Consider the following 56,246-nt stretch of genomic DNA (forward strand, 5'->3'; position numbering starts at 1 on the left):
CGTCGAGCGCCTCCTTGCCGCCGAGCAGGCAGCTGCCCGGTACGCGGACGTCATCGAGGAACACGTCCGCGGTGTGCGAAGCGCGCAGGCCGAGCTTCTTCAGCTTCTTGGTGGCCGCGAGGCCGGGGGTGCCGGGCGGGACGATGAAGCCGGCCTGCCCGCGCGAGCCCAGCTCCGGCTCGACGCTCGCGGTGACCACGTGGACGTTGGCGATGCCGCCGTTGGTGGCGAACGCCTTCTGTCCGCTGAGGATCCATTCGTCGGTGGCCTCGTCGTACCGGGCCCGGGTGCGCATCGATCCGACGTCGGAGCCGGCGCCCGGTTCGGTCGTGCAGAACGCGGCCACCTTGGGGTCGTCGGCGTCGCCGAAGCACTGGGGTACCCACTCGACCAGCTGGTCGGGGGTGCCCGAGCCGTAGATCGCGGCGACCGCCAGGCTGGTTCCGAAGATCGACATGGCGATGCCGGCGTCGCCCCAGAACAGCTCTTCGTTGGCGAGACACATCGACAGCCCGGTCGGGTCGCCCCAGGCGTTGATGAGGAACTCGAAGCCGTAGAGCCCGATCTTGGCCGCTTCCTGAATGATCGGCCAGGGGGTCTCTTCGCGCTCGTCCCACTCCGCGCCGGCCGGGCGCACGACCTCGCTGGCGAAGCCGTGCACCCAGTCGCGGAGGTCCCGCTGTTCCTCGTTCAGGTCTAGCGAGAACTCAGGCATGCGTCAGGCCTTGGGGATCTCGAACAGGTTGGCGATGTTCGCGGCGAGGCCCAGGTCGCCCTTGGCCTTCAGCTTGCCGGTCATGAACATCATCATCGGGTTGCCGTTGCCGGAGACCACCTTGATGAAGTCGACCGGACCGACGGTGATCGCCAGCTTGGGGTCGTTCTCGGGGCTGGGTGAGAGGGCGCAGGTCCCGTTCGCGATCACCAGCTCGTACGCGTCCGCGCCACCGTCGGCGGCGCCGGTGATGTTCCAGTGGATAACCGCGCTGGTGGAGCCGGCGCGGTCCGGGCGGAACAGGCTCGGGAACTTCGCGAAGATCGCGTCGAGGATCTTCTTGCGGTGCTCGCCCTGGAGCAGCTCGGCGATCTCCGAGTCCTTCGTGTTCTTGACGATCTGGGCGAACTGCTTGGGCTCGACGGTGGCGAAGTCCAGGCCGGTGATGTCCGTCATCTGTCCCCCTGTAGTGGCGTTTACCTTACTCGTGCGTAACGTTACGGGTGAGTAGGTAAGCTTGCAAGGTGCCACCCATCACCTCCAAGCGTGTTCCCCGCGCTGTACGCGAACAACAGATGCTCGACGCCGCCGTGTCCGTCTTCGGCCGTCAGGGCTTCCATGCCGCGTCGATGGACGAGATCGCCGAGGCCGCCGGCATCTCCAAGCCGATGGTGTACGCCTACCTCGGAAGCAAAGAGGACCTGTTCATCGCCTGCCTGCACCGCGAGGCGACCCGGCTGGTCGAGACCGTCCTCGAGGCCGTCGGGTCGAGCGCCCGCCCCGACGAGCAACTGTGGAACGGGCTGCGGGGCTTCTTCGCCTTCGTCGGCGCCCACCGTGAAGGCTGGAACGTGCTCTACCGCCAGTCGCGCGGCCGCGAGCCGTTCGACAGCGAATGGACGGCGATCCGCGGGCGGATGGTCGACATCGTGGCCGGCCTGCTGGCCCGGGCGGTCGCGTCCGTCGGCGGTCCGGGCGGCCCGGCAGATCTGGAGCCCGTGTCGTACGCCCTGGTCGGCGCCGCCGAGTCGATGGCCGACTGGCTGGCCGACCACCCCGGCGAGGACCCGGCGCGGACGGCCGCCCGGCTGATGAACGTCATCTGGCTCGGGGCCGAGGATCTGCTCCGCGGCGCGGTGTGGCGCCCCTCCTCGTAAGGACGGCCTCGTAAGGACGGCTGTCAGGCGTGCAGCGCCGGCCCCAGGAGGGTCAGCGCGGCCAGCACCACCAGGACCGCGACCATCACCCCGATCTGCACCTGGGTACGCGCGTTGCGCGGCGCGTACGCCAGGCCGGCGCCGAGGATCGCGCCGGTCACCAGGCCTCCCAGGTGGCCCGCGATCGAGATGTGCGGCACCCCGAACGTGATGATCAGGTTGAGTACGAGGACGGGCAGGATCCCCGCGAGGCTCCCGCCGAGCCGCCGTACCACGATCGCGAACGCGGCGAACAGGCCGAACAGCGCGGTCGATGCGCCCGCGGTCGGCGAGTGCGGGCTGAAGAGGTATGCCGCGACGTTGCCGCCCACCCCGGCCAGCAGGTAGAGGGCGAGGAAGCGGGCCCGGCCGAGCGCCGCCTCCAACTGGCGGCCCAGCACCCACAGCGCCCACATGTTCATCGCCAGGTGCAGCACGCCGTAGTGGATGAACATGGCGGTGATCAGCCGGTACCAGCCGCCGTCGTCGACGCCGGGATAGACGTGCTGCCCGATCCGGTAGCTGTCGGCGGTCACCGCCCCGAACGCGTCAATGACGGCGCTGCCGCCGGTCAGCAATCCGCCCGCCGCGACGCGCGCGCCGCTGATCAGCGCACCGAGCAGAGCCACCGCGATATTGATCGCGAGCAGCGTCTTGGTCACGGTGCCCCGCTGCCCGGCCGCGGTACCGCCGAAAGCGGTCCGGGCCGGCCGCTGAGCGCGCCGCCCCTGGGCGACGCACTCCGGGCACTGGTGACCGACCGACGCCTCGTTCATGCAGTCGGGGCAGATCGGCCGGTCACAGCGCGTGCACCGGACATAGGTCTCCCGCGACGGGTGTCGGTAGCAGGCCGGCACACCGACGGACGGGGGTTGTGTCATGCGTGCAAGACTACTGAGTCCGCTCAATCTCGACGCGCTCGATGACGACATCCTGCAGCGGCCGGTCCCGCGGGTCGGTCTGGGTGCCCGCGATGGCGTCGACGGTCTTGCGTGAGTCGTCGTCGGCGACCTCGCCGAAGATGGTGTGCTTGCCGTTGAGCCACGTCGTCGGCGCGACGGTGACGAAGAACTGCGAGCCGTTGGTGCCCTGGCCGCCGCGCGTGCCGGCGTTCGCCATCGCCAGCAGGTACGGGCGGTTGAACTGCAGGTCCGGGTGGATCTCGTCGTTGAAGGTGTACCCCGGGCCGCCGGTGCCGGTGCCCGTCGGGTCGCCACCCTGGATCATGAAGCCGCTGATGACCCGGTGGAACACCGTGCCGTCGTAGTACGGGCCGCTGCCCTGCTGGCGCGTGCGCGGATCGGTGTACTCCCGCGTACCTTCGGCAAGCTCGACGAAGTTCCGTACGGTCTTCGGCGCGTGGTCGGGGAAGAGCTCCACACGGATCGGTCCGACGTTGGTGCGCAACGTCGCGAAGATACGCTCGGCCACAGTGCTCCCTTTCGTGGAGAAGATCTTCAGCGCTTACCGTACCCCCGCCCGTCGCGCGCCGCCGCTCGTGGGCCCGACGCGCGCGTGACCCGCGAATCCGCGCCGGGCGGGCCTCGTGGCAGGCGGCAGCGACGACCGCCACGGGTTCTTCCGACCGCCTCCTGGGTAATGCGAGGTGGTTAGGAGTGTTCGCCGACGCAGGAGGTGGGACCGTGTTTGGACGGCGTCAGGTGAGGACGCACAACGACATGATGCGCGAGGAGTTCGGCGAGAGTATGGATCACCTTCGCATGGCCGGGGCACACGCCGCCGGATCGGTCGCGGAGATGATCGCGCCGCGAATGGACGTGATGCGGGAGCGAATGATCGAGCCGGCGATCGACAAGTCGGTGGACATGGCCCGGGACGGGGCCCGGCGGGCGGGCGTGGTGGCACGTCGCGCCACCGGGAAGAAGCCGACCATGAAGGCCCGGCGGTGGCCGCGGATGGCCGGCGGACTGATGATCGCCGGCGTAGCTCTGGGCGCCGTCAGCGCGCTGCTGGCGCGGCGGAGGCAGCGCAAGTGGAACGAGTACGAATCGACCGGGGCCGCCATCACCGGGGAGGCGAGGTCGGTCGCCGACTCGGCCCGGTCAGCCGCATCGTCGATGACCGAAACGGCCAAGGAGAAGGCGGAAACGGCCAAGGAGAAGGCGTCCGACGTGATGAGCCAGATGAAGGAGGCGACCGGCACCTCGCCGTCGTCGGTCACGCCGCCGCCGTCGTCGGTCACGCCGCCGCCGTCGTCGGGCTCGCAGCCGTCCGTCACGCCGCCGTCGACCACCGGCACGGGTGAGTCGCTCGCGAGCGGTTCGACCGGTTCCGGCTCACGTAACGGCCGTCCCTAGCGCACCGGGCACCTGTTCCGAGGGGAGCGCGTCGGCGCTCCCCTCGGAGTGCGTACGGGGGTCTACAACCAGCCCGAGCGCCGGAAGGCCCGGTACATCGCGAGCGACACGGCGACCATCAGGGCCAGGAACACCGGGTAGCCGAACTTCCAGTTCAGCTCGGGCATGTACTTGAAGTTCATGCCGTAGACGCCGGCGATCATCGTCCACCACCCCGCGATGGCGGCCCAGGCAGCGATCTTCCGCATGTCGTTGTTCTGGTCCACCGACACCTGGGCCAGCCGCGCCGACAGGATCGAGTTGAGCACGTCGTCGAAGTACACGACCTGCTCGACCGTGCGGGTCAGGTGGTCGTTGACGTCGCGGAAGTAGCGGCGGACCTCGCTGGGTACGTCGGCGAGCTGCCCGCTGGCCAGGCCGGCGAGCGGGCGCTGCAGCGGCATCACGGCCCGTTTGAACTCCATCAGCTCCCGCTTGAGCTGGTAGATGCGCTGGATGCGACCGCTGCCCTGGCGGGCGAAGACGCTGTCCTCGACGGCCGCGATGTCCTCCTCGATCGCCGCCGCGACCTCGATCAGTCCGTCGACGACGAGGTCGTACACCGAGTAGGCGATCGCCCAGGGGCCGTGTTCGAGCAGTTCGTGCTTGTCGCCCAGGCCGGCGCGCACGGGCGCCAGCCGAGCCGCGTCGCCGTGTCGGACGGTGATGATGAAGTGCTCGCCGATGAACATCATCACGTCGCCGCTCTCGACGACCTCGCTCGTGTCGGTCAGCTCGGCGTGCTCGACGTAGCGGGCCGTCCGCAGGGTCACGAAGGTCATCGCTCCGTAGCGCTCCACCTTCGGGCGCTGGTGGGACTTCACGGCGTCTTCGACCGGCAGCTCGTGCAGGTCGAACGTGTCGGCGATGTCGGCAAGCTCGTTCGCGTCGGGCTCCTTGAGCCCCAGCCACACGAACGCCTTGCGGGCGTGGCGGGCGGCGGCCAGCGCCTCCCGGTAGTCCCAGTCCCCGGGTTGCCGGACCCCGTCGACGTAGAGCGCGCAGTCGACGACGGCGCTGCGACGGTCGCCGTCGAGGCCGGCGGGGTCCGGAGCGGCCGGGCCGGTGCTGCGCATCCGGTCCACGGCGCGGCGGACCGGCGCGGGCAGCACTCGCGACAGACCGCGGCCGAAGCCGTCGTCAGTGGCCATGCACTACTCCAGACCTGTGAGGTGGTGCGACCGCCACGACGTACTTCGCAAGGTGAGCACCGGGCGGGCCGTCCGCAGGTGGGGGGTGGGGGCGGGGCGGCCCGCCCGGTGCCATGGGGGCGGGGGGTGATGCCTGTGGACGCGGTGTTATCTGACAATCGCGCCGCGCAGGATTGTGATCCATCCAACCCGGGCGGGGGAACCCCTTCACATCACGGTTTGGTGTCAGACCTGGCCGCGGACCTCCGCGACGGCGGCCGCGAGCCGGCGTACGCCCTCCTCGACCTGGTCACTCGTGACCGCCGAGTAGGCCAGCCGCAGCGAGTGCCGACCGCCTTCGAGCAGGAAGTCACTGCCCTTGACGACCGCCACACCGCGCGCGGTCGCCGCCGGTACGAGCTTGTCCACGTCGACGTCCTCGGGCAGGTCCACCCAGAGGAAGTAGCCGCCGTCGGGCTCGGTGAACCGGGCGTCCGGGAGGTGCTTGCGCAGGGCGTCGGCGAGCAGCCGGGAGCGTTCGCCGAGGGCGGCGCAGACGGTCTCGATGGACCGGTCGATGTCGCCGGTGACGCAGAACTGGTGCACGATCGCCTCGGAGACCATGCCGGGCGAGATGTACAGGTTCGTCGCCCGCTTGGCGATCGTGGCGATCAGGTCCGTAGGCCCGACCAGGTAGCCCACGCGCACGCCCGGGCAGACCGTCTTGGTGAACGAACTGGCGTGGACGACGGTCCCGTCGGTGTCCAGCGACAGCATGGACGGCAGCTTGTCGCCCCGGAAGCGGATGTCCGCGTACGGGTCGTCCTCGAAGATCGTGAAGCCGTACTCCTTGGCGAGCGCGATGAGGGCCCGCCGCCGGTCGGCGGACAGCGTCACACCGGCCGGGTTCTGGAAGTTGGGGATGACGTGGGCGAGCTTCGGCCGCACCCCCGACTCCAGCAGCTTGCGCAGCTCATCGACGTCGATGCCCTCGGCGTCCAGCGTGATCTGGTGCACCTTGGCGCCGACGTTGCGCAGGTTGAGAAGGGTCCGGTCGTAGGTCGGCTTTTCCACGATCACGTCGTCGCCGGCGCTCACGAAGTGCTCGAACAGCAGCGCGTCGGCCTGCAGCGAGCCGTTCGTCACGATCACCTGGTCGACGTCGACGCCGTGCTTGTCGGCGATCCACTTCCGCAAGGGCGGGTAACCCACCGCCGTGCCGTACGCGGTCACGCCGGCCGGGTCGGCTTCGAACGCGCGGACCGCGGCGGCCTTGAGGCCGTCGACGTCGACGATGTCGAGGGAGGGGGCACCACGGGCAAAGGAGATGAGCTGCGCGGAGGTCATGGTTGTCAAGGGTACGGCCTACGCGCGATCGATTTTGTCAAGCCCTACGCCCGATCTTGTGGACGGCGCGGGCGGTTGTGGCCGGGGCAGCGCCGGTGCCACGCTGAACCCGAGGATCGGGGGCATGACCGTGACCGTCTCCGTGTCGCACGAATTCGGCCGCAGCTGGACCGTTGACGATCTTGCCGGACTTCCGGAGGGCGTCCGCTACGAAATCGCCGACGGGAGTCTGCTGGTGAGCCCGCCGCCCTCGTTGCACCACGTCTTTATCAACAACCGGCTGCACCGCCTGCTGGACAGCAACGTGCCGGAAGGCCTCTGGTGGTCGACTGTGGGCCTGGGATCAACATCAGGAATCGGACGACCTGATACATCCCCGACGCCCTCGTGGTGCGGTAAGAAGCTCTCCGGCGGGCGGCGGACGTGCTCCAGCCGGCCGACGTGCCGTACCCGCTGGTCGTCGACCCGGCGGACGTCTTCTAGGCGGGCACCGACGAGCGGTTCTGGGCCCACACCCGGACGATGTCGCGCACCGAGATGACGCCCAGCACCTCGTCGTCGCCGCAGACGACCAGGTGGCGGAAGCCGCCTTGGATCATGGCAGCGGCGGCCTCCTCGAGGGTCCAGGACGGCCCGGCGTAAACCACGTCCCAGGTGATGTGGTTGGCGGTGCGCTCGACGTCCGGGTCGAGCCCGGCGGCGAGGGCGTTCAGCACGTCGCGTTCGGTGATGATGCCCACCCCCGACCCCTCCGGGTCGATCACCAGGGCCGACCCGGTCCGGCGGGAGGACATCAGCCGGGCGGCCTGGCGAAGCGTGTGCTCGGGGCCCACGGTGAGGACGGCGTTACTCATGGCGTCGCGTACCTGCATGGTCGAATCCCCCTTGAAGGCGCGTGCGCACATGGTCCCGCCGACGGGAGAAACACTCAAGACTTCCCATTCGCGGACTTCGCTGTTAAGTGCCTTCCCCCGCAAGGGTGAACGGACCTGCGCGCGAGGCGATCAACCTGGAGGGCCAATACTGGACAGCATGCGCTTCCTGTCCGAACGGTCCGGGCTGTCGGAACCGGCACCCTATGACCTGACCTACGACGACGTCTTCATGGTGCCCTCGCGATCGAGCGTCGAGTCGCGTCTGGACGTCGACCTGGCAACCAGCGACGGCACCGGTACCACCATCCCGATCCTGGTGGCCAACATGACCGCGGTCGCCGGCAGGCGCATGGCGGAGACGGTCGCCCGCCGTGGCGGTCTCGCGATCATTCCCCAGGACATCCCGGTCGACGTCGTGGCCGACGTCGTGAACTGGGTCAAGCGTCGCCACCTCGTCCACGACACACCGATCACGCTGAGCCCGACCGACACCGTCTCGCAGGCGCTCGCGCTGCTGCCCAAGCGCGCCCACGGCGCCGTCGTGGTCGTCGAGGACGGCCGCCCCGTCGGCATCGTCACCGAGGTCGACTGTGCCGACGTCGACCGGTTCACCCAGCTCGGCGCCGTCATGTCACGTGAGCTCCTCACGCTGCCGGTCGACATCGCCCCCGAGGAGGCGTTCGAGCGGCTGCAGGCCGGCCACCACCGGGTCGCGCCCGTCGTCGACGGATCCGGCGCGCTGGTCGGCATCCTGACCCGCAAGGCGGCGCTGCGGGCGACGCTGTACCGCCCCGCCACCGACGCCGACGGCCGGCTGCGGATCGGCGCCGCGATCGGCATCAACGGCGACGTCGCCGGCCGCGCCGACAAGCTGCTCGCGGCCGGGATCGACGTCCTCGTCGTGGACACCGCGCACGGCCACCAGGAACGGATGATCTCCGCGCTGCGCGCGGTCAGGGCGCTCAAGCCGGCGGTACCCGTGGCGGCCGGCAACGTCGTCACGGCGGCCGGCGTGCGTGACCTGATCGCGGCCGGCGCCGACATCGTGAAGGTCGGGGTTGGTCCCGGCGCGATGTGCACCACCCGGATGATGACCGGGGTCGGCCGCCCGCAGTTCTCAGCCGTGCTGGAGTGCGCCGAGCAGGCCCGCAACCTCGGCGGGCACGTGTGGGCCGACGGCGGGGTGCGGCACCCGCGCGACGTGGCCCTGGCGCTCGCGGCCGGCGCGTCCAACGTGATGATCGGCTCCTGGTTCGCCGGCACCCACGAGTCCCCGGGCGACCCGCAGCGCGACGCCGACGGCCGGCTGTACAAGGAGAACTTCGGCATGGCCTCGGCCCGCGCGGTCAGCCGCCGGACCTCCGACGAGACGCCGTTCGACCGGGCCCGCAAGGCGCTGTTCGAGGAGGGCATCTCGACCTCGCGGATGTACCTGGACCCCCGCCGCCCCGGCGTGGAGGACATCATCGACGAGATCCTGGCCGGCGTGCGCAGCGCGTGCACGTACGCGGGCGCCCGTACCCTCGCCGAGCTGCATGAACGTGCGGTGATCGGGGTCCAGAGCGCCGCCGGTTACGCCGAGGGAAAGCCGTTGCCCATCAGCTGGTGAGGGCGCCTGATCCGCTGGTGACGCCGCCCGTACGGGCGGGGACGGCCCCTGCCCGGGCCAGATCGCGATATCCTGCCTCGCGTCCGACGGGGCGGACACCCGTACCGACGCGAAGGGAAGTCCGCGTGGTGATCAACGTGGTGATCCTGGCCGCTGGCCTGGGCACCCGGCTCGGCCGTCCGTATCCGAAGCCGCTGACGCCGCTGGCCGACGGCCGCAGCATCCTGCGTCAGCAGCTGGACCATCTGCGGCAGACCTTCGGCACGCAGGCGCACGTCACGATCGTGGTCGGGTACAAGATGGACCTGATCATGGAGGCGGCCGCGGCCGAGGCCGCGTTCGTCTACAACGAGCTGTACGACCAGACCGGCACCGCCAAGAGCCTGCTCAAGGCGCTGCGGCTGGCGCCGCCCGGCGGGGTGCTGTGGCTGAACGGCGACGTCGTCTTCGTACCCGGGCTGCTCGACACCCTCGCGCCGTACATCGAGGCCGACCGCAGCTTCGTCGCGGTGAACACGGCGAGCGTCGCCGACGAGGAGGTCAAGTACACCCTCGACGCGGACGGGTACGTGTACGAGCTGTCCAAGAAGGTCGTCGGCGGCCTGGGCGAGGCGGTCGGCATCAACTACGTGTCGGCCGCCGACCGCGGCGTGCTCGTCGCGCACCTCGAACGCTGCCCGGACACCGAGTACTTCGAGTACGGGTTGGAGACGGCCATCCGGGACGCCGGGCTGCGGGTCGCGGCCGTGGACATCTCCGCGTACGGCTGTGTCGAGGTCGACTTCGAGCCGGATCTGGACCGGGCCAACGCGCTGGACGGCGGCCGGTGACCACCACGGAGCGGCCGGTGCGTCCCACAGCGGCCGACTTCCTGGCCCGTAACCGCGGTGGCGGGCTGTTCACCGAGACGATCAACCAGCGGATCGCGGCGCACGTGTCCGTCGCCGCCGAGCGGCTGGGGCTGCCTCCGACCGCGCTGACCCTGACCAACTTCGTCCTCGGGCTCGCCGCCGCCGCGCTGGTCATCCTGACCGCGCCGGCGATGGCCGACGGGCGGGTGCCGGCGCTCCTGGTCGGCCTGGTCGCGCTCGTGCTGTGGCAGGTGGCGTACTCGCTGGACTGCGCGGACGGCCAGCTCGCCCGGGTCACCGGCCAGTCCAGCCCGGCCGGCGCCCGGCTGGACATCCTCTGCGACGTCGCGCTCCAGATCTCCCTGGCCGCAGCGGTCGGCAGCGTCGCGTACGCCTACCACCCGGACGGCGTACGGCCCTGGCTCGTGGCCGGTTTCGCCGGTACCTGGATGGTCAACCTGGTGACCTCCGCGCTCCAGCAGGGTGCGGCGGCCGCGAGCCTGGTCACGAGCAGGTCCCTGATCGTCCGATTGCTCAAGTTGGTCCGCGACTACGGCGCCGTGGTCACCGTGATCGGCCTGGTCGTCGCTGTGGTACCCGCGTGGACCGTCTGGCTGATGGTCGCGTTCACGGTCGTCAACGGTGGATTCCTGCTGGTCAGTATCGCCGCGTCGGCGCGCGCCAGCCTGAACCGGAGCTGACGGGTGCCGGGCCTGCGCAACGCGCGCTGGGTGGGCGCGGGGCTGGCCGACCAGTTCGTGGTGGCCTGCGCCAACGCCGGCAACACCGTGGCGGCCCTGCTCCTGCTCGATCGGAACCGCTCCGGCGTCATGCTGCAGTCGCTGGCGCTGATCTACGTGGTCATGTTCCTCAACCGGGCGTTCGTCGGCGACGTGCTGCTGGCGCTCGCCTCCCGGTACGAGGGTGAGTGCCGCGACCGCCTGGTGCGCAACGGACTCGCCGCGGCGGTCACGTTCGCCGCGGCCGCCGCGGTCGTACTGCTGGTCATCTGGGCGGTGTGGCCCGGGAACAACCTCAGGGACCTCGTCTGGATCGCGCCGTTCCTGCCGGTACTGCTGTTGCAGGACACCGGCCGGTGCAGCTACCTCGCCGACCGGCAGCCCACCAAGGCGCTGGTCACCGATCTGGTCTGGGTCGGCACCCAGGCGGCCGCCGTGGTGGTCATGTGGCTGACCGGCCACGCCAGCGCGCCGGGCCTGCTGGTGTGCTGGGCGATCGGTGCCGCGGCGGGGCTCGCGGTCTTCCTGCTGCGCACCGGGCACCGCCCGTGGCGGGGTCGGCCGATCCGGTGGCTCGGCGAGACCCGCCACCTGTCCGGCTGGTTCACCGCGACGGCCGTGATCGGACAGTTCCAGGTGCTCGCGGTCACCTTCCTGGTCAGCGGCCAGCTGTCCAGCCTGGCCCTGTCCGGGCTGCGGGGGGCCCAGACGGCGCTGCTCCAGCCGGTACAGAACTTCGTGACCGCCGTCCAGGGGCTGGTCGTGCCCCGCGCGTCCCGGTTGGCCCGCGACGCCGCCCGGTTACCGGGGGTCGAGGGCGAGCAGGCGGGGGGCTCGCTGCGCCGGCTGACGTGGAAGCTCGCGCTGGCGTTCACCGCGCTGGCCGCCCTCATGGTCGCGGTGATGTGGCCGGTGGCGACGCTCGTGCTGGTGCACATCCACAAGTTCAAGGACATCGCCCCGCTGGCGCTGCCGGTCACTCTCCAGGCGGGCATCTACGTGGTCCAGGTGCCGTTCACGGCGGCGCTGCGCGCCATGCACCGGGCCCGGCTGCTGTTCGTCCAGTACGCCGTCTTCACGACCGCCAGCCTGACGGCGCTGGTCGTCGGGGCGCACCTGCACGAACTGAAGGGCGCGGCCTGGGGCCTGCTCCTCGGCGCGGTGGTCGGGCTGGTCGTGATGATCGCCCTGTACGGGTACGCGCTGCGCTTCCTCGGCCAGCCGGAGCCGGAGCGGCTCGCGGAGAGACAGCTAGTCCCATGATCGCGGAAACTTGTCCGTGTTCCAGCACGGACACGTTTCCGCGATCATGGAGCGAGTGAGTTCTCGATCATGAGGCGGTCCCGGCCGGCGTTCTTCGCGGCGTAAAGCTGCGCGTCGGCCCGCGCGAGCAGGGTCGACTGAGTGCTGTCGGGAAGTGCCGGCGCCGCGCCAATACTCACCGTCACCGGCAGCGCGCCGGTGATCGGCTGCCACGGGTAAGAGTGGACGGCGAGCCGGACCTCCTCGAGGCGGCCTGCGGCCTCGGCGGTGGAGCCCGGCAGCACGAGCAGGAACTCCTCGCCGCCCATCCGGGCCACGAGGACGGCGTCGTCGTCATCGAAGGCAGCGGCGGCGGTTGCCAGCAGCTCAGCCACGATCGCCAGAACCCGGTCCCCGACCTCGTGTGAGAGCCGATCGTTGATCCGCTTGAAGTGGTCAATGTCGATCAGTGCGGCGGCGAGCGGCTCGCCGTGCTGCGCAGCGTGAGCCAGCAGGACCGGTAGTCGCTCGTCGGCGTAGCGGCGGTTGTGTAGCCCGGTGAGCGGATCGCGCCGCGCCTGTTCCCAGAACCGCCGGGCGTCCTGGCGCGCCTCGGCGGTCTCGAACATCGCCTCCCTGATGCGGGCCCGCGCCTCCCGCTCCTCCGAGCGGAGCGCCTCCGCCGCGGCGTAGAACTCCTTGTGCGTGGCGTACGCGGACTCGAAGTCGCCGCGGGCGGCGTGCAGTTCGGCCTGCTCCCTCAGGGCCCGCACCCGGACCTCGGCCAGGCCGCGCTGCTCACACAGGCGCAGGCACCGGTCAAGTGTCTCCTGCGCCCGGTCGGTGCCGCCGCATAACCGCTGCGCCTCGGCGAGGGTCAGCAGGAGTTCGGCGAGGAGATCGGCCTCCTCCGACGCCGGAGCGTATTCGGCCAGGACGGCTGACAGCGTCCGCTCCGCGTCGCCCGGGCGGCCGATGCCGATCTGGGCCCGGGCCACCGCGTCGTGGTAGATCTCCTTCAGCGGCATCCCGTGCGCGGCGGCGACAGCCTGCATGCGCTGAGCCACCGCCCACGCCCGCTCCGGTTCGCCGGCCTCGTACTCGGTGTATGCGAGATTGTTCAGGACCATGATGTGGCGCGGCACGTCGCCGAGGCTGATGTAGATCTCCTCGGCGCTGGCGTACCGCCGGCGGGCCTCCTCGAACGAGCGCGCCCAGCCGAGCGCGTCGGCCAGAGTTACCAGGAACCGGCCACGCTGCAGCGGCGGGGCGTCGTCGTCGAGCAGTTCGACCGCGCGGACGGCATGGTCCAGGCAGGATGCCGTGTCGCCGAGGTAGTGGTAGGAGCGCGACAGTTGCCAGTGGCTTTGCGCGAGCAGGTCGCGGTGGTCGTGGTCGGCCGCCCAGCGGTTGACCTCCCACGCCAGCCGGGCAGCGGGGCCCACCTCGCCCTTACGCTCGAGGGCGTTCTGCCGCAGCAACCGGGCCCGCATCCGAAGCTCGACGTTGCCGGTCTCCCGCTCGACCTGCGCGGCAACGGTAAGCGCGCGCTCGATGTCGAACTCGTCCTGGGACCGGGTGACAGCGTCGATCAGCTCGGCGAGCTGCTCATCCGAGCACGGCGCGGTGTGCCGTTCGGTGACGCGCGTGGTGCTCACGCGCTCACCATCGGCAGGGGCATAGGCGGACCTTAGCCCAGGCCGACCGGTACCTGTCCAGAGTCGATCGGAGCCCGCGACCCACCGTCGGCCTCCCGCGGGCCGAGGACGAGCCACGCCTCACCGGCCACCAGCAGGATCCACAGGGTGCCGCCGGTGCCGCCCAGCAGCCAGTCGGCCGTCGCGATCGTCGGCACCGACCCGACCGCCGTCACCAGCAGCCAGGCGGGCGCCGCCCGCCTCGCGTCCCCTGATCCGTACCCCCGCCAGGACCGCCACAGCAACAGGCCGAGCCCGAGCAGGAAGGCCAGCTCGCCGAGGACGCCGCCGCGGCGCAGCGCGCCGACCGCCGCGTTGTCGGTGGTCAGGTCCATGTTGTTGCGCCTGACGACCGCCCGGGACGTCGCCGTGTCGCCGAAGGCCTTCTGTACGACGTTGCCGTGCAGCCACTCCTGCCCGACCTGCTTCCAGGACGCCGTGCGTCCACTGGTCGGGTCGCCCGCGTTGTACCGGGCCTTGAACAGGAAGCCCTGGCCGCTGGCCTCGGAGACCGCGCCGACCAGGGCGGCGATCACGAGCGGCACCGCCACTGCCACCCACACCCGCCGGTACGACGGGAGGCCGGCGCCGTGGCGGCGCAGGAGGGCGTACCCGTGGACCACCGCCGCGGCGGCGAAGTACACGAAGCCGGTGCGTGAGTTGGTCAGGTAGACCACCCCGCCGGCCAGCAGCGTGACCGTCAGGCGCTGCCAGACCGCGAACGCGCGGTCCACCCCGATCCGCGTCGCGATGACGACGGCGATCAGCGCGAGCGAGTTCGGGTGGTACATCAGCCACTTGCCGCCCCAGAACCGGTGCACCATCACCTCGGTGCCCCAGCCGTTGTGCGGGACCACGTGCCGGTGCTTGAACAGGTTGCCCGCTCCCGACAGGAACAGGGCGGCGATGGCGAGCAGGAACGAACCGGCGATGCCGACGGACAGATCCCGGCCCCGGTCGCGACGCACCCCGGCGACCACGGTGAGCACCGCGAGGCCGAAGACCCCGGCGTACGCGATCCGCTGCGCGCCGACGGTCCACGCGCCGACGAGCAGCGCGCCGACGATGCCGAGCAGCCAGTACGCGAGGCCCAGCCAGGCGGTGCCGAGGCGGGGCAGCGGCGGCAGGTCGCGCAGCCACGGCCAGCTCCACCAGGCGAAGACGATCCCCTCGGCCGCCAGTACGCCCCAGATGAGGCCCTTGCCGGTGTCCGTGTACGTCCAGCTGGCCATGCCGGCGAGGACGAAGAAGCCGCCGGTGACCAGGCCGCGCAGGGTCAGGCCGGGCAGCGTGCTGACGAACCAGACGATCGCCGCCGCGAGCGCGCCCGCGATCAGGGCGCCGAACGCGTAGCGCAAGGAGTGACTGCTGACGAGCTCCACCAGCCCGGTCGCGAGCGCCACGACAGCGCCGGCGCCGATCGCGACCCGGTTTCTCACTTGGCCACCTCTTCGTAAATTTCGATCAGCCGCTGTACCAGCACCTCGGGGGCGAAGCTCTCCTCGTACCGCCGCCTGGCGGCCGGTGCGAGACGGGCCGCGCCCGCGTACGCGGCCTTGAGCCCGCCCGCGATCGCGCCCGGCTCCGGCTCGACCACCCAGCCAGCGTCTCCGACGAGGTACGGGATCCCGCCCATTGTGGTGCCGAGCACCGGTCGCCCGCAGGCCAGGGATTCCAACACGATCGTGGGGAGCACGTCGTGCCAGGCGGACGGCGCCACCACGCACGCGGCGGCCGCGATCTGGGCCATCGTCGCGGCCCGGTCGAGCGGGCCCAGATAGGTCACGTCCGCGCGGGCCGCGGCGACCTCCTCGGCCAGCGGGCGCAGCGGCCCGTCCCCGGCGATGCGCAGCGTGCCGAGTTCGCCCTCGGCGTGGCCGCGCCAGGCGTCAAGGAGCAGGCCGAGGCCCTTCTCCGGGGACAGCCGCGCGGCGAACAGGAAGCCATGCCCGGGCGTAACGGAGACCGGACCGGGGTCGGGGACCGCGTTCGGCTTGACGCTGATCCGGTCGGCCGGGATTCCGTAGTCCCGCAGGTGGTCGCCGATCGCCGAGGTCAGGGCGATGTACCGGTCGACCGAGCGCCACGTGCCCCGGTGGATCGCGAGGGTGGTCGCCATGACCGCGCTCTGGGCGCGGGAGCCCCGGTAGCAGGCGTGCTGGATCGCCGGCAGCCCGAGCGCCCGGCCACGGCAGTCGTGGCAGACGTGCCCGTCGCGGAAGTAGAGGCCGGACGAGCAGACCTGCCGGTAGTTGTGCACCGTCTGGATCACCGGTACGCCGTGTCGGTGCGCGGTGCGGACCACCCAGGGCGACAGCAGCGGGTACGGGTTGTGCAGGTGCAGCAGGTCCGGCTTCTCCGTGCGCAACAGGTCGGCCAGCGCCTGCTGCGAGGCCCGGTTGTAGACCGGGGACAGCGGCAGCAGCGCCTTCTGCGTCGCCGGGAGTGAGGAGATCTCGTCGGAGCTGCGCAGGAACGGCACGACCGTGACGCCGGCCGCACGCAACTGGGCGATCTCGGCATCCACGATGACGTTCTCGCCGGACGGCGACGCCGCTGCGTAGCGGTTGTGCGCGACGACGACCTTCAGACCGGGCTTCATAGCGGATTGAGCCTACGGCAGCGGCATGATCTCGGGCAGACTGAACGCGTGCCTGAACTCCCCGAGGTCACCGCCCTCGCCGCCTACCTCCGCGAGCGGGCGGTCGGACACCGTGTCGACCGCGTCGAGGTGGCGGCGATCAGCGTGCTCAAGACGTACGACCCGCCGGTGACCGCGCTGTCCGGTGTCGAACTCGTCGACGCGACCCGCCACGGCAAGTTCCTGGACGTCCTCTTTGCCGGCGATCTGCATCTCGTCATCCACCTCGCCCGGGCCGGCTGGCTGCAGTACCGGGACACCTTTCCCGGTACGGCCCCGCTCAAGCCGGGCAAGGGGCCGATCGCGCTGCGGGTGCGCCTCGACGACGGCTCCGGGTTCGACCTGACCGAGGCGGGGACGCAGAAGAAGTTGGCCGCGTATCTGGTGCGCGACCCGGCGCTGGTGCCGGGGGTCGCGAAGCTGGGCCCGGACGCGCTCGCGGCGGACCTCGACACCTTCGCGGAGCGTTTGCGGTCCCGCCGGGGCCAGGTCAAAGGGGTGCTCACCGACCAGTCGGTGGTCGCCGGCATCGGCAACGCGTACTCCGACGAGATCCTGCACCGGGCGAAGCTGTCGCCGTTCGCGATCACCGATCGGATCCCCGACGAGGCGATGGCCCGCCTGTACGAGGCGACCCGCGAGGTGCTGACCGACGCGGTGGAGCGCTCGGTCGGGCAGAAGGCCGCCACGCTGAAATCGGAGAAGCGCTCCGGCCTCGCGGTCCACGCGCGTACCGGCCTGCCGTGCCCGGTCTGCGGCGACACGATCCGCGAGGTGTCGTTCGCCGACTCCAGCCTGCAGTACTGCCCGACCTGCCAGACGGGCGGCAAGCCGCTCGCGGACCGGCGTCTGTCCCGGTTGGTGCGCTGATCACGGCTCCACCGTTTCGTGGTGTATTCAACCGGTACCCTGTCGGCGTGCACCCACGCTGGGTATTCAGGCTCTCGTTCACGGCCTTCTTCCTGATTTCGGCCGCGTGGGCGCTCGCGTTGCCCGTCAACGGCACGTACGACGAGAAGCACCACATCGTGCGGGCGTATGCCGTCGCCGAGGGCCACTGGCTCCCGGACGGCCCTGCCTCCGACGGCACCCCGTACGGCACGGAGGGCTTCGACGTGCCCGCGAGCCTGCTGCCCGGCAACCTCTACTGCGTGGTCGGCGCCAAGGCCCGCGGGTCCGCCTCGTGCCAGGTGACGGTCGCGAGCCGGGAGAAGGTCCGTACGCCCAGCGCCGCCGCCCGGTACTCCCCGGTGTACTACCTGCCGGTCGGCCTGCCCCTGCTGGTGAGCCCCGACCGGGCCGGCGTCGTGGCCGCCCGGCTGGTCTCCGCGCTGCTCGGAGCGCTGCTGCTGGCCGCCGCCCTGGCGACGGCGGTGCGCCTGGGAAGCCGGATGCTGGTCGCCGGCGTCGCGCTCGTGTCGACCCCGTTGGCGATGAACCTGATCGGCTCGGTCAACCCCAACGGACTGGAGATCGCAGCCGGGGTGCTGGTGTTCGTCACCTTCTCCGCCCTGCTGGACGGGGTGGCGAGCCGGCGGATGCTCGTACTCGCCGGTGTCGCCGCGGCGCTCCTGCTGACCGTGCGCCAGCTCGGCCCGGTGTTGTTCGTGGTCGACGTCGTCGCCTGCGGGCTGCTCGCCGGCCGCGGCCGGGTGGCGGCGTTGTGGCGCTCCGTGCCGGCCCGGTGGCTCCTGGGCGGGTTCGTCCTCGCGGGGCTCGCCGTCGCCGGCGGCTGGGCGGTGGCGTCCGGAGGCAACGATCAGCCCCCCGTGCCCGGCCACGCCATCCACGGCGACATCGTCCGGCAGATCGTCAGTACCCGGATTCCGTTCTACGTGAAGCAGATAGTGGGCCAATTCGGGTATGGAGAGATCGTGATGTCTCCGTACCTGGTGCTGCTGTGGTACCTGCTGTGCCTGGCCGTGGTGGTGCCGGCGCTGGTGTGGGCCGGGTGGCGGCTGCGGCTGGTCGCCGCCGGTCTCCTCGCGTTCTGCGCGGTGCTGCTGGTCGCCCTGGACCTGCGCTACGCGCCCCGCAGCGGGTGGTTCGCGCAGGGCCGGTACGCGATGCCGACCCTCGCCGGCGTCGTGCTGCTCGCGGCGCTGGCGTGGCAGCGCGGTGGGCTCGCGGGTGGGCCGCCCGACGGTCCCCCGGCCGGGCGGTGGGGCCGCCTGGCGCGGTCGCGGTGGCCGGTCGTCGCTCTCGTCGGGTTCACCGCGCCGGTCCACCTGTACGCGCTCGCCCGGGCCATGACCCGCTTCTCGGCAGGGCTCGACGCGTCTCTCAACCCGTTCGCCGGCTCGTGGCGACCGGTCGCCGGACCGGCCGTGCCGTTGGCCGCCGCGGTGGTCGGGCTGGCCGTGCTCGTGGCGGTGGCCCGATCGACCGCGCTCGCCTCGTCGTCGTTCACTACGTATCGTGGCGGTGAGTTGGCGCCTGGTACGGTTTCCGGCGAACTGAATAACGGATCCGTCACGCCAATCGGACAGACGGCGAGCAGGGCCACGAAAGCCTCGACAACCGATGCTGGCAGCCACTAGTGTCGTGCGGTCGTCACCTATCGTCTCCCTACGAAATGGCGCACTCGTGGGCGCCGTAAACGATTGGGCGCCACAGTGGCGGAATCCACGCTCAGTGATGGGTTGCATACACGCACGGGCGGGCAAGGGCACCGGTCGGGCCGTCCCTTTCGGTCCACGGATGCCGTGGTCCGGGAGGGCGCCGCAGTGACCACACGCCTGCAACGTCCGGCGAGCAGAGTGAGCCGGAGAACCACCGTGCGGGACCTAGAAAGCTTCGAGATCATCCCAGAGCCGCCGCCGCCCAACGGGGTCCCCCGGTCGGCGTGGTTCCGCACCCGCCGCCGCCCCACCTGGTACCGCTCGTACGCGGCCCTCCTGATCGTGTTCGACTATGCGGCGGTCGCGCTCGCCAGCTTCACCGCGACCACCACCATCGACCGGGCGAAATCGGGCTTCCAGCAGAACCTCGGCCTGTTCAACCTGATCGCGTACGTGCTGCTGCCGCTGGCCTGGCTGGCGGTGCTGTGGGCGCACGGCTCCTTCGACCGGCGCTACCTGGGCGGCGGCACCGACGAGTTCAAGCGGGTGGTCCGCGCCTCCTGGACGATGATCGCGATCGTGTCGTTTCTGGCGTTCGCCACGAAGACCCGCCTGTCCCGGCTCTCCGTCGGCATCGCCCTGCTCGGGGCGCTGCTGTTCATCGTGGTCCTGCGCTACGCCGCCCGCCGGCTGCTCTATCTGGCGCGCAAGAAAGGGCTCGCGACCCATCGCATGCTGCTGGTGGGCACGGTCCCCGAGGCGATGGACGTCCTCACGACCATCACCCGGAGCCCGGAGGCCGGACTCTCACCCGTCGGCATCCATGCGACCGAGGGCTATACGACCCAGCTTCAGGAGCCTCCCGTTCCCGTGTTCGCTGGCCGGGACGTGGTCGCGCTGGTCCGGGAGCTGGGCGCGGACACGGTGGCGGTCTGCGGAGCGGCCAGCACCGAGCCGGGTGAGCTGCGGCGCCTCGCGTGGCAGCTGGAAGGTACGGGCGTGGATCTGGTCGTGGCGCCCCAGCTGACCGACATCGCGGGCCCCCGCGTACACATCCGCCCGGTCGAGGGCCTGCCGCTGCTCTACGTCGAAGAGCCGACCCTGTCCGGCCTGGCCTGGCTGTTCAAGAACCTCATCGACCGGTTGGCGGCTCTCGTCGGCCTGATCGTGCTGTTGCCGGTGTTCGTCGCCATCGCGATCGCGATCCGGATCTCCGACCCCGGTCCGGTGTTCTTCCGCCAGGCCCGGGTGGGCCGGGAAGGGCGCACCTTCCGCGTCTGGAAGTTCCGGACGATGTACACCGACGCCGAGGACCGCGTCGCGGAGCTGAAGGATCTGAACGAGACCGACGGGCTGCTGTTCAAGATCCGTAACGACCCGCGGGTCTTCCCGGTCGGCAAGTTGCTGCGCGCCACCTCCCTCGACGAGCTACCCCAGCTCATCAACGTGCTGATCGGTGAGATGTCGCTGGTCGGGCCACGTCCACTGCCCGCCGAGGACGGCGACTTCCTCGGCGACGTGCGCCGCCGGCTGCTGGTACGCCCGGGCATCACGGGGCTCTGGCAGGTATCCGGGCGCAGCGACCTGTCCTGGGACGATGCGGTCCGGCTCGACCTGTACTACGTCGACAACTGGTCGCTGGTGCTCGACCTGCACATCCTGTGGCGTACCGTCGGCGCGGTGCTGCGCCGCAAGGGCGCCTACTGACCCGCTGACCCCGTTCCATATTGCGCTGGTCTTCGCGCACGGGCGACGATCAGCGGCGTGCGGACCAACCTGTCGGCCGCGGTGGCGGTCCTGGCGCTGCTCGCCGCGCTGATCGGCACGGTCTGGGCGGTGCTGCGGCTGCGTGCCCGGCCGGGCATCGCCACCGCCGCGCAGCGGGCCACGTACGAGGTGCTGCACATCGCCGCGCTCGCCGCCGAGCCGCTGCAAGCCGGGCTCACCCAGGCCGCCGCCGGCAAGGCCGTCCGCCACCTGCGAACCCTCACCGGGGCCACCGGCTTCGCGATCGCCTCGCGCGGGGGCATCCTGGCCCTCGACGGGGAGGGAGACCATCATCACGAGCAGCTGGAGGCGGCCGCCGCGAAGGTCGTCACGTCCGGCCGGTCGGCGGTGCTCGGCGACCGGGAGCTCGCCTGTGACCTGCTCGACTGTCCGGTACGCGGCGGGGTCGTCGTACCTGTCGAGGGCGGCGGCCACGGCACCCAGGGCGCCCTGGTGGCGATCAGCGACCGGCCGGTCGCTCCGGGGCTCGTCCAGGCCACCGTCGAGACCGCGCGCTGGGTGGCGGCACAGCTCGCCCTCGCCGAGCTGGACCTGTCGCGCTCCCGGCTGGCCCGCGCCGAGGTACGCGCCCTGCGCGCGCAGATTAGCCCGCACTTCATCTACAACGCGCTCACCGCGATCGCGTCCTTCGTGCGCACCGACCCCGAGCGGGCCCGGGAGCTGATCCTCGAGTTCGCCGAGTTCACCCGGTACTCCTTCCGCGCACACGGCGAGTTCACCACCCTCGCCGACGAGCTGCGCTCGATCGACCGGTACCTGACGATCGAACGGGCGCGCTTCGGCGAACGCCTGGACGTCCGGCTCCAGATCGCTCCCGAAGTGCTGCCGGTCGGGCTGCCGTTCCTGTGCCTGCAGCCACTGGTGGAAAACGCGGTCCGCCACGGGCTGTCCCGCAAACCGGGGGTCGGCATGATCAGCATCGTGGCCCGGGACGCGGGCGCCGAGTGCCACATCACGGTCGAGGACGACGGTGTCGGGATGGACCCGTCGGTCCTCGGTGGGCCGGCAGCGGGCGAGGACGAGGCGACCGAGGCCGGCCAGCACGTAGGTCTGAGCAATGTGGACGAACGCCTGCGGTCGGTCTTCGGTGACGAGTTCGGGCTGGTGGTCGAGACCGCGCCGGGCGCGGGGACGAAGGTGAGTATGCGCATCCCGAAGTTTCATCCCGCCGTACGGGCCAGGAGCGCCGCGTGACCGCCGACCACCCCCGCGCCCCGGCTGCCCGCCTGCGGGTGCTCGCCGTCGACGACGAGCCGCCCGCGCTCGACGAGCTCGCGTTCCTGCTGCGGGCGGACCCGCGGGTGGCGACGGTCAGCACCGCCGCCGACGCGACCGAGGCGCTGCGGGTCCTGCGCGACACTGACGTCGATGTCGTGTTCCTCGACATCCGCATGCCGGGGCTGGACGGCATGGAGCTGGCCCGGGTGCTCGGCCGGTTCGCGAGACCCCCGGCCGTCGTGTTCGTCACCGCGTACGACGACCGGGCCGCGGAGGCGTTCGACCTCGGGGTCACCGACTACGTCCGCAAGCCGGTACAGCCCGACCGGATCGCGGAGTCGCTGCGGCGGGTGCTCGCCGGCCGCCTCGTCGCCGCGCACCCGGCGGTCGCCGCTGCCCGGGAGCGCGCCGACGACCCGACCATCCCGGTCGAGCTGGCCGGTCGTACCAGGATGCTGCCCCGGTCGGCGGTGCGGTGGGTCGAGGCGCAGGGCGACTACGCCCGCCTGCACACCGCCGACGGCTCGCACCTGGTACGGGTGCCGCTCGCGACGCTTGCTGAGCGCTGGGCGGACGCCGGGTTCGTCCGCGTCCACCGCTCCTACCTGGTGCAGCTCAAGCTGATCAGCGAGCTGCGGCTGACGGGCAGCGGGTACGTCGTGGTGGTCAACGGCCGCGAGCTGCCGGTGTCCCGCCGGCACACCCGGGAGCTGAAGGATCGGCTGGTCCGCGCCGCGAAGCAGAGCTGGGGCGGCTAGAAGATCTCGGCGGGGTCGACGGTGAGCGGGAACGGCTCGTCACTCTTCCACTGTTCACCCGGACGGACCACCGCGCGCTCGGCGTAGCTGCCGTCGTCGGCGAGGGTGAGCACGGTGAGGGTCTGCTGGTCCGGGTCGGCGATCCAGTACTGCGGGATGCCGGCGACCGCGTAGTAGTGCCGTTTGGTGACCAGGTCGTGTCGCCGGTTGTACTTCGACAGCACCTCGACCACGATCAGCACATCGGACGGGTCCAGGTGGTCGGCGTCGCGCTGCTTGAACGCGGCCGCGACCGCGAGCAGCGCGTCCGGCTCGTAGTAGGTCATGCCGCCGCGCACGGCGACACCGCTCTCCATCGAGGTCAGCAGGTGCCGCGGCGCCTGCAGGGTCAGCAGCCGGCAGAGATGGGCTGCGATGCCGTTGTGGTACACGTCGGCGCGTGGGCTCACCACCAGGCTCCCGTCGATGATCTCGTACTTCATCGTGTTGTCGGGTGGGAGCCGCTTCAGGTCGTCCACGGTCCAGGGCTCGCCGTAGCGAGGCAGGGCCAGCGGGCTGGTATCCACCGTCATGCCTCCGATCCTGCCGAACCCGTCCGGCGTCGCGCTACTTATCCACAGCGTAGCTGTCCACAGGCGGACCCAGGGCTTGACAGCGGCCGGATCAGCGCTGCTCGACCGTGACGTTCCCGCTGCCGCTGTGCAGCGTGATGCGGTGCGCCGCCGAGTCGGAGACCGGCACGTGTACCCGGGAGTTCCCGGACGAAGTGGTCGCCCGGACCCGGTAGCTCTGCCCGCCCGGCACGGTCACGCGTACGTTGCCGCTGCCGCTGGCGGCGTCCACGTCCTGCGCCACGGCCAGGACCAGCGTCGTGTTGCCCGACCCGGTGTGGGCCGTCGCGCTCGAACCCCGCAGCCCGGTCGCGTCGATGTTGCCGGAGCCGGCCTGGGCGATGGCCGCGCCCGCCACCCCGGTCAGCCGCAGGTTCCCGGAGTCGGTGCGGGTCACGACCGCACCGCCGATCGAGGACAGTTCGATGTTGCCGGAACCGGCACGGGCGGTGACGTCACCGGACGCGCCGCGCACCCGGATGTCCCCGGAGCCGACGTCGACCGACGCGGTCGCGATGTCGGTGAGCGTGAGGTTGCCCGAGCCGTTGTGCCCGGTGACCCGCAGGTTGCTCGCTCCGGTCACCTCGTAGTCGACCGAGCAGCCCCGACCGCACGAGGTGTTCAGGACCAGGCGGTCGCCCTGCACGGAGTCGGTGGACCCCGGCTTGGCGCCGGAGTACCGGACGCGACGTTTCACGTGAACCGAACCGTCCGAGGACCCGGACACGGTGACCCCGCCGGAGCCGCCCGTGATGGCGACCGTCGTGATCGTGCCCGTCAGAGCCCGCTCGTCGCGGATCTCCTTGTCGGGGAGCAGGCCGCAGCCGCCCAGCAGCACAACCGTAGCCACGCCGGCCCCGCCAGCCATCAGCATCCTCACGTCCGTAGACGCTATGGGCACGGACGCCTGACCCACATCCGGGACACTCCCCGAGTCAGCCCTGATGATCTCCACCGAATGTTCACACCGGTCGGCGATCCTCTCCACACCGGATCAATAGAGTGCGGCGGTATGAGCCAACGCCGTGTACTGGTCGTGGAGGACGAGCGGACGATCGCCGAGTCGGTCGCCGCGCGGCTGCGCGCCGAAGGCTTCGCCGTCGATCTCGCCCACGACGGCCCGACCGCGGTCGCCAGGGCGCAGGCGCTCCACCCCGACCTGGTGGTGCTGGACGTCATGCTGCCCGGCTTCGACGGGCTGGAGGTGTGCCGCCGCCTCCAGGCCGACCGGCCGGTGCCGGTACTGATGCTGACCGCGCGCGACGACGAGACCGACCTGCTCGTGGGGCTGGCGGTCGGGGCCGACGACTACCTCACCAAGCCGTTCTCGATGCGGGAGTTGGCGGCCCGGGTGCACGCGCTGCTGCGGCGGATGGACAAGCTGGCGGGTACGGCCAACCACCAACCGGCGGCCATCACCGTCGGTGACCTGGAGATCAACCGAGCCGAGCGGCGGGTCCGCCGGGCCGGCGTCGAGGCGCACCTCACCCCGATCGAGTTCGACCTGCTGGTCCATCTGGCCAGCCGGCCCCGCACCGTACTGCCGCGCGAACGCCTGCTCGCCGAGGTGTGGGGCTGGTCCGACGCGTCCGGCACCCGTACCGTCGACAGCCACATCAAGGCCCTGCGGCGCAAGCTCGGACCGGACCTGATCCGCACCGTGCACGGCGTGGGGTACGCGCTCGAGGTGCCGGCCTGATGGATCTCCTGCCGCGCCCGCTCGACCCGCTGCGTTCGATCAAGGTGAAGCTCGGCATCACGCTCGTCGGCGCCGGTGCCGCCGGGATCGCGGTGTTCACCTACGCGCTCGGGTTTTTCCCGCCGGTCACCTCACTCACCGCGATCGCCGTCGCGCTGATCACGTCGCAGGTGCTCGCGCACGGGATGACCGCACCGCTGCGGGAGATGACCGCCGCCGCGCGCGCCATGGCGCGCGGGGACTACAGCCGACGCGTACGCGCGACCTCGCGCGACGAGGTCGGTCAGCTCGCGGAGGCGTTCAATCACATGGCCGCCGATCTCGCATCCGCCGACCAGCAGCGGCGGGAGCTCATCGCGAACGTGTCGCACGAGCTGCGTACCCCGATCTCCGCACTGCGGGCGGTACTGGAGAACATCGTCGACGGGGTGGCGAGCGCCGACCCGGCGACGCTGCGGACGGCGCTGGCCCAGACCGAGCGGCTCGGCCGGCTGGTCAGCGAGCTGCTCGACCTGTCCCGCATCGACGCGGGTGTCCTCGCCCTCGACCTCGAGGAGTTCCCGATCGCCGACCTGTTCGCGGACGTCGTCGCGGAGGCCGAGGTCGCGGCGGCGGCCCGGGACCGGAAGATCGTGTTTCGCACCGAGGTCGTACCGGCCGACGCCACCGTCCACGCCGACCGCGAGCGGCTGCACCAGGTCGTCGTGAACCTGCTGGACAACGCCGTCCGTCACGGCCCTTCGGACGGTACGGTCACGGTTCGCGGCCGCCGCGACGCCGACCAGGTGGTCATCGATGTCGTGGACGAGGGGCCGGGGATCCCGGGCGAGGAGCGGCACCGCGTCTTCGAACGGTTCACCCGAGGCGACCGGTCCACGGGCGGCGGTACCGGGCTCGGCCTCGCCATCGCCCGGTGGGTGGTCGAGCTGCACCACGGCACGATCGCCGTCGTCGACGCCGGCGAGGCGGCCGGCTGTCACATCCGGGTGCGGCTGCCCCACCCGGCCTCCACATAGGAATCACCCTCCGCCACTTCGATCCCACGCAGTTCGCCGCCGCCGGCGATCAGCGCGGCTTCGTGCTGCCCGAAAACCGCTTCATGGCGCGCGAGATCGCTTCGTGCTGCCCGCAAACGAGGAGTCCGCCGTATGGAAGACAACCCGCAAGAGCACGTGGAGCCCCCAGCCACACCGGCGACGCCCGCGCCGGAGCCGGCCGCGCGCCCGCCGCGACCACGCCGATCGCCGTTTCCGGCCGCCCGATGGGAGGCGGCCCGCCGACCGGCCGGGCGCCCGGTGCTGGCAACGGTCGCGGTGGCCGCCGTCCTCGCGGCGGGGACGCTCACCATGGACCGGCCGGGGCTCGGCTGGTTGCTGACCGGGCTCGCCCTCGCCGGCGTCGCGGCGGCCGCGAGCGTCGAACTGCGCGTCCGCCCCGACCTTTCCCGGTGCCTCTGGGCCGCCGCCGGGATCGCGTTGCTCGCCGTCGGCGCCGTACGTGCGGCCGATTGGCTGTACGCGGTGTGCGTTCCGGCCGCCGTGGCCTGTGCCGTCCAGGCCCTGCTCCCTGGCGGGTCGGTGCGTGCCATGCTCGCCGGCGCGCTCGCCGGGCCGGTGGCCGTGCTGCGGGCGTTGCCATGGGCCGGCCGTGGCCTGCGCGCCCTCGTGCCGCACGGCCGTCCGCAGGCCGCCGCCCGGCTGCTGGCCTCGATCGGGGTGAGTGGACTCCTGCTCGTCGTGTTCGGCGCGCTGTTCGCCAGCGCGGACGGCGCGTTCGCGGGACTGCTGGCCCGGATCGTGCCCGATGTGGATCTGCGCGGGGTACCCGGCCGGCTGTTCCTGTTCGTCGCCGTCGCGCTCGGCGCGCTGGGCGGCGCGTACCTCGTCGCGGCCCCACCACGGCTGCCCGACCCGGCCGAGCCCCGGCGCCCCTTGCGCCTGGCCGAATGGGCGCTACCGGTTGCCCTGCTCGACGCGCTCTTCGGGCTGTTCGTACTGGTACAGCTCACGGTGCTGTTCGGCGGCCGGGGCCACGTACTCCGCCCGGGTGGACCGGACTTCGCGCAGTACGCCCGCAGCGGCTTCTGGCAACTGTCGGCCGTCACCGGGCTGACGCTCGTCGTCATCGGCGTGGTGGCGCGCGCGGCCCCGCGTACGGGCCGGCTGGACCGGGCCGCCATCCGCGTGCTCGTCGGCGCGCTGGCGATCCTCACCCTGGTGATCGTCGCGTCCGCGCTGAAGCGGATGGGGCTGTACGAGGACACGTACGGGTACACCCGGCTACGGCTGGCCGTCAGCGCGACCGAACTCTGGCTCGGTGTGCTGTTCGCGCTGGTACTGGTCGCCGGCGTCCGACTGCGGACGACCTGGCTGCCCCGGGCCGTCCTCATCAGCGCGGTCCTCGGCCTGCTCGCCTTCGCGGCGGCCGACCCGGACCGGTTCATCGCCGCCCGGAACGTCGACCGGTTCGAGCGGACCGGGCGGGTGGACGTGTTCTACCTGTCGGAGCTGTCCGCGGACGCGGCGCCCGAACTGGTCCGGCTCCCCGCCGACCGGCGCGCGGACGCCGTCGCGCCGATCCGCCAGCGCCTTCAGCGCGACTCCTGGTACAGCTACAACTTCGGGCGGGCACGGGCCCGTACCGTCCTGCGCCCGTGACCGCGTGAGCTCTTCACGAGCATGGGAAGGTCGGGCAGACTGCCCGGCATGGTGACCTCACCGGCGCAGCAGGGCGCGGCCGATCCCCCGAGGCGGGTACGCGTCGTGCTGGCCGAGGTGGCCCGCGCGAAGACGGCCGGGCACACCCGCCTCGAGCTCGAGGAGCAGAGCCAGATCGGGGAGGCGCTCGTCCGCGGGCTCGTGCGTACCCAGCTCGCGCTCGCCCTGCGCCTGGCCGCCGTGGTGGTGGTCGGGCTCGGCGGGCTGCCGCTGCTGTTCGCCGTCGCACCGGCGGTGGCCCGGGCCCGCCCGTTCGGCATCGCGCTGCCCTGGCTGCTGTTGGGGCTCGTCGCGTACCCGTTCCTGATCGTCGCCGGCTGGGCCTACGTGCACCTCGCCGAGCGCACCGAACGTGACTTCACCGCCCTGGTCGAACGGCCCGACAAGTGAATCCGTACGCCCTGCCCGCGGTCATCGGCGTCACGCTGGCGACGGTGGGCATCGGCGCGTACGGGCTGCGCCTGGCTCGGACAACGTCGGACTTTCTCGTCGCTTCTCGGATGATCAGTCCTACCTGGAACGCGGCGGCGATCGGCGGGGAATACCTGTCCGCCGCGAGCTTCCTGGGCGTCGCCGGCCTGGTCCTCAAGTACGGCGTCGACGTCCTGTGGTACCCCGTCGGCTTCGCCGCCGGGTACCTCGCACTGCTGCTGTTCGTGGCGGCGCCGCTGCGCCGCTCCGGGGCTTTCACCCTGCCCGACTTCTGCGAGCTGCGGCTCGGCTCCCGGCCGTTGCGGAAGCTCGCCACGGTGTTCGTGCTGTTCATCGGCTGGTTCTATCTGGTGCCGCAGCTCCAGGGGGCCGGCCTGACGCTGCAGACGGTCACCGGCGGCCCGTACGCCCTCGGCGCGATTCTCGTCGGTGGTGTCGTCACCGCGAACGTGGCCCTCGGCGGCATGCGGGCGATCACCTTCGTGCAGGCGTTCCAGTACTGGCTGAAGTTGACCGCGCTGGCCGTACCGGCGTTCTTCCTGATCGCCGCGTGGCACCACGACGGCCGGCCGGCGCTGGCGCCCGACGTCACGACGTTCGCCCGCCCGACCACCGTCGAGTTCGCCCACCCGACGGTGTTCGGCCTGGCGGGTGAGACGACCATCGGGGTACGGGGTGAGCTGGACGGGTCACGTGTCGACGGAGTGGTCGTGGTCCCCGCCGGTGAGCACACCGCCGGCGCGCACAGCACGCTGAGCTTCCCCCGGGGCGCGCGGGTGCCGACCGTACGCGGCGTGGCCAGCTCGTCGGGGCTCGCCTGGCTGCTGCCCGGCGGGGACGGCGGCCACCGGCTCTTCGCCACGTACTCGCTGATCCTGGCGACGTTTCTCGGCACGATGGGCCTGCCGCACGTACTCGTGCGCTTCTACACCAACCGCGACGGCGCCGCCGCCCGCCGTACGACGCTGGTGGTGCTCGCCCTCGTCGGGCTGTTCTACCTGCTGCCCGCGCTGTACGGCGTGCTCGGCCGGGTCTACGTGCCGCGGTTGCTGATGACCGGGGACAGCGACGCGGTGGTCCTGCTGCTGCCGTCCGCCGCGCTCGGGTCGGGCGCCACCGGTCAGCTGCTGGGCGCGCTGGTCGCGGCGGGCGCGTTCGCGGCGTTCCTGTCCACCTCGTCCGGGCTGCTCACCTCGGTCGCCGGGGTGCTGTCGACCGATGTGCTGGGACACGGGTCGGTACGGGACTTCCGCCGGTCGGCGATCGTCGCGGGACTCGTACCGCTGGCCCTGGCGCTGCGCGTGTCCGATCTCGACGTCTCGCAGGTGGTGGGGCTGGCGTTCGCGGTGGCCGCGTCGAGCTTCTGCCCGCTGCTGCTGCTCGGCATCTGGTGGCGGGGGCTCACCGCGGCCGGCGCGGCGGCCGGAATCGTGGCCGGCGGCGGTGCGGCGGTCTCCGCGGTGCTGTTCACCGTCCTCGACGGGCCGACCGGCCGGGGCTGGGTCGGGGCGGTACTGGCCCAGCCGGCGGCGTGGACGGTTCCGCTGGCGTTCACGGTCATGGTCGTGGTGTCGCTGGCCACCCGGAAGCGGGTGCCGGCGAGCGTGGGCTCGACGATGCTGCGGCTGCACGCGCCGGACGCGCTGCGCCTCTGACCGCTCCCCGCCCGTCCGAACGCTGCACGCTGTGCAGGATTCCGGGCTGCAAAACCCACAACTCCGATCGTCGGCTGCCGATGCTGTCCACATCGTGTCCAGAGACCTGATACGGCGTGAACGGGGAGAGTGGGAACGTGAGGCGCTGGTGGCATGACCGGGGAGTGCGCACAAAGCTGCTCCTCGTTGCCGCGATCTCCGTCGTGGCGACGGCGAGCGTCGGTGCGGCTGGCATCAGTCAGCTCAACTCGGTGACCGCGACCGCCAAGACGATCACCGATGAGCGGACCCAGCAGGCGCTGCGCATCAACGCGGCGCGAACCGCGTTGCTCCGGGAGGACGCGACCCTGCTCGAACACTCCGCGCTGTCCGACGACGTGTCGCGCAAGCGGGCCGAAGATGAGATCAAGGCCGACGACGCCGAGTACGACAAGTCCTGGGCCGCGTACAAGAGCAACGCCAAGGGGCGCGTCGGCACCATCGCGGCGACCGAAGGCCTGATCAGCACCTATCGCACGCTGCGCGACAAGACGATGCTGCCGGCGAGCCGGGCCCATGACGTGCAGGCGTTCCAGAACGCCCGCTTCACCCAGAGCTCGGCGATCGCCATGGCCACGAGCAACCTCGACGAGCTGGCGCAGGCCGAGACCGACGGGGTGGTGGCCGGTGGGCGCGACATCCAGCGGGCCAAGACGGACGCCGTCACGCTCGTCTTCGTGATCCTGGCCGTCGGTATGATCATCGTCCTGGTCGCGACGCGGCTGATCGCTTCGACGATCGTGGGGTCGGTACGGCGGGTCGAGCGGGCCTTCGCGGCGATCGCCGAGGGCGACCTCACCATGGCCGTCGACGTCCAGTCACGCGACGAGATCGGCCGGATGGCGGCCGGCTACGAACGCGCCCGTCAGGCGATGCGCGACACGGTCGCGGCGCTCGTACGCGCGGCGGAGGCGGTCAGCGAGTCCGCGAAGCAGGTCTACTCCTCCGGCACCCGGCTCGGCGCCTCCACCGCGGACGCCGCGCAGCAGGCGCAGGCGGTCACCGGCGCGGCCTCCATGGTGTCGACCAACGTCGAGGTCCTGTCGGCCGCCGGTGAGGAGATCGGCGCGTCCATCGAGTCGATCGCGCAGAGCGCCAACGAGGCGGTGCGGGTGGCCTCGGAGGCCGTGAACGTCGTCGCGAACACCACGGAGACCGTCAGCAAGCTCGGCAAGTCCTCGGCGGAGATCGGCGAGGTGGTCAAGGTGATCACGTCGATCGCCGAGCAGACGAACCTGCTCGCGCTCAACGCCACCATCGAGGCCGCCCGCGCCGGCGAATCCGGCAAGGGCTTCGCGGTCGTGGCCGGCGAGGTCAAGGAGCTGGCCCAGGAGACCGCGCGAGCCACCGAGGACATCTCCCGGCGGGTACAGGCGATCCAGGACGACAGCAGCGGTGCGGTCGAGGCGATCGGCGAGATCAGCCGTGTCATTGCCCAGATCAACGACTTCCAGCTCAGCATCGCGTCGGCGGTGGAGGAGCAGACTGCCACGACCACCGAGATGAGCCGCAACGTGGGTGAGGCCGCGAGCGGCTCGCGGGAGATCGCGACCACGATCGAGGAGCTGGCCGCCAGCGTCCAGAACGCGGCCAGCGACGCGTCCGTGACCCAGGCGGCCGCGGCCGACCTGGATGGCACCGCCGCGCAGCTGCGCGAAGCGGTGCACAGGTTCCGCACGTGACCGCGGCAGCGCACCGGTACCCGTCCGGCGCACCGCGCCCAGTCTTCAGCACGCCAATGCTTGGGGGAAACTCATGATCGTCTCGTCCCGGCGACGTCGTATGCCCTACGAGGACTCCGGCCCGCGCGGTTACGCCCTGCTGCCCCGAGGCCTCGCCGCGGTGGGCGCGGTGGCGCTCACCCTGTCGCTGGCCGCGTGTGGAGCCGGCGCGAGCGCCAGTGTCCCGTTCGCCGATACGCCGCAGTGCGCGCCGTACAAGCAGTACCAGGGCCATTCGGGCACCACGGTGACGTGGAGCACCGGCGGTGGCAGCGACAACGAAACGAACGGGTACCGCCAGGCGGTGCGTACCTTCTCCGACTGCACCGGGATCCTGATCAACTACTACATCGATCCCAAGGTCAACTCGGAGAAGGACCTCATCGAACTGATCGACTCCGGTAAGGCTTCGGACCTGCTTGGTGTCGGGCCCGGTACGTTGACCGACCTGGCCGCCGCCAAGAAGATCAAGACGCTTTCGGCGCAGGCCAAAGCCAACGTGACGAAGGGCTGGTCGTCCGACTGGCAGAACTACGCCAGCGCCGGCGGCACGCTCTACGGCATCCCGAACGACGCCGCCGTCAAGTCGTTCGTCTGGTACTCGCCCAGCTACTTCAAGGAGCACGGCTACCAGGTGCCGCAGACGTGGGACGAGATGATCGCGCTGAGCGACAAGATCGCTGCCACCGGGATCAAGCCGTGGTGCGCCGGCATCGAATCGGGCGCCGCCACCGGCTGGCCGGCCACCGACTGGATGGAAGAGGTCATGCTCCGGCTGGAAGGCCCCGAGATCTACGACCAGTGGGTGGCCCACAAGATTCCGTTCAACGACCCGAAGGTACTGGACGTGGCGAACAGGGTCGCCACGATCCTGAAGAACCCCGCGTACGTCAACGGCGGCCTCGGTGACGTCAAGAGCGTCGCCACCACCGCCTTCGGCGACGCCGGGCTGCCGATCCTGGCCGGCAAGTGCGCGCTGCACCAGCAGGCCTCGTTCTACGCCAACATGTGGCCGCGTGGGACCAACGTCTCCCCGGACGGCGACGTCTACGCGTTCTACGAACCGCCGATCGACCCCGCCAAGGGCAAGCCGGTCGAGGCCGGCGGCGGCTTCGTGGTGGCGACCTCGACGCGGCCCGAGGTGCAGGCGGTCCAGGCGTTCCTGTCCAGCAGGGATTTCGCCACCAGTCGGGTGAAGGTCGGCGGCTTCGTGTCCGCCAACAAGCTCGTCGATTTGAACAGCTACGACAACCCGATCGACAAGCTGTCGGCCCAGATCCTCCGCGACCCGAACGCGGTCATCCGCTTCGACGGCTCGGACGCGATGCCTGCCGCCGTCGGCAACGGGACGTTCTGGACCGAGATGACCGCCTGGATCAACGGCAAGGACACCAAGTCCATGCTCGACGCGATCGAGGCGTCCTGGCCGAAGTAGCGCCGGATCGGCCGGACAACCGCAGAACGTACGACGGCCGCGGGCCCCGCCGAGTGCGGGGCCCGCGGCCGTTACGGGTAAGGGGACGTCTTGTCCTACGAGCCGTCCCGGTGCCGATCGGCTGCGCCCAGAAAGCACCAGAATGCTGCCTTTTTGACGGCAGCGCGAGGAGCCGGTGTCCGTGTACCGTGACGGCATGGGAGAGGGGGCGACCAAGCGGGACGCGCGATTCAACGCGCCGCTGATGACCGCCCAAGAGGCGGGTGTTCACCTCGGAATAGCGCCGACCACGATCAAGAAGTGGTTGAGGCTGGCGCCCGAGGGTGGGGCGCCTGTCATGCACTCCGTCCCGCCACCGAGCGCCCATGGTCCGCGAATTCCATTTATCGCGCTGGCTGAGGCCCAAATCTTGCGCGAGTTGCGTAACACCGGCCTTTCCATGCAGGCCATCCGAGCAGGCGTTGCGAAGCTGCGGAAAGACACTGGCGAGGAGTATGTGCTCGCCACACGCACCATCGCATCGGACGGTGGTGAGCTGCTCTACAACGCGGCAACCAAGGTCGCGCCAGAGTGGGTACGAGCTCGAGACGGCCAGGGAACTCTGCGCCAGGTTGTCGACAACCTGCTGAAGTACGTGCACTATGCGCCGGACGGGTTCGCCGATCGGCTGGTGCTCAAGCCTTACGGGGCAGCGGATGTCGTTGTTGATCCGCGTTTCGCATTTGGCCAGCCTGTTATAGAGCGCAACAAGATCCGCGTCGAGACCATAGCTGACCTGTTCTACGCCGGTGAGTCGGTCGAGGTCATCGCGGATGAGTTCGACCTGGACGTCAACGAGGTCGAGTCGATCATTCGGGTCCTAGGACGACGCGCTGCCTGAATTCCTAGCCGACCGTGACCTCGGCAAACGCGTCGTTGAGGCGCTGCGCGCCGCAGGCGCGGTGGTGCACACGCTCCCGGAGGTGTTCGGCGAGGAAGGCGCCCAGCTGGCGGCCGACACCGAATGGATCGCTGTTGCTGGCCGATATGGCTGGGTCGCACTGTCGAAGAACAAACGGATCCGCTACGTGACTGCCGAGCGTGAGGCTCTCGCTGCGCATGGTGTGCCGCTCCGCGCTCGTCAATGGCAGCCTGGACCTGAAGGCGATGGCAGATGCCTTCCTGGCGGCTCTGCCTCGCATCGTCGATCTGTGCTCGACCCCGCTCGGCGGTTCTGTATGGATCGTGCACCGTGATGGTCGGGTCGAGCGGCAGTGGCCGTAGAAGAAGAGCCCGCCGGTCGACTCACTCACTCACAGGAGCTCGGCCGGGTCGAGCGTCAGCGGGAACGGATCATCGGAGCGCCAGACCTGACCGGGCCGCACGACCGCGCGGTCGACGTAGCTGTCGCCGTCGAGCGTGAGTACGGTCAGTTTCCGGTCTTTCGGGTCGACGATCCAGTACTGCGGGATGCCGCCGGCCGCGTAGTAGTGCCGCTTGAGCACGAGGTCGTTGCCGGGGTTGGACGGCGACAGCACCTCGACGGCGAACAGCACGTCGTCCTGGTCGAGCTGGTCGGTGTCCTTGTCGAGAGCGGCGGCGTGGAGCACACAGAGATCCGGGATGAAGAAGGTTCGCCGGCCGTGGATGGTCACCCCGACGTTCTCCGCGATTTCGAGGTCGGCGGGCACCTGGCGGAATAGAAGGTGGTGCAGCCGGGTGACGGCGCGGAGGTGGGGCATGGCGGGCGGAGGGTTCACCAGGATGCTCCCGTCGAACAGCTCGTAGCGCACGCCCAACTCAGGGAACCGGTACAGGTCGTCGACCGTCCAGCCGGTCATCGGGGGTACGAGGGACACGGTCATCGTCACGACCTCCATCCTGGTGGAGCGGCCGACGGTTTCGGCGGTTGTCCACAGGCCACTGTACTTGTCCACAGTTGCCGACCGGAGGCTTGACAACACGGCGTGCACGGGCGGGATACCGTCGAGCGGTGACCGATAACGCACTCGTACTGCGGGGGCTCGTCAAGCGGTTCGACGGTCTCACCGCGGTCGGTGGCGTCGATCTCTACGTACCCACCGGATCGTTCTTCGGGCTGCTCGGCCCCAACGGAGCGGGCAAGACCACCACGCTGTCCATGGCGGTCGGGCTGCTGCGCCCGGACGCCGGCACGGTCGCCGTCCTCGGTCACGACGTGTGGTCCGACCCGGTCACCGCCAAGCGGCTGCTGGGCGCGCTGCCCGACCCGGTCCGGACGTTCGACCGGCTCTCCGGCAGCGAACTGCTCGCGTACATCGGGCTGCTGCGCGGCATGGACGCAGCCGTGGTCGACGCGCGCGCGGCCGAACTCCTCGACGTGCTCGGCCTCGCCGACGCCGGTCGTACCCTCGTCGTCGACTACTCGGCCGGGATGAAGAAGAAGATCGGGCTGGCCTGCGCGCTCCTGCACGCGCCCCGGCTGCTCGTACTCGACGAGCCGTTCGAGGCCGTCGACCCGGTCTCCGGGGCGCTCATCCGGGACATCCTGCACCGGTACGTGGCCGGCGGCGGCACCGTCGTCCTCTCCAGCCACGTGATGGAGGTCGTGGAACGGCTGTGCAGCCACGTCGCGATCCTCGCCGGCGGGCAGGTCAGAACCGTCGGCACGCTGGACGAGGTACGGCAGGGCCGGTCGCTCGAGGACGTGTTCGTACACGTGGTGGGTGGCCGCGTCGCCACCGGTGCGGAGCTGTCGTGGCTGTAGCGCAGGACGCTCAGCCGGCCCGGAACGCGGAGCGGCCGACACGGGCGGTTCACTTCGTACGCCTGAAGCTGCGGCTGACCGGCAACAGCCTGCGCGGCCAGGCGTGGCGGATCGTGCTCGTCGTCTTCGGGGCCATCGCCGGGCTGTGGGGCGCGCTCGGTGGCTTCGCTTTGTTCACGGCCGGAGGTGTGGCCCGTGGCGACGGCGGCCTCGTCATCGTGGCCTTCGCCGGCGCCGGGCTTACGCTCGCGTGGCTGCTTCTGCCGCTGCTGTTCTTCGGCGTGGACGAGACGATCGACCCGGCCCGGTTCGCGCTGCTGCCGGTGTCGCGCGGCACCCTGCTGCGCGGCATGGTGGCCGCGGCATGCGTGAGCATTCCGGCGATCGCGACGGCCATCGCGCTGCTCGGGCTGATCTTCGGCGCGGCCGTACGCGGACGGACCCCTGCGGCCGTCGTCACCGCCGCTGTCGGCGCGGTACTCGGGCTCTTCACGTGCGTGGTCGGCAGCCGCGCGTTGAGCAGCGCGTTCGCGTCGATGCTGCGGTCCCGGCGGGTACGCGACCTCGCCGCCATCCTGCTCGCGGTCCTCGCCTCGTCGGTCGCCCCGCTGCAGCTCACGGTGTCGTCGCTGATCGCGCACGGGAACCTGGCCCGGGCCGCCGGGATCGCCCGCGTGCTCGCCTGGACGCCGCTCGGCGCCCCGTACGCCGCCTATCTCGACGTGGCCGACGGCCGGCCCGCGACGGCGCTCGCCCGGTTGGCGCTCGGGCTCGTGACCCTGGTGGCCCTCACGGCGTGGTGGTGGCGCACGCTCGAATCGGCCATGATCGGCGTGGCGTCCGGCGCGCGGTCGGCGGGCTCCGCCGGGCGACCGGCCAGCGCGGCGGACGGGCTGTTCCCGGCCGTACTCCGGTGGCTTCGCCCCGGTCGTTTCAGCGGGCTGGTCGCGCGGGAGTGGCGGTACTGGTGGCGCGAGCCGCGCCGGCGCGCCAGCCTGATCTCGCTGACGATCGCCGGGGTCGTCGTTCCGGCGATGCTGCGCGCCGGTTCAGGGTCCGGCGGCGCGCCGCTGCCGGTGGCCGTGGCGTTCAGCGCGCTGCTGGCCGCGATGGTGCTCGCCAACCAGTTCGGCACGGACGGCGCGGCGTACGCGCTGCACCTGCTGGTCGGTGTGCCGGGCCGGGTCGAACTGCGCGCCCGGGCCTGTGCGCTGGCCGCGCTGATGGCGCCGGTCCTGGTGCTCGTGACCGTCGTGATCGCGCTGCTGACCGGCGCGCAGTCGCAGGTGCCCGCGGCGCTCGGCGTCGTCGCGGCGGCACTGGGCATGTCGGCCGGCATCTCCGCGCTGGTCTCGGTGCTCGTCCCGTACGCCTTCCCCGAGTCGAGCAATCCGTTCGCGGTCAGCGGCGGCACCGGGGGCCTGCGCGGGCTGCTCGCCCTGGCCGGGTCGTTGGTCGCGGCGGCGCTGCTGGCACCCGTGCTGGTGTTCGCGGTGCTGGCCGACGGCGCCTGGGCCGGCCCCGCCGTCCTCGCCACCGGCGTCGGGTGGGGCGCCGCCGGGCTGCTGATCGGCACCCAGGTGGCCGGTGGCATCCTCGACCGGCGGGGGCCGGAGATCCTGGTCGCCGTCACGCCGCGCCGATGACTACTGCCGCTCTACGTCGATAGGCCGTCCATGACGATCTCACCGTCCGACCCGTTCGCCACCCCGGATCACCTTCGCTCGCCGGTGCGCCGGCTGCGGGGCCGGCTCCCGGCGGCCGTGACCCTCTGGACGGCGCCCGGGCCCGCCGGGCTGACCGTCTCCTCGACGCTGGTCGTCGACGGCGAGCCCGGCCATCTGCTCGGAATTCTCGACGAGGAGTCCGAGGTGTGGGCGGCGATCGAGGACGCCGGCCGGTTCGCGGTGACGGCGCTGACCGCCGAGGACCGCCAGCTGGCCGACCGGTTCGCCGGCCTGATGCCGGCGCCGGGCGGCCTGTTCGCCGGCGGCGGGTGGCGCGAGACCGGGTACGGGCCGGTGCCGGCCGAGCGGTCCACCTGGGCCGGGTGCCGGCTGACGAGCGCGCGGCCGGTCGGCTGGGGGCTGCTGGTCGAGGCGACGATCGAGGCCGTTGAGCTGGGCGACCCCGAGCCGCCGCTCGTCCACTACCGGGGCCGCTACCGCGAGCTGTCCTGACGGGGTGGACCCTCAGCGATCTTGGACACTTGGCGGGCCTATGACACCGCCAGGTGTCCAAGATCCGCCCCAGCGTGGGACGTACGTGGCCGAGCGACGGTAGTCGCGCCACGTCGGTCACTCGGCGCACCTGGCGCGCCGTTCGGCGCACCGGTGGACCGCCGGGGCTCCGGTGTCTTCACCACTACGCGATCGGGTTTCTACGGTCCGTGCATCCGTCGGCGTCCTCCACGCGCCACGAGGCGGCGCCGACCACCTCCGAGCCCGATGACTGGTGGTGAACCCAGATGAGCACCGAGACACCCGTACCGCCGGCCGATCCGTCGGCCGCCCCGTCGAGGCGAGCGGTCGCGGACGCCGACGCGTACCTCGCCGTCGAGCGCAGCCCCGAGTTCGCCGAGCTCCGCAGGGCGCTTCGCGGCTTCGTGTTCCCGATGACCGTGGCGTTCTTCGTCTGGTACGCGCTCTACGTGATCCTGTCGGCGTACGCCCGCGGGTTCATGAGCGTCAAGATCGTCGGCCACATCAACGTGGCGCTCGTGTTCGGCCTGCTGCAGTTCGTTTCCACGTTCCTGATCGCCTGGCTGTACGCGCGGTACGCCGGCAGGCGGCTGGACCCGCTGGCCGAGCGCCTGCGGGCACGGGTGGAGGGGGAGCGCGGATGAGTCACCCCCTCCTCGCGGCTGCCGCCACCACCAGCACGGCGCGCAGCCTGACGATCGTCCTCTTCATCATCTTCGTGCTGATCACGCTGGGTATCACGGTGTGGGCCAGCCGGCAGACGCGCAACGCGACCGACTTCTACGCCGGTGGCCGCTCGTTCAGCGGCTTCCAGAACGGGATGGCGATCGGCGGGGACTACATGTCCGCGGCGAGCTTCCTGGGCATCGCCGGGATCATCGCGCTGAGCGGGTACGACGGCTTCCTGTACTCGATCGGCTTCCTGGTGGCGTGGCTGGTCGCGCTGCTGCTGGTCGCGGAGCTGATGCGCAACTCGGGCAAGTACACGATGGCCGACGTGCTGGCGTTCCGGCTCAGCCAGCGGCCGGTCCGCACGGCGGCGGCGGTCTCGACGATCACCGTCTCGATCTTCTACCTGCTGGCCCAGATGGTCGGCGCCGGCGCGCTGGTCGCGCTGCTGCTGGGGATCAAGCCCGGGCAGACGTTCCTCGGGATGAGCGCCGGCACGGCCAAGGTCGCCACGATCATCTTCGTCGGGGTCCTGATGATCGTGTACGTCGTGGTGGGCGGCATGAAGGGCACCACGTACGTGCAGATCGTCAAGGCGTTCCTGCTGATGTGCGGCGCCATCCTGATGACCCTGCTGGTCCTGGCGGCGTTCAGGTTCAACCTGTCGGGCCTGCTCGGCTCGGCCGCCGAGAAGTCCGGCAAGGGCGCGGCGTTCCTGGAGCCCGGGCTCAAGTACGGAAAGGAGGTCGCCGGAAACGCCAAGGAGACCTTCTACAACAAGATGGACCTGCTCTCGCTGGGCATCGCGCTGGTGCTGGGCACGGCGGGTCTGCCGCACATCCTGACCCGCTTCTACACCGTTCCCGACGGCCGGGCCGCCCGCAAGAGTGTGCTCTGGGCGATCGGGCTCATCGGCGTGTTCTACCTGATGACCCTGGCGCTCGGGTTCGGCTCGGCGGCGCTGGTCGGCGGCAAGGCGATCACGGCTCAGGACAAGGCCGGCAACACCGCGGCGCCACAGTTGGCGCAGGCGCTGGGTGAGAAGTACCTCGGCGGCTCGGGAGGCGGAGCGGTCATGCTCGCGGTGATCGCGGCGGTCGCCTTCGCCACCATCCTCGCCGTGGTCGCCGGCCTCACCCTGGCCTCGTCGTCGTCGCTGTCGCACGACTTCTACGCCAACGTCATCAAGCGGGGTCAGGCGTCGGAGCGTCAGGAGATCCGGGTCGCGCGGGTGTCCGCGTTCGCCATCGGGGCGGTGTCGATCGTGCTGGCGATCTTCGCCCAGAGCCTCAACGTGGCGTTCCTCGTGGCCCTGGCGTTCGCGGTCGCCGCCTCGGGCAACCTGCCGGCGATCCTGTACTCGCTGTTCTGGCGGCGGTTCACCACGGCGGGCGCGACGGCGGCCATCTACGGCGGCCTGGTCTCCGCGGTCGTGCTGGTGTTCTTCTCGCCGGTGGTCTCCGGTACACCGACGGCGATGTTCCCGCACCACGACTGGCACTGGTTCCCGCTGTCCAACCCGGGAATCATCTCGATCCCGATCGGTTTCCTGTGCGGCTGGCTCGGGACCGTCCTGTCGCGCGAACGCGCCGACGAGGCGAAGTACGCCGAGATGGAGGTGCGCTCGCTGACCGGCGCCGGCGCGCACTGAGCCGGAAAGGGCGGTAATGGGCGGGGTGGGCCGGTCCGGCGCGCCCCGCCCCGTCTGTCTGATACCTGAGCGCAGTAGGCTCACCCGCATGACGGACAGGCGGCTGTACGGAGAAGGTCATCGGATCCTGGTTACCGGTGGCGCTGGATTCGTCCCGTCGCACCTGGTGGACGCGCTGCTGGCGCGCGGGGCGACCGTCGTCGCGGTCGACAACTTCATCACCGGCAGCAAGGAGAACGTGGCCCACCTCGCGGAGCACCCGCGGTTCACGCTGGTCGAAGCCGATGTCTCCGAGCCACTGCCGGCGCACGTCGCCGCGCTGGCCGGTCGGTTCGACGCGATCATGCACTTCGCCTCGCCCGCGAGCCCGACCGATTTCGCCCAGATCCCGATCGAGATCCTGCGGGTCGGCTCGGTCGCGACGCTGCAACTGCTCGACCGGGCGCTCGCCGACCGGGCGCGCTTCATCCTGGCGTCCACCTCCGAGGCGTACGGTGACCCGCTCGTACACCCGCAGCCCGAGACCTACTGGGGCAACGTCAACCCGATCGGCGTGCGCAGCGTGTACGACGAGGCCAAGCGCTTCTCCGAGGCGGCGACCATGGCCTACCACCGCTTCCACGGCCTCGACGTCGGCATCGTGCGGATCTTCAACACGTACGGGCCGCGGATGCGCCCGGACGACGGACGGGCGATCCCGACGTTCGTGTCCCAGGCGTTGCGCGGCGAGCCGATCACCGTGCACGGCACCGGCGAGCAGACCCGGTCCATCTGCTACGTCGACGACCTCGTCCGGGGCATCGTCGCGCTGCTCGACTCGGGAGAGACGGGGCCGATCAACTGCGGCACCGAGCACGAGATGACGATGCGGGAACTGGCCGAGACGATCGTCCGACTCACCGGCAGCTCGTCACAGGTGACGTTCGTGCCGCGGGCCGCCGACGACCCGGAGAAGCGGCGCCCGGACCTCACCCGGGCCCGCACGCTGCTGGGGTACGAGCCGACGGTCGGCCCGGAGGAGGGCCTGCGGCGCACGATCGACTATTTCGCGGGTCGCGCCTGACTGCAGGTATCACATACGCGGGCTGGCGGGCCGTACGTAATCTGGTGCCATGTCCTCCCCGACGTACCGCAGTGGCAGCTCCAGCGGTCGGGCCTCGGTGCCCAGCGGTCCTCGCGCCTACCCGAGCGGCCGGGCGCAGATCCCGTCCCGCGGCGCCGACGCCGGCTACCGTCGGTCACCGGGCGTGCCGGGTGGGCCGGGCGGACCCGGTGGACCCGGTGGACCCGGTGGGCCGGGCGGGCCTGTTCCCCCGGGTCCGGGGCGCGGCGACGCGCCGTACCGCCGGCGGATCCGCCCGAGGTGGGGGCGGATCGCGTTCGTCGCCTTCGTCGCGCTGCTGCTGTTGGCGGGTATCGGCGCCGGTGGGGCGTACCTGTACTACCGCAACCTCGACTCCGGCCTGCAGCGGATGGATGCGTTCTCCAAGATCACCGAGCAGCGGCCGGCCGCCACCGGCGCCGGAGCGGAGAACATCCTGCTGCTCGGTAGCGACTCGCGGGACCCCGACAACAAGGCGAAGCCGGGGCTGTGGCGCACCGACACGATCATCCTGATGCACCTCACCGCCGACCATCAGAAGGCGTACCTGATCTCGATACCCCGGGATCTCTACGTGCACATCCCCAAGAGCCCGACCAACCCGGACTACGGCGACACGAACGACAAGATCAACGCGTCCTTCGCGTGGGGCGGCGTGCCGTTGACCGTCGAGACCGTCGAGGGCTACACCGGGGTGCGCATCGACCACGTGGTGCTCGTCGACTTCGGCGGCTTCCAGCAGGTGACCGACGCGCTCGGCGGGGTCGACCTGAACATCGAGCAGGACATCACGTCGATCCACCCGCCGCACCGGCACTTCAAGAAGGGCATGCAGCACCTCAACGGCGCCGAGGCCCTGGACTACGTCCGCCAGCGCTACCAGTTCGCCGAAGGCGACTTCGCCCGGATGCGTCACCAGCAGCAGTTCATGAAGGCGCTGCTGGACAAGGCGACGAGTACCGGGACGGTCAGCAATCCGTTCAAGCTCCAGGCCTTCCTGAGTTCGGTGACCAAGGCGCTGACCGTCGACAAGGACTTCTCCCTCGCCAGTACGGCCTGGGAACTGCGCCACCTCAACAGTTCGGATCTGAAGTTCATGACGAGTCCGAACCAGGGCTCGGCGATGCGGGGCGGTGAGAGCGTGGTCGTCTCGGACAAGACGAAGGCGCTCGCGCTGTACCAGGCGGTGGCCAACGACAAGGTCGCCGACTGGCTCGCGCAGAACGGGTCGTAGCGCGCCGATCCAGGCTTGAAACCGATGCCGATCGATGCACGGCGCTGCCCGACCCCCGGCTGGCCTGGGGAAATGGTGATTGTTGACCGGTTTACCACTCCTCGTCCAGGTGTGATCATGGCGTAGACTCGGAGGTCAATCCCGCCTGATCGGCTCGGGCGTCCCGGTGCCGGCGCGGGTCACTGTCCGCACCGGGAGCTACGACGGCCACCTCACCAGACGACGCCAGACCGGAGGTCGGGTCCGACTCCGGCTTACCAGGCCCCCCGCCGGAGGCCGGCCCAGATCCGGCGCCGGGGGCCGCTGCGTCCATGTCTGGCAGTGAGCCGGCGGCGACGACCGCTGTGTTGCCGGTGGTTACCGCCGAGCCTGTAACAGATGCGCCAGCCGAGCCCGAGCCTGCCGAAGACGGGCCTGTCGATGACGAGCCTGTCGAAGACGGGCCAGCCGGGCCCGTGGAGGCTGCCGGCCGGGGCAGGCGCGACCGACCCCCCGGCCGCGATCCACTCTGGGCCCGCCTGCTCGTGGTCCTCGGCACGTTGCTGCTGGTCGCGTCCGGCACCGCCATCACCGGGACGAAGGTGCTCGCCCACCGCTACGACGCCACCGTGAAGAAGGGCAAGCTCATCGCGGATACGGCCCGAGCAGGTGGGGTGCAGGCGCGGCCACGGCTCACCGGCCCGTTCAACTACCTGCTCATCGGCTCCGACGCGCGCGCCGACGATCCGACGGCGGGCCAGCGCTCCGACACGATCATCATCGTGCACATCCCGGCCACGATGGACCGGGCCTACCTGATCTCGATTCCGCGGGACCTGCGGGTGCAGATCCCGCCGTTCCCCAAGACCGGGTTCCTCGGGAGCCGGGAGAAGATCAACGGTGCGTTCGACTACGGCCACGGCGGCGAGGACGGCGTGCAGTTGCTGTCGCAGACCCTCTTCAACCTGACCGGGATCGCCTTCGACGGCGCCGCGGTGGTCGATTTCGGCGGCTTCCAGAAGGTCATCGAGCAGCTCGGCAGCATCTACATGTGCGTCGACGAGCGCACCGAGTCCCAGCACATCGGGTACGACAAGAACGGCAAGTTCCTCGCGCCGTGGTACGGGCCCGAAGGCTCCTACCGCAACCCGGCCAGCACCCCGGTGGTGTACGAGCCGGGGTGCCAGCGGATGAAGCCCTGGCAGGCGTTGGACTACTCGCGTCAGCGCAAGAGCATCCCGGACGCCGACTACGGCCGCCAGCGCCACCAGCAGCAGCTGTTGAAGGCGATGTTCGACGAGGCGCGCCGGCAGGGGATCATCACCAAACCGGGCAAGCTCGACTCGATCATCCGTGCGGTCGGCGCGTCGCTGACGATCGACACCGGCGGCGTGTCGCTCGCCGACCTCGCGTACGCGCTGCGCGACGTGAACCCCGGCGACCTGGTCGGGATCAAGTTGCCGTCCGAGCCGCGGGACATCGGGGGCTTCTCGTACGTCCTGGCGCTCGACGACCAGGCCACGACGCTGTACGACGCGATCCGCAACGACACCCTCGACACCTGGGTGGGGCAGAACACGACCTGGGTGAACGGCCTGTGAACTGCCCGTACGAAGAGGGTCGTTCGGCTGTCGAACGCCCGAGCAGGCCTTAAGCTTGCGGACGTGTTTGGGCGTAACCAGGTCCCCGGCGTAGGCGCCGACGAGGTGCCAGCTGAGGCGTACCTGCTGGATGTACGGGAAGATGACGAATGGGCGGCGGGTCACGCACCCGACGCCCGCCACATGCCGATGCACACCGTGCCGGCGAGGCTGGACGAGATCCCGACCGACGGGGACGTGGTCGTGGTCTGCCGGTCGGGTGGGCGCTCGGCTCAGGTCGTCGCGTACCTCCTGGCCGCCGGTCGTGACAACGTCCGCAACCTCGACGGCGGCATGATGGCGTGGGCCCGTGCCGGCCGGCCGATGATCAGTGAGGACGGCGGCGCGCCGCAGGTTGCCTGAGTTGACTACCGAGCTTCCCTACCTACCCGCGGCTGACCGCGGGCCCGGCCGGGCCACGTCACCGGCCCGTCCCCTCGTTTTCGCCCACCGGGGCTCGTCGGCCGCCGAGCCCGAGCACACCCTCGCCGCCTACCTGCGCGCGATCGAGGAGGGCGCGGACGGGGTGGAGTGCGACGTCCGCCTCACCCGCGACGGTCAGCTGGTGTGCGTGCACGACCGGCGGCTGGAGCGGACGAGCAACGGCCACGGCGTCGTCAGCACCCACACCCTCGCCGAGCTGGACAAACTGGACTTCGGCTCGTGGCACCCGGGGCCGGGCGAGGACGACGACGAGCTGATCTACGACGCCAGCGGCGAGGGTCGGGGCCGCATCCTCACCCTCGACCGGCTACTCGGGGCCGTTCATGACGCCAACCGGCCGATGCGGCTACTGATCGAGACCAAGCATCCGACCCGGTACGGTGCGGCCGTCGAAGAGCTGCTCGTCGAGTCGCTTCGGCGGCACGGGCTGCACGAGCCGCAGGGTGGACGCCCGGTCGAGGTCACGGTCATGTCGTTCTCGGCGCTCGCGGTACGTCGTACCCGACGCCTGGCGCCCCAGCTGCCGACCGTGATGCTGATGGATCTGCTGCCGGCGGGGCTGCGGAGCGGCCGGCTGCCGTTCGGCTCCCGCATCGGCGGCCCGGGCGTGCGTCTGCTGCGCGCGCATCCCGAGATCGCGCACCGGCTGCACGCGCGGGGCCACCAGGTGTACGTGTGGACGGTCAACGAATCAGCCGACCTCGATTACTTGATCGAGTTGGGTGTGGAGGGCGTCATCACCGACCGGCCGGGCTTCGTGCGGCGACGGCTCGACGAACTCGGCCTACCGCGGAGGTGACCCGCCGGGCAGACTGTCCAGCATGGCCGCTCCTGCCCAGCCGCTCGACCCGGTCGCCCTGCTCGACCGCCTGACGGACCTCATCGAGCTCATCGGCCAGGGGGAAAGCGGCCTGCGGGGGCTTCAGCTCATCGTCGACGCCGCGGCGGCCGTGACCGGCGCGTGCGGCGCGGGCTTCGTCGAGTACACCCGGTCGGGTGGCCACCTGGTCGCGGCGACGAGCTCGCTGACCTGGGCGCTCGGCCTACCCGTGGAGATACCCGAGCATGCGGTCACGACGATGATCGAGGCGCCGCACTGCCGGCAGGCGCTGGTCGGAGACCTCCCGCCGGAGTTCGCGGCCCGGATCCGGGGCCGAGGCATCCAGCGGATCATCAGCACCGTGGGCTCCGCGGGCGGCTCGCTCGTCGGGTCGCTGCACGTGTGCTTCCCGGACGCCGACGGGCGCGCCGAGCCCTACCACCTGGCCGCGCTGCGCCTGCTCGCGGCGGCCGCCGCCCGGCTGTACCGGGAGAGCGCGGAGCTGCCGGTGTACCCGGACGGACCGACGGCGAGCCCGGACGGTCAGCAGGAGCGCGAGCAGGGCCGCGACCTCTTCATCGCGATGACCAGCCACGAGCTCCGCACGCCGGTCACCGCGATCAAGGGGTACGCCGACACGCTGGTCGAGCGGTGGGACTCGCTGGACGAGGCGGCGCGCCGGGACGCCGCCGGGGTGGTCCGGCAGCGCGCGCGGGAGCTGGCCCGGCTGATCGACCGGCTGCTGGCCGCCGCGAGCGGGGTGACCGGGGTCAGCGACGGCTCGACCGGAGCGCCGTTCGACCCCGCCCAGGTGCTGCGGGACGCGGTGGCGGAGCTCAACCCCGAGCTGCGCCGGGTCCTGCGCGTCAACCTGCCCGCCGAGCTGCCGAAGGTACGCGGTGACCGGGCCAGCTTCTCCACGGTTCTCACCGAGCTGGCGACCAACGCGTGCAAGTACTCCCCTGATTGGGTAGATGTGGAGCTGACGGCGGGGGCGGACGCGTACACCGTCTGGATCCGGGTCGCCGACCGTGGCCTGGGGATCCGGCCCGAGCACGCCGAGCGCGCGTTCGACCGGTTCTGGCAGCTGGACCGGGGCGATAAACGGCAGTACGGCGGGGTGGGGCTGGGTCTGTACCTGGTCAGGAAGATCGTCGAACGGCAGAACGGGTGGGTCAGTCTGCGTCCACGCGAAGGTGGCGGGGCCGTCGCCGAGGTGCGGCTTCCCCGTGCGACCGCGGCGGCGGGCTGACCGGGGTAGGCGGGGCGGGTGGCAGAGCAGGGTACGCGGGCTACCGGGACGGATCGCGTGTGGTGCGTCGTCGTCCCGCATCACGCCGAAGGCGCCCGCCGGGCCCGGCACAGGCTGGAGGCGAGCCTCACCGCCTTGGTGCCGGCGGTCACGCTCGCCGACGCCGTGACCGTCACCGCCGAGCTGGTCAGCAACTCCGTACGCCACGCCGCGCCGCTGCCCGGTGGGGTGATCCGGGTGGCGTGGCGGATGGTCGGCGGCGGTATCGAGATCCGCGTGACCGACGGCGGCGCCGCTACCCCGCCGACCGAGCGTCAGGTCGGGTCTGAATCTCCCGACGGGCGCGGGCTCGCGATCGTCTCCGCGCTCGCGGAGGGCTGGGGAGTCGACCGTGACGGGCTGGGCCAGTGCGTCTGGGCCAGGATGGCTGTCCCGGCGGCGCAGCCGGCCTGAACATCGAACACGGCGGCCGGAACATCGAACATGGCGGCCGGAACATCGAACATGGCGGCCTGAACACTGAACACGGCGGCCTGAACACTGAACACGGCGGCCGGAACGCCGAACACGGGTGCCCCGGGTGCACGCCGGACCGGCCGGTAGGGCCTAGGCTGGGTCGCCGTGAGCAAGCGCGCCCGAAATAGGAGTTCGCGTACCGGCACCGACGCCCCGAAGCGTCAGAAGGTGCGCGACATCTTCGTCCCCCGCCCGTTCGCCGGTCTGGCCGATGAGGTCGAGTGGATCGCCCTCCGGGAGCTGGTCCCGGCCGCCACGGCCCCGCTGCGGCTCGCGCCGGATCTCGTGGAGCGGTACGGCGAGCGGTCGGTGACCCTCGCGACCGTCCTGCCGATGGCCTGGCCCGCTATGACGAAACCGGACGGTCGGATTTTCGTCGGTCTGCAGCGCAACACCCAGTCCGGTGACGTCTCCCGCGATCTGGCGGTGGCGCTGCTCCGGGCGCTCGAGACCGAGCCTGGCAACCCGGTCAGTGTTCCCGCGCTCCCCGGCGAAGGCCCGCGACTGCAGGACGTGCTCGCCGACGGCCGGCTCGAGATCACCCTCCACGACAGCTACGAGTTCTGGCTGGACCCGGAGGCGATCGAGGACCCGAACGTCCAGGCCTCCCTGGAACGGGCCAACGCCGCGATCTACCCGACGGTGAAGCTCGCCGCCGCGCCGGCCGCGTACTGGTGCCGGGTGCCGGACCGGGCCCACGTCCGCCTGGTCCTGGCCGAGGAGGAGGACCCGGCGCTGGACGCGCTGGCGAGGCTCTCCGCGGCCGGTGCGCTGCTGCTCGGCGAGGGCACCAGGTTCGCCGGCATGTTCCGGGCGCACGGCTTGCTGGTACCCGTCTGGGACGTGCCGCGCGAGCAGGCCGCCGCCGAGTGGGAGCCGCCGGTGGCGGAGTTCGCCAAGCGGTACGCCGAGGCGCTGGCCGCGGCCGAGCCGCTCACCGCCGCGGAGCGCCGGTCGCGTCAGGGCCTGCTGGGCCGGCAGCTGACCCTGCGCTGAGCGCGACAAGATCCGCGCAATGTTGCACGCATTGCTGCTACCCGGCGCGGAATAGCAGCAAGATGTGACACATTGCGCGGATCTGCGGATCTTCAGCCGCCGAGCGGGGCGCGGGTGATCGGGCACGACATGCAGCGCGGGCCGCCCCGACCCGACCCCAGCTCGGATCCGCGTAGCCGGATGACCTCGATGCCGGCCCGTTCGAGCTGGGCGTTGGTCTCGACGTTGCGCTCGTAGGCCACGCACAGCCGGGGCGCGATGGCCAGGGTGTTGTTGCCGTCGTCCCACTGTTCGCGCTCGGCGGTGACCGGGTCCAGGCCGGTGTCGATGACGCGCAGCGTGTCGATGCCGAGCGCCTTGGCGGCGGCCGTGAGGAACGGCTCCGGCGGGGACAGCCGCAGCTCGCCGTCGCCCTCACCGGCCGTGACGGTCCAGGCCTGGAGGGTGTCAGCCACGTTCGGGTACATGACGACCGCGTCGACGTCGACCATCGTGCACACCGTGTCGAGGTGCATGGTCGCCCGCTCCTGGGCGATCGGCACGACCAGTACGGTGTGCGCCAGTCCGCGGGCGAAGCAGCGGCGGGCCAGCCGCTCGGCGCCGGCGGGCCGGGTGCGCTCCCCGACCCCGACGGCGATCACGCCGGGGCCCAGCAGCAGCACGTCGCCGCCTTCGAGGTGCTCGAGCCCCGGCTCGTACACCAGGGGCGTACCGGCGAACCGCGGGTGGTGGCGGTAGATCGCGTGGGTCAGCGTGGTCTCACGACCGCGGGCCGGCATGGCGAGGCTGGTGACCGCGACCTCGTTGCCCACCCAGACCGACGAGTCACGGGTGAACAGCAGGTTGGGCAGCGGGTCGATGATGAAGTCGTGCCGGTCCAGCAGCGCGTACACGATGCCGCTGCCGGTGCGCAGCTCCTCGTGGGCAAGGCCGGCCATGAGGACCGTCGCCAGGCCCGCCGGGTCGAGGTCGGCGAGGTGCCGGCCGACCTCGGCCCGCAGCGTGTCGCCCAGGCGTACGTCGGAGAGGACCGCGTCGGTCAGCTCGTCCCGCGCCGCCGGGATGCCGAGCACGTCGGTGAGCAGATCGGAGAGGTAGAGCACCTCCACGCCGCGGTCACGCAGCGCCGAGGCGAACTCGTCGTGCTCTTCCTGCGCCCGGCCGACCCACGGGATACCGTCGAAAAGGAGCGAGTCGTTGTTGCGCGGGGTCAGCCGCGCGAGTTCGCGTCCGGGGCGGTGCAGGAGCACGGTGCCCAAACGGCCGACTTCGCTGTCGACGTAATGCTTCACGAACAATCACCCTATCGAGCAGTCCTGTATGGGCCACTTGGGCGCCATGTGAAAGTACGTGCTGTCGAGAATGCGCCTTTCGTCCGCACTCACGCGCACTCATTCATTTATGACCACGCACCTCAATACGTACCGTAGTGCTGTAACCACAGTCCGGTAACTGCTGGGAGGCGCGTGATGGCGAGTTTCCTCCATGCCGCGGACGGTCCGGATCTCCGTCCCCTCGCGGAAGAGTACGCACCGGCCGGAACTCTTGGGGACGGCCGTCCGTCGGCGCTGGACTGGATCCGTGGCCGGCTGGCCGAGCGGGAGAGTCGGCGGGTGGAGGCGGCCCACTACCGGGCGGCGCAGCGGCTCGCGTCGCTCGGCGACAACTGGCGGGTACTCGACCTCCAGGCCGCAGCCGGTTCGGACCCGCTCAGCTTCCTGGCTGTCGGGCCCGGCGGCATCTTCGCCGTCGTCGTCCGGGACCACGGGCGCAGCCGGGTGAGCTTCGCCGGCGACGTGGTGCAGGTCGACGGCCGTCGGCCGAAATACGTCCAGCAGGCGCGCGCGGTGGCGAAGGTGGCGGCGACCGCGCTGTCGCGCATCGCGGGCGTGATCATTCCGGTAATGCCGGTGCTGGCGTTCGCCGGGACCGGCAGGATCAGCGTGTACGGCCTGCCCAAAGGAGTAATCATCTCCTCGTATCAGGAGTTGGGTCGGGTGCTCAACGCCCGAGGTCACCGGCTCGCCGGGGAGACCGTCGATAAGGTGTACGCCCTGGCTGCCGACCCACACACCTGGATCAACCCGCCGTACGTTCCCCTCGCGGAGCGGTACCGCTGGTATTCGGATAGTGACGAGGGCGGGGGCAAGCGACCCTGACAAGAAATCGCCGGCCAGGTAACCTCAGTTCGCATGGCGCCAGGCAGGTGGTACGGCTCTGATCGAGAGCCCAGGGTGAGCAGGTCCACCGCGCTGTTGCGCCTCCGGGTCGCCTGAGGAGGCGCTGTGCCTCACGTCGAACTGTCGTTGTCCGAGCCGGTCACGCGGCGGCGTCCAGTGGCGAGGTCGTCGCTGGGTCGCTGGGCGAAGGCCGTGGCCGACGCTGCCGAGTCGAGCCTCGTCATCGATGCCGACGCCGTCGTCGTGGCGCTGTCGCCGTCCTGCCAGGAGATGCTGGACTGCGACGGTCCCGCGATCGGCCGACCCCTGCTCGAGATCCTGCGGCTGCTCGACTTCTCGAATCCAGGTGGTGCGCTGAGCGCCGGCGAAGCCAGGAAGATACCGCCGTTGCTCGCCCTGGACTCCGGACAACTGGCCCGCGGGCTGATCAGGGTGCAGTGCGTGGACGGCCCGCACACCGTGGACACGATCGCCACCCCCCTGTACGACGTACACGGGAAGGTCGGCTCCTTGACGTTCTTCTGCCCGGTCTGATTTTCGCGCCGCCGGTCCGCCGAGGATTGATTTCGTCCGCTTTCAGCGGCTATGCGATATCGCGATTGTTGCGTACGTCCCACGCGACGATTTCGGGGTGTGTCCGATCCACCGTCGGCCCGTACTCTCCTTGCATGTTGGAGCTGGAGCTGCTGCGCGACGACTACGCTGTCTGCCGCCTGCCGGCCGGCTCCCCGGCGCCGCAGGCCCTGCTGGCGCAGGCTGGCAAGGGTGACGTGATCTCGGTCACCTGGACGCCCGACGAGGTGTCGATCCTGTGCCCGGCCGCGTGCGCGCCCGACGGGGCCAGCGTCGAGACGCCGTGGCGCTGCTTCCGGGTCGCCGGCCCGGTCGACCTGGCGCTCACCGGCATCCTGGCGTCCATCGTCAGCCCGCTCGCCGACGCCAGGGTCAACATCTTCGCCTTCTCGACGTTCGACACCGACTATCTTCTGGTTCCATCGGTGCGGCTCTCCGAGGCGATCACTGCTCTCACCGCCGCGGGGCACCGCGTCTCGAGCTAGCACCGCCGCGAGAGGCTGGGAGCGAGCGTGAACGGGGCGAAGACACGGGTGGGCCTGGCGCTGTCGATCGTGGGGATCGCCGCGACGGTGACCGGCTGCGGCCGGGTCGAGCCCCTGCCCCCACCGCGCTCGCCGCACGTGGTAGCCCCCAGCGACTCCGGATCGCCGAGCGACGACACCTCGGCCGCGCCGGACGATCCCGCCGCCGCGACGGCGGAGCCCGCCGACCCGACGCCGACGGCTGAGCTTGCCGGCCAGACGCCGGGCGCCCGGCCCGGCGCACTGCCCGGCGCCCTGCCCGGCGCCATCGCTTCCCGCTGCGCCGACCGCTCGACCGACACCCAGGTCGTCGCGGCGCTGCGACGAGACCGCAAGCTGCTGCTGCCGGCCGGCTCCACGCCGACGATCACCACCGGCCCGCTGTGCGCCGGCTCGTGGCAGTACACCGTGCTGTCCGTACCCGGCCGGGACGCGATCCAGGTGGTGACCCGCGGCGACCCGGGCCGGCTGGCCGTCGTCACGGCCGGCACGTACGTCTGCGAACCCGAGGTCGTCAGCGCCGCGCCGAGCGGCATCCTGACCGCCGCACACTGCCGGTGACCGGGATAGTCTCCTCCACAGCGCACCAAGAGAGGGGCATCGTCATGCCCGGCGTACCGCCGACCCGCTTCGTCTTCCTCGGCCCGGAAGGGACCTTCGCAGAGCAGGCGTTGCGTACGATTCCGGCCGCGGAGCACGGCACCCGCACCCCGGCCCGCAGTGTGCCGGAGGCGCTCGACGCGGTGCGTGCCGGCGACGCCGACGCGGCGCTCGTGCCGCTGGAGAACTCGATCGGCGGCCAGGTCGGCGTCACGCTCGACGAGCTGGCCGACGGGGAACCGCTGGTGATCACGCGCGAGGTCGTGCTGCCCGTGCAGTTCGTCCTCGGCGCCCGGACCGCCGTCCCGCTGGGCGAGATCCGGTCGATCGCCGCCCACCCGCAGGCGCACGCGCAGTGCCGGCACTGGCTGCGGGCGCACGTACCCGCGGCCACCGTGGTCGACGCGCTCTCCAACGCGGCGGCAGCGGCCGCCGCCGCGGCGGGCGAGTACGACGCGGCCATCTGCGCCCCGCTCGGGGCCGGCCGTGCGCGGCTGACCGTGCTGGCCAAGGACATCGCCGACCACGCGGACGCGGTGACCCGGTTCGCGCTGGTGTCCCGGCCCGGTCCGCCGCCCGCGCCGACCGGCGACGACCTGACCACCCTCGCGGTGTACATCGCCCACGACCGGGTGGGTGCGCTGCTCGCCGTTCTCACCGAGCTCGCGGTACGCGGGGTGAACCTCACCCGGATCGAGTCCCGCCCCACGGGTGAGCGGCTCGGCCGGTACGTGTTCTTCCTGGACTGCTCGGGGCATGTTGCCGAGGTCCGGATGGGCGAGGCGCTGCAGGGGCTGCGGCGGGTCTGCGCCGACGTGCGCTTCCTGGGCTCGTACCCGCGGGCGGGCACCGAGCGTCCGGCGCCCGCCCCGCCGGGCACCGCGGACGCCGACTTCGCCGACGCCGCGGCCTGGCTGGCCCGGATCCGCGCCGGCGGCCCCGCCTGATCCGCGATCTTGGACACTTAGCGGGGTGATAGGCCCGCCAAGTGTCCAAGATCGCGGAAGCGGGGGGTCAGTCGCCGAGCAGGCCGCCCAGCAGGCCCTGGCTCTGCTGCCGCTGCCCACCGCCGTTGCCGGCCAGGCCGCCGTGGAACTCCTCCGAGGGCTGGACGATCACGAAGCCCTGGCCGGCGAAGCTCATCGTGAACGCTTCACCCGTCGTACGCCCGATCAGCGTGCCGATGCCGAGCTGGTCGGCCCGGTGGTACCCGGTCTGCAGGCTCGTCGACCAGCAGATCGCCGCCTGGGGGTCGGCGTAGGTCGGCGCGTCCACGTTCAGTACGACCGGGGTGCCCTTGGTCGTGATGGCGATCCGCCCGTGTCCGGAGAAGACGCAGTTGAACATGCCGGCGCTGGAGAACATGCCCAGGCCCTGGACCATCCGGACTTCGTACTGCACCGTCGACTCGAAGGCGAGCACGTTGGCGCCGTTGATCGTGATCGCGTCACCCGGCTCCAGGTCGATCAGGTGCACGTCCGCGGCCCGGTCGGCCAGGAAGAGATCGCCGTGGCCGGAGACCTTCATGAGGGGTACGCCCTCACCGGTCAGCTTCTGCTTGAGCCACTTGCCCATGCCGCCCGCGCCGAGCGCCTGGAACTGCATCTGTCCCTGGTAGGCCACCATCGCGCCGGTACGCGCCATGATCTCGCCGTTGAGTTCGACCTTGAGCATCTTGGAGTTCTGCAGGCGCATGCCCGGCTGGGCAGACTCCTTCTCCAGGTTTTCGGCAGCGAACAGTGCGCTACGCATCAGCTTCTTCCCTCCGGGTCGGTGCGTTGCCCGTCACGATAAGTGACCGGGTCAAGCCTCAGCCCCAACCGAGCTCGTGGAGGCGGGCGTCGCTGATGCCGAAGTGATGGGCGATCTCGTGCACCACGGTCACCGCGACCTCCTCGACCACGTCGTCGTCGGTGTCGCAGATGGCGAGGATCGGGTTGCGGTAGATGATGATCCGGTCCGGCAGCACCCCGGAGTAGTCCCAGCCGCGCTCGGTCAGGGCGTACCCCTCGTAGACGCCGAGCAGCGTGGGCTCGTCCGGCGGCGGGTCGTCCTCGACCAGGATCACTACGTTGTCCATGAGCGCGAGCAGGTCGCCGGGGACGTCGTCGAGCGCGTCGCCCACCAGCTCCTCGAAGCGGGCGCGGGCCATCTCCATCGGCACGTGCGTATTGTGCCCGGACGCACCGGCGCCCCGTGGGAGGTACCCGCGGGGCGCCGGCGCGAAGGTGAGAACCGTTCAGACGAGCGACGCGTCCAGCGTGATCTCCACCGCGGACAGCGCCTTGGAGACCGGGCAGTTCGCCTTGGCCTGCTCGGCCAGCTTCTGGAACTCGGCCGCGTCGATACCGGGAACGTCGCCGCGGGTGACCAGATCTATCCGGGTGATGCCGAAGCCGCCATCGGTCTTGTCGAGGTGGACGCTGGCCCGGGTGTCGACCGACGTGGGCACGTGGCCGGCCTGGGACAGGATGTTGGAGAACGCCATGGAGAAACAGCCGGCGTGAGCGGCCGCGATGAGCTCCTCGGGGTTGGTCCCGTTGCCCTCCTCGAAGCGGGAGGGGAACGAGAACGCTCCCTCGAACGCACCGGAGGCGAGCGCCATGGTGCCGGAGCCGTCTTTCAGCGAGCCCTGCCAGCGGGCGGATGAGGTACGAGTTGGCATACCTGCGACGCTAGCCCATGACGGTGGCGGGGTGCGACGATGCGCTGATGCCGCGTCCACTTTTCACAGTGACCGGTGGGCTGCTCGGCGGCGCGGGCCTGCTGACCGGCATCGCCTCGCTGGCCGTTCCGTGGGGTCGGTTCCGGGTGAGCGGCGCGCTGCCGGTGGGTACCGCCGTCCCGGTGCCGGCGCCGCTCGTGGTGTTCCAGGCGCCCCACGGGACGTGGTACCTGATCCTGCTGGGCCTGCTCGCCGGTCTGTTCGCGGTCGCGGCCCTGGACACCGGGCGGGGCGCCCACCTCGCCCTGACGGTCGCGCCGACGGCCGGCATCGTCACCGTGCTGGTCGTGATCTGGCTGGCGAACGGGATCGCCGGTGCGGCCGTCGGCGCCAACGCGATCGGGTTCGCCGGTCTGCGGGTGACCGGGGAGGCGGCGTACGGGGTGTGGATCGGTATGGCGACCGGTCCGCTGCTCGGCTTCGGCGCGGGTGCGCTGGCGCTGGGCCGCCGCCGGACGGACCCCCGTCCACGCGCGATGCACCCCTGATCAGGCGGTCGCGGGGTCGGGCTCGGCGCACCAGGACTCGGGGGCGTCCACGGGTGCCTGCCACGCCTCCGGAAGCAGGAGCGCCGCCAGGTTGGCGGCGGCCACGAGTACCGCGCCGATGAGCAGCGGTGCGGTCGTGCCGATCGCCGCGGCGACCGGGGCGGCCACCGCCAGCCCCAGCGGTCGGGCGGCGAACGAGATCAGCGTGTCGAACGACCCGACCCGGCCCAGGGCCTCCGGCGGGATGCCGCGCTGCACGGTGGTCTCCCACAGTGGACTCAGCACGCCGAGCCCGAACATCGCCCCGAAGTAGGTGACGGTGACGACCGCCAGGGGCAGGTGCAGGGCGAAGGCTACCAGCGGGAGCGCGTACGCGGCGGCGCCCACGGCGACGCCGACCAGCGGGCGACGTATGGGCAGCCGGGACGCCGCGTAGACACCGGCCAGCATGCCGACGGTGCCCACCTGCGCGATGACCACCCAGGAGACGTCGCCGCCGAGGTGGCGCACCGCGATCAGCGGGCCGAGGGTCAGCAGGAACCCGGCGGTCAGGTGCCAGACGCCGTGGCCGAGGACGTTGACCAGGAACCAGCGGTGGCGACGGGTCTCCGCCCATCCGGCGCGCAGCTCGCCCAGAAAGGCGCCCCGCCCGGCCGGCCGGACGGCGCGGCCCGGATCGAGGCGGCCGACCGTCGTCGCGGACAGGATGAACAGCGCCCCGGTGACGAGCGAGGACCAGCCGGCCCCTACCGCGAGCATCAGGCCCCCGGCGGCCGCGGGCGCCGCCATCTGGGCGAGCCCTTCGGCCACGCCGAGCCGGGCGTTGGTCCGCAGCCGCTCCGTCCCCGCGGCCACCGCCGCCACCAGCGTCCGGACGGCAGGCGTCCCGAACG

57 protein-coding genes and 1 pseudogene (2 of these 58 running past the window's edge) are annotated in these 56,246 nt (G+C 71.1%); 40 read left to right on the forward strand and 18 right to left on the reverse strand.

Going from position 1 to position 56,246, the window contains the following annotated elements; all coding sequences use genetic code 11:
- Window positions 1–715, reverse strand: partial view of an acyl-CoA dehydrogenase family protein gene (locus HC031_RS04080; protein WP_167923786.1) — the 5' portion only. It extends 500 nt beyond the left edge of the window; only the first 715 of its 1,215 coding nucleotides appear in the window; it begins with the start codon at window positions 713–715; its stop codon lies off the left edge, out of view.
- 3 nt (window positions 716–718) lie between these two features.
- Window positions 719–1,171 carry an SCP2 sterol-binding domain-containing protein gene (locus HC031_RS04085; protein WP_167923787.1) on the reverse strand — a complete coding sequence of 151 codons (453 nt, stop codon included), beginning with the start codon at window positions 1,169–1,171 and terminating at the stop codon, window positions 719–721.
- Between the two features lie 119 nt (window positions 1,172–1,290).
- Between HC031_RS04085 and HC031_RS04090 the strand changes: the two genes are divergently transcribed.
- Window positions 1,291–1,872, forward strand: coding sequence for a TetR/AcrR family transcriptional regulator (locus HC031_RS04090; RefSeq protein WP_167924037.1), 582 nt, complete (start codon window positions 1,291–1,293; stop codon window positions 1,870–1,872).
- Window positions 1,873–1,895: 23 nt separating this feature from the next.
- On the opposite strand, the gene HC031_RS04095 is transcribed toward HC031_RS04090, so the two are convergent.
- Window positions 1,896–2,792 (reverse strand): rhomboid family intramembrane serine protease, encoded by an 897-nt coding sequence (locus HC031_RS04095; protein ID WP_167923788.1) that lies wholly within the window; start codon window positions 2,790–2,792, stop codon window positions 1,896–1,898.
- Window positions 2,793–2,802: 10 nt separating this feature from the next.
- The gene (locus HC031_RS04100) at window positions 2,803–3,342 is read right to left on the reverse strand and encodes a peptidylprolyl isomerase (protein WP_167923789.1); all 540 of its coding nucleotides are present in this window, start codon (window positions 3,340–3,342) and stop codon (window positions 2,803–2,805) included.
- Window positions 3,343–3,617: 275 nt separating this feature from the next.
- On the opposite strand from HC031_RS04100, the gene HC031_RS04105 reads away from it, so the two are divergent.
- Entirely contained in the window at window positions 3,618–4,229 is a 612-nt protein-coding gene (locus HC031_RS04105; protein WP_167923790.1) for a hypothetical protein, read from the forward strand.
- Window positions 4,230–4,291: 62 nt separating this feature from the next.
- On the opposite strand, the gene corA is transcribed toward HC031_RS04105, so the two are convergent.
- The 3 genes from corA to HC031_RS04120 form a co-directional block, all read right to left on the reverse strand.
- Window positions 4,292–5,419 carry a magnesium/cobalt transporter CorA gene (gene corA / locus HC031_RS04110; RefSeq protein ID WP_167923791.1) on the reverse strand — a complete coding sequence of 376 codons (1,128 nt, stop codon included), beginning with the start codon at window positions 5,417–5,419 and terminating at the stop codon, window positions 4,292–4,294.
- A 225-nt stretch (window positions 5,420–5,644) separates the two neighbouring features.
- The gene (locus HC031_RS04115) at window positions 5,645–6,745 is read right to left on the reverse strand and encodes an aminotransferase-like domain-containing protein (RefSeq protein WP_167923792.1); all 1,101 of its coding nucleotides are present in this window, start codon (window positions 6,743–6,745) and stop codon (window positions 5,645–5,647) included.
- Between the two features lie 479 nt (window positions 6,746–7,224).
- Complete coding sequence (locus HC031_RS04120) at window positions 7,225–7,617, reverse strand: CBS domain-containing protein (RefSeq protein WP_167923793.1); 393 nt, start codon at window positions 7,615–7,617, stop codon at window positions 7,225–7,227.
- 160 nt (window positions 7,618–7,777) lie between these two features.
- On the opposite strand from HC031_RS04120, the gene HC031_RS04125 reads away from it, so the two are divergent.
- The 4 genes from HC031_RS04125 (at window position 7,778) to HC031_RS04140 (ending at window position 12,083) form a co-directional block, all read left to right on the forward strand.
- Entirely contained in the window at window positions 7,778–9,229 is a 1,452-nt protein-coding gene (locus tag HC031_RS04125; protein WP_167923794.1) for a GuaB1 family IMP dehydrogenase-related protein, read from the forward strand.
- Between the two features lie 125 nt (window positions 9,230–9,354).
- Complete coding sequence (locus HC031_RS04130; RefSeq protein ID WP_167923795.1) at window positions 9,355–10,059, forward strand: NTP transferase domain-containing protein; 705 nt, start codon at window positions 9,355–9,357, stop codon at window positions 10,057–10,059.
- Window positions 10,056–10,781, forward strand: a complete 726-nt coding sequence (locus tag HC031_RS04135; protein WP_167923796.1) for a CDP-alcohol phosphatidyltransferase family protein — start codon at window positions 10,056–10,058, stop codon at window positions 10,779–10,781. Before HC031_RS04130 ends, HC031_RS04135 begins: the two co-directional genes overlap by 4 nt.
- 3 nt (window positions 10,782–10,784) lie before the next feature.
- Entirely contained in the window at window positions 10,785–12,083 is a 1,299-nt protein-coding gene (locus HC031_RS04140; RefSeq protein ID WP_167923797.1) for an MATE family efflux transporter, read from the forward strand.
- A gap of 44 nt (window positions 12,084–12,127) precedes the next feature.
- Here the strand turns inward: HC031_RS04140 and HC031_RS04145 are convergent, their stop codons facing one another.
- The 3 genes from HC031_RS04145 to HC031_RS04155 are packed head-to-tail and all read right to left on the reverse strand — an operon-like array spanning window position 12,128 to window position 16,349.
- On the reverse strand, window positions 12,128–13,720 hold the full coding sequence (locus tag HC031_RS04145; protein ID WP_167923798.1) for a diguanylate cyclase: 1,593 nt from the start codon (window positions 13,718–13,720) through the stop codon (window positions 12,128–12,130).
- A 32-nt stretch (window positions 13,721–13,752) separates the two neighbouring features.
- The gene (locus tag HC031_RS04150; RefSeq protein WP_167923799.1) at window positions 13,753–15,198 is read right to left on the reverse strand and encodes an O-antigen ligase family protein; all 1,446 of its coding nucleotides are present in this window, start codon (window positions 15,196–15,198) and stop codon (window positions 13,753–13,755) included.
- Entirely contained in the window at window positions 15,195–16,349 is a 1,155-nt protein-coding gene (locus HC031_RS04155) for a glycosyltransferase family 4 protein (protein ID WP_167924038.1), read from the reverse strand. Before HC031_RS04155 ends, HC031_RS04150 begins: the two co-directional genes overlap by 4 nt.
- A 60-nt stretch (window positions 16,350–16,409) precedes the next feature.
- On the opposite strand from HC031_RS04155, the gene HC031_RS04160 reads away from it, so the two are divergent.
- From HC031_RS04160 to HC031_RS04180, 5 genes are all read left to right on the forward strand, one after another.
- Entirely contained in the window at window positions 16,410–17,270 is an 861-nt protein-coding gene (locus HC031_RS04160) for an Fpg/Nei family DNA glycosylase (RefSeq protein WP_167923800.1), read from the forward strand.
- Between the two features lie 47 nt (window positions 17,271–17,317).
- Entirely contained in the window at window positions 17,318–18,940 is a 1,623-nt protein-coding gene (locus HC031_RS04165) for a DUF2142 domain-containing protein (RefSeq protein ID WP_167923801.1), read from the forward strand.
- Window positions 18,941–19,177: 237 nt separating this feature from the next.
- Entirely contained in the window at window positions 19,178–20,668 is a 1,491-nt protein-coding gene (locus HC031_RS04170) for an exopolysaccharide biosynthesis polyprenyl glycosylphosphotransferase (RefSeq protein ID WP_167923802.1), read from the forward strand.
- 57 nt (window positions 20,669–20,725) lie between these two features.
- A complete protein-coding gene (locus HC031_RS04175) occupies window positions 20,726–21,943 on the forward strand; it encodes a histidine kinase (RefSeq protein WP_167923803.1) in 1,218 nt (405 codons plus the stop codon).
- 32 nt (window positions 21,944–21,975) lie between these two features.
- Window positions 21,976–22,725 carry a LytR/AlgR family response regulator transcription factor gene (locus tag HC031_RS04180; RefSeq protein ID WP_167924039.1) on the forward strand — a complete coding sequence of 250 codons (750 nt, stop codon included), beginning with the start codon at window positions 21,976–21,978 and terminating at the stop codon, window positions 22,723–22,725.
- On the opposite strand, the gene HC031_RS04185 is transcribed toward HC031_RS04180, so the two are convergent.
- Together HC031_RS04185 and HC031_RS04190 are read right to left on the reverse strand one after the other, a co-directional pair.
- The gene (locus tag HC031_RS04185) at window positions 22,722–23,297 is read right to left on the reverse strand and encodes a Uma2 family endonuclease (RefSeq protein WP_167923804.1); all 576 of its coding nucleotides are present in this window, start codon (window positions 23,295–23,297) and stop codon (window positions 22,722–22,724) included. The two genes, HC031_RS04180 and HC031_RS04185, sit on opposite strands and share 4 nt — an antisense overlap.
- A 91-nt stretch (window positions 23,298–23,388) precedes the next feature.
- Window positions 23,389–24,210 (reverse strand): DUF4097 family beta strand repeat-containing protein, encoded by an 822-nt coding sequence (locus HC031_RS04190; protein ID WP_240942127.1) that lies wholly within the window; start codon window positions 24,208–24,210, stop codon window positions 23,389–23,391.
- A 138-nt stretch (window positions 24,211–24,348) separates the two neighbouring features.
- Here HC031_RS04190 and HC031_RS04195 point away from each other — a divergent pair, with 138 nt between their 5' ends.
- The 10 genes and pseudogenes from HC031_RS04195 (at window position 24,349) to HC031_RS32850 (ending at window position 34,297) form a co-directional block, all read left to right on the forward strand.
- A complete protein-coding gene (locus HC031_RS04195) occupies window positions 24,349–25,035 on the forward strand; it encodes a response regulator transcription factor (protein WP_167923806.1) in 687 nt (228 codons plus the stop codon).
- A complete protein-coding gene (locus tag HC031_RS04200; RefSeq protein ID WP_167923807.1) occupies window positions 25,035–26,051 on the forward strand; it encodes a HAMP domain-containing sensor histidine kinase in 1,017 nt (338 codons plus the stop codon). The genes HC031_RS04195 and HC031_RS04200 overlap by 1 nt, the downstream gene beginning before the upstream one ends.
- 132 nt (window positions 26,052–26,183) lie before the next feature.
- Window positions 26,184–27,692, forward strand: coding sequence for a DUF4153 domain-containing protein (locus tag HC031_RS04205; RefSeq protein ID WP_167923808.1), 1,509 nt, complete (start codon window positions 26,184–26,186; stop codon window positions 27,690–27,692).
- 48 nt (window positions 27,693–27,740) lie between these two features.
- The gene (locus HC031_RS04210; protein WP_167923809.1) at window positions 27,741–28,142 is read left to right on the forward strand and encodes a hypothetical protein; all 402 of its coding nucleotides are present in this window, start codon (window positions 27,741–27,743) and stop codon (window positions 28,140–28,142) included.
- A complete protein-coding gene (locus HC031_RS04215) occupies window positions 28,139–29,839 on the forward strand; it encodes a sodium:solute symporter family transporter (RefSeq protein ID WP_167923810.1) in 1,701 nt (566 codons plus the stop codon). Before HC031_RS04210 ends, HC031_RS04215 begins: the two co-directional genes overlap by 4 nt.
- A 164-nt stretch (window positions 29,840–30,003) precedes the next feature.
- Entirely contained in the window at window positions 30,004–31,560 is a 1,557-nt protein-coding gene (locus HC031_RS34240; protein ID WP_338090475.1) for a methyl-accepting chemotaxis protein, read from the forward strand.
- 100 nt (window positions 31,561–31,660) lie between these two features.
- Entirely contained in the window at window positions 31,661–33,034 is a 1,374-nt protein-coding gene (locus tag HC031_RS04225) for an ABC transporter substrate-binding protein (RefSeq protein WP_167924041.1), read from the forward strand.
- 196 nt (window positions 33,035–33,230) lie between these two features.
- Window positions 33,231–33,914, forward strand: coding sequence for a DUF433 domain-containing protein (locus HC031_RS04230; protein WP_167923811.1), 684 nt, complete (start codon window positions 33,231–33,233; stop codon window positions 33,912–33,914).
- Between the two features lie 43 nt (window positions 33,915–33,957).
- Window positions 33,958–34,083 (forward strand): annotated as a pseudogene (locus HC031_RS34685) (hypothetical protein); the annotation flags it as partial.
- 31 nt (window positions 34,084–34,114) lie between these two features.
- The gene (locus tag HC031_RS32850; RefSeq protein ID WP_240942087.1) at window positions 34,115–34,297 is read left to right on the forward strand and encodes a hypothetical protein; all 183 of its coding nucleotides are present in this window, start codon (window positions 34,115–34,117) and stop codon (window positions 34,295–34,297) included.
- 29 nt (window positions 34,298–34,326) lie between these two features.
- On the opposite strand, the gene HC031_RS04240 is transcribed toward HC031_RS32850, so the two are convergent.
- Window positions 34,327–34,950, reverse strand: coding sequence for a Uma2 family endonuclease (locus tag HC031_RS04240; RefSeq protein ID WP_167923812.1), 624 nt, complete (start codon window positions 34,948–34,950; stop codon window positions 34,327–34,329).
- A 56-nt stretch (window positions 34,951–35,006) separates the two neighbouring features.
- On the opposite strand from HC031_RS04240, the gene HC031_RS04245 reads away from it, so the two are divergent.
- From HC031_RS04245 to HC031_RS04305, 13 genes are all read left to right on the forward strand, one after another.
- Window positions 35,007–35,759, forward strand: a complete 753-nt coding sequence (locus HC031_RS04245) for an ATP-binding cassette domain-containing protein (protein WP_167923813.1) — start codon at window positions 35,007–35,009, stop codon at window positions 35,757–35,759.
- Complete coding sequence (locus HC031_RS04250; RefSeq protein ID WP_167923814.1) at window positions 35,750–37,405, forward strand: ABC transporter permease; 1,656 nt, start codon at window positions 35,750–35,752, stop codon at window positions 37,403–37,405. The genes HC031_RS04245 and HC031_RS04250 overlap by 10 nt, the downstream gene beginning before the upstream one ends.
- Window positions 37,406–37,435: 30 nt before the next feature.
- Window positions 37,436–37,939 carry a flavin reductase family protein gene (locus tag HC031_RS04255; protein WP_167923815.1) on the forward strand — a complete coding sequence of 168 codons (504 nt, stop codon included), beginning with the start codon at window positions 37,436–37,438 and terminating at the stop codon, window positions 37,937–37,939.
- A 287-nt stretch (window positions 37,940–38,226) separates the two neighbouring features.
- Window positions 38,227–38,604, forward strand: a complete 378-nt coding sequence (locus HC031_RS04260) for a DUF485 domain-containing protein (protein WP_167923816.1) — start codon at window positions 38,227–38,229, stop codon at window positions 38,602–38,604.
- Complete coding sequence (locus HC031_RS04265; protein ID WP_167923817.1) at window positions 38,601–40,280, forward strand: solute symporter family protein; 1,680 nt, start codon at window positions 38,601–38,603, stop codon at window positions 40,278–40,280. The genes HC031_RS04260 and HC031_RS04265 overlap by 4 nt, the downstream gene beginning before the upstream one ends.
- A gap of 88 nt (window positions 40,281–40,368) precedes the next feature.
- Window positions 40,369–41,343, forward strand: a complete 975-nt coding sequence (locus HC031_RS04270; protein ID WP_167923818.1) for a UDP-glucuronic acid decarboxylase family protein — start codon at window positions 40,369–40,371, stop codon at window positions 41,341–41,343.
- 49 nt (window positions 41,344–41,392) lie between these two features.
- Window positions 41,393–42,616 (forward strand): LCP family protein, encoded by a 1,224-nt coding sequence (locus HC031_RS04275; protein WP_167923819.1) that lies wholly within the window; start codon window positions 41,393–41,395, stop codon window positions 42,614–42,616.
- A 455-nt stretch (window positions 42,617–43,071) separates the two neighbouring features.
- Window positions 43,072–44,196, forward strand: coding sequence for an LCP family protein (locus tag HC031_RS04280; RefSeq protein WP_338090476.1), 1,125 nt, complete (start codon window positions 43,072–43,074; stop codon window positions 44,194–44,196).
- 63 nt (window positions 44,197–44,259) lie between these two features.
- Window positions 44,260–44,598, forward strand: coding sequence for a rhodanese-like domain-containing protein (locus tag HC031_RS04285; RefSeq protein ID WP_167923821.1), 339 nt, complete (start codon window positions 44,260–44,262; stop codon window positions 44,596–44,598).
- Window position 44,599: 1 nt separating this feature from the next.
- A complete protein-coding gene (locus tag HC031_RS04290) occupies window positions 44,600–45,478 on the forward strand; it encodes a glycerophosphodiester phosphodiesterase (protein ID WP_167923822.1) in 879 nt (292 codons plus the stop codon).
- 22 nt (window positions 45,479–45,500) lie between these two features.
- Window positions 45,501–46,751: a sensor histidine kinase gene (locus tag HC031_RS04295; protein ID WP_167923823.1), complete on the forward strand. Its 1,251-nt coding sequence runs from the start codon at window positions 45,501–45,503 to the stop codon at window positions 46,749–46,751.
- 57 nt (window positions 46,752–46,808) lie between these two features.
- The gene (locus tag HC031_RS04300; protein WP_338090477.1) at window positions 46,809–47,204 is read left to right on the forward strand and encodes an ATP-binding protein; all 396 of its coding nucleotides are present in this window, start codon (window positions 46,809–46,811) and stop codon (window positions 47,202–47,204) included.
- Between the two features lie 168 nt (window positions 47,205–47,372).
- Complete coding sequence (locus HC031_RS04305) at window positions 47,373–48,263, forward strand: DUF5926 family protein (RefSeq protein WP_167923825.1); 891 nt, start codon at window positions 47,373–47,375, stop codon at window positions 48,261–48,263.
- Between the two features lie 92 nt (window positions 48,264–48,355).
- Here the strand turns inward: HC031_RS04305 and HC031_RS04310 are convergent, their stop codons facing one another.
- Window positions 48,356–49,555 carry an arginine deiminase gene (locus HC031_RS04310; protein ID WP_167923826.1) on the reverse strand — a complete coding sequence of 400 codons (1,200 nt, stop codon included), beginning with the start codon at window positions 49,553–49,555 and terminating at the stop codon, window positions 48,356–48,358.
- 177 nt (window positions 49,556–49,732) lie between these two features.
- Here HC031_RS04310 and HC031_RS04315 point away from each other — a divergent pair, with 177 nt between their 5' ends.
- From HC031_RS04315 to pheA, 5 genes are all read left to right on the forward strand, one after another.
- The gene (locus tag HC031_RS04315) at window positions 49,733–50,422 is read left to right on the forward strand and encodes a hypothetical protein (protein WP_240942088.1); all 690 of its coding nucleotides are present in this window, start codon (window positions 49,733–49,735) and stop codon (window positions 50,420–50,422) included.
- 126 nt (window positions 50,423–50,548) lie between these two features.
- Window positions 50,549–50,977, forward strand: coding sequence for a PAS domain-containing protein (locus tag HC031_RS04320; protein WP_167923827.1), 429 nt, complete (start codon window positions 50,549–50,551; stop codon window positions 50,975–50,977).
- Between the two features lie 134 nt (window positions 50,978–51,111).
- The gene (locus tag HC031_RS04325) at window positions 51,112–51,501 is read left to right on the forward strand and encodes an ACT domain-containing protein (protein ID WP_167923828.1); all 390 of its coding nucleotides are present in this window, start codon (window positions 51,112–51,114) and stop codon (window positions 51,499–51,501) included.
- A 27-nt stretch (window positions 51,502–51,528) separates the two neighbouring features.
- Window positions 51,529–52,101 carry a hypothetical protein gene (locus HC031_RS04330; RefSeq protein WP_167923829.1) on the forward strand — a complete coding sequence of 191 codons (573 nt, stop codon included), beginning with the start codon at window positions 51,529–51,531 and terminating at the stop codon, window positions 52,099–52,101.
- A gap of 44 nt (window positions 52,102–52,145) precedes the next feature.
- Window positions 52,146–53,087: a prephenate dehydratase gene (gene pheA / locus HC031_RS04335; RefSeq protein ID WP_167923830.1), complete on the forward strand. Its 942-nt coding sequence runs from the start codon at window positions 52,146–52,148 to the stop codon at window positions 53,085–53,087.
- 67 nt (window positions 53,088–53,154) lie between these two features.
- Here pheA and HC031_RS04340 read toward each other — a convergent pair whose 3' ends face one another.
- From HC031_RS04340 to HC031_RS04350, 3 genes are all read right to left on the reverse strand, one after another.
- Window positions 53,155–53,892, reverse strand: coding sequence for an AIM24 family protein (locus HC031_RS04340; RefSeq protein ID WP_167923831.1), 738 nt, complete (start codon window positions 53,890–53,892; stop codon window positions 53,155–53,157).
- Between the two features lie 58 nt (window positions 53,893–53,950).
- Window positions 53,951–54,298, reverse strand: coding sequence for a metallopeptidase family protein (locus HC031_RS04345; protein WP_167924044.1), 348 nt, complete (start codon window positions 54,296–54,298; stop codon window positions 53,951–53,953).
- Between the two features lie 81 nt (window positions 54,299–54,379).
- Window positions 54,380–54,805: an OsmC family protein gene (locus HC031_RS04350; protein WP_167923832.1), complete on the reverse strand. Its 426-nt coding sequence runs from the start codon at window positions 54,803–54,805 to the stop codon at window positions 54,380–54,382.
- Between the two features lie 47 nt (window positions 54,806–54,852).
- On the opposite strand from HC031_RS04350, the gene HC031_RS04355 reads away from it, so the two are divergent.
- Window positions 54,853–55,353 carry a hypothetical protein gene (locus HC031_RS04355; RefSeq protein ID WP_167923833.1) on the forward strand — a complete coding sequence of 167 codons (501 nt, stop codon included), beginning with the start codon at window positions 54,853–54,855 and terminating at the stop codon, window positions 55,351–55,353.
- Here the strand turns inward: HC031_RS04355 and HC031_RS04360 are convergent, their stop codons facing one another.
- Window positions 55,354–56,246, reverse strand: the 3' portion of a protein-coding gene (locus HC031_RS04360; RefSeq protein WP_167923834.1) for an MFS transporter. It continues 328 nt past the right edge of the window; the window shows 893 of its 1,221 coding nt (coding positions 329–1,221); its start codon lies off the right edge, out of view; the stop codon is at window positions 55,354–55,356. It abuts the gene before it with no gap.

Origin of the sequence: Planosporangium thailandense (assembly GCF_011947195.1) — a bacterium.
Taxonomy (GTDB): domain Bacteria; phylum Actinomycetota; class Actinomycetes; order Mycobacteriales; family Micromonosporaceae; genus Planosporangium; species Planosporangium thailandense.

Coding starts and splice junctions, on each gene's coding strand:
- HC031_RS04085 (WP_167923787.1), bottom strand. CDS start 1,171: ATGACGGACATCACCGGCCTGGACTTCGCCACCGTCGAGCCCAAGCAG.
- HC031_RS04090 (WP_167924037.1), top strand. CDS start 1,291: ATGCTCGACGCCGCCGTGTCCGTCTTCGGCCGTCAGGGCTTCCATGCC.
- HC031_RS04095 (WP_167923788.1), bottom strand. CDS start 2,792: ATGACACAACCCCCGTCCGTCGGTGTGCCGGCCTGCTACCGACACCCG.
- HC031_RS04105 (WP_167923790.1), top strand. CDS start 3,618: ATGGATCACCTTCGCATGGCCGGGGCACACGCCGCCGGATCGGTCGCG.
- corA (WP_167923791.1), bottom strand. CDS start 5,419: ATGGCCACTGACGACGGCTTCGGCCGCGGTCTGTCGCGAGTGCTGCCC.
- HC031_RS04115 (WP_167923792.1), bottom strand. CDS start 6,745: ATGACCTCCGCGCAGCTCATCTCCTTTGCCCGTGGTGCCCCCTCCCTC.
- HC031_RS04120 (WP_167923793.1), bottom strand. CDS start 7,617: ATGCAGGTACGCGACGCCATGAGTAACGCCGTCCTCACCGTGGGCCCC.
- HC031_RS04125 (WP_167923794.1), top strand. CDS start 7,778: ATGCGCTTCCTGTCCGAACGGTCCGGGCTGTCGGAACCGGCACCCTAT.
- HC031_RS04185 (WP_167923804.1), bottom strand. CDS start 23,297: ATGACGGTGGATACCAGCCCGCTGGCCCTGCCTCGCTACGGCGAGCCC.
- HC031_RS04190 (WP_240942127.1), bottom strand. CDS start 24,210: ATGCTGATGGCTGGCGGGGCCGGCGTGGCTACGGTTGTGCTGCTGGGC.
- HC031_RS04195 (WP_167923806.1), top strand. CDS start 24,349: ATGAGCCAACGCCGTGTACTGGTCGTGGAGGACGAGCGGACGATCGCC.
- HC031_RS04200 (WP_167923807.1), top strand. CDS start 25,035: ATGGATCTCCTGCCGCGCCCGCTCGACCCGCTGCGTTCGATCAAGGTG.
- HC031_RS04205 (WP_167923808.1), top strand. CDS start 26,184: ATGGAAGACAACCCGCAAGAGCACGTGGAGCCCCCAGCCACACCGGCG.
- HC031_RS04210 (WP_167923809.1), top strand. CDS start 27,741: ATGGTGACCTCACCGGCGCAGCAGGGCGCGGCCGATCCCCCGAGGCGG.
- HC031_RS04225 (WP_167924041.1), top strand. CDS start 31,661: ATGCCCTACGAGGACTCCGGCCCGCGCGGTTACGCCCTGCTGCCCCGA.
- HC031_RS04230 (WP_167923811.1), top strand. CDS start 33,231: ATGGGAGAGGGGGCGACCAAGCGGGACGCGCGATTCAACGCGCCGCTG.
- HC031_RS04255 (WP_167923815.1), top strand. CDS start 37,436: ATGACGATCTCACCGTCCGACCCGTTCGCCACCCCGGATCACCTTCGC.
- HC031_RS04260 (WP_167923816.1), top strand. CDS start 38,227: ATGAGCACCGAGACACCCGTACCGCCGGCCGATCCGTCGGCCGCCCCG.
- HC031_RS04265 (WP_167923817.1), top strand. CDS start 38,601: ATGAGTCACCCCCTCCTCGCGGCTGCCGCCACCACCAGCACGGCGCGC.
- HC031_RS04270 (WP_167923818.1), top strand. CDS start 40,369: ATGACGGACAGGCGGCTGTACGGAGAAGGTCATCGGATCCTGGTTACC.
- HC031_RS04275 (WP_167923819.1), top strand. CDS start 41,393: ATGTCCTCCCCGACGTACCGCAGTGGCAGCTCCAGCGGTCGGGCCTCG.
- HC031_RS04295 (WP_167923823.1), top strand. CDS start 45,501: ATGGCCGCTCCTGCCCAGCCGCTCGACCCGGTCGCCCTGCTCGACCGC.
- HC031_RS04315 (WP_240942088.1), top strand. CDS start 49,733: ATGGCGAGTTTCCTCCATGCCGCGGACGGTCCGGATCTCCGTCCCCTC.
- HC031_RS04325 (WP_167923828.1), top strand. CDS start 51,112: ATGTTGGAGCTGGAGCTGCTGCGCGACGACTACGCTGTCTGCCGCCTG.
- pheA (WP_167923830.1), top strand. CDS start 52,146: ATGCCCGGCGTACCGCCGACCCGCTTCGTCTTCCTCGGCCCGGAAGGG.
- HC031_RS04340 (WP_167923831.1), bottom strand. CDS start 53,892: ATGCGTAGCGCACTGTTCGCTGCCGAAAACCTGGAGAAGGAGTCTGCC.
- HC031_RS04345 (WP_167924044.1), bottom strand. CDS start 54,298: ATGGAGATGGCCCGCGCCCGCTTCGAGGAGCTGGTGGGCGACGCGCTC.
- HC031_RS04350 (WP_167923832.1), bottom strand. CDS start 54,805: ATGCCAACTCGTACCTCATCCGCCCGCTGGCAGGGCTCGCTGAAAGAC.
- HC031_RS04355 (WP_167923833.1), top strand. CDS start 54,853: ATGCCGCGTCCACTTTTCACAGTGACCGGTGGGCTGCTCGGCGGCGCG.